This is a genomic window from Streptomyces sp. FIT100 (assembly GCF_024584805.1).
Taxonomy (GTDB): Bacteria; Actinomycetota; Actinomycetes; order Streptomycetales; family Streptomycetaceae; genus Streptomyces.
Genome location: NZ_CP075715.1, coordinates 3,463,150 through 3,519,103 on the forward strand (window position 1 = coordinate 3,463,150; position 55,954 = coordinate 3,519,103).

Consider the following 55,954-nt stretch of genomic DNA (forward strand, 5'->3'; position numbering starts at 1 on the left):
GGGTCCCCTTGCGCCCCTGGGCAGCAGCCTCGTCGCTCCAGGCATCGCCCCGCCCCTGCGGGCGCGGCGTGAGGTAGGGCAGCGAGGTGCTGACCCAGTCGCTGCTGCTCATGGTGTCCTCCAAAACGGCCCGCGAACTTCCGTCTGTGCGCTGCTTCGTACCGTAGGCGACTCACTCTAAGTCCCCACTCCTGGCCCAACCTTGCCACCTTTCGCGAATAGCAGTACGGTCCTCGCATTCGATCAACCTGCTCACTCAAGGCGGTGCTTCACTGTGCCCCTCTCACAGCAACGACGATTCCCGAGATCCGCCCGATCCGTAGGCGAGGCCCGCACCTTCGCCCTCGACGTCCTTGCTCAATGGGGACTCACAGACCGGTCCGACGACGTACGGCTCTGCGTGTCCGAACTCGCCACGAACGCTTTGGTGCACGGTGTCCCGCCTGGACGCGAGTTCTGCGTCGGACTTTCGATCGACGGCCCGGTGCTCCGCGTCGGCGTACGGGACAGCGGAGGCGGCAGACCCGAGGCACGCGACCCCGGCGCCGATGCATGCACCGGACGCGGATTACGCCTGGTGACGCAGCTGGCCGACGATTTCGGCGTGACAGAGCATGTCGTCGGCAAGACCGTCTGGCTGGACTTCAAGGTCGCACCGTCTCGGAACGAGGAGCCCTGACCGCCGCACCACGGTGACGTGGGCCGCGTCCGTACCGCGTGAACTCCTCGTCAACCACGGCCCCGAAGAGATGGAACGCGTGCCCGAGATCATCAACTTGGACGAGTTCGGCCGGCTCTTCGAGACGTTCGAGCACTCGGCCTGGCACCTGGAGACCCGGCGCGGGCACGCCTCGGACCAGGGGGACGCTGCATACGCGGAGTTCCTGGCGACCGGCACGACCCATGCGACCTCGACAGCGAGTGGTGCGTGAAGATCCGCCAGGTCCTGCTGGCCGAGGGACAGCGGCCAGCAGGACAGCCAGAACTGGAGGCGACCGGTCCAGGGCCATCCACGCGTCGGAGGAGGCCGTGATCCCCACGATGCTCCAGACCGCCGCTGATCGCGCAGGGGGTGTCCAAGGCGGAGATCGCGGTACGGCTCGTCGTGGCGGAACAGACGGTGAAGCCCACGTGAGCCGCGTCCTAGTCGAGCCGGGCCCGTGCGGACGGCTTCGCCCACGAGGCGGGGCGGGTGCGCCCGGCCCGGTACTGACCGTGCGCCGGGCCCGCGCTTCTGCGCGGGCCCGGCGCACGGTCGGCGGTCGGGCGGTCGGGCGTCAACGGGCGGGCGGTCCGGCCGTCAGGAGGAGGCGCGGGCCCGGCGGCGGTGGACGGAGTACGCGACCAGGGCGCCGCCGGTCAGGAGTACCGCGGCGGCGATGCCGACGGTGCCGGGGCCGACCTCGCCGCCGGTGACGGCGAGGTCCTCGTCACCGGAGCCGCCGGCGCCGTGGGCCGAGGGGCCGGGAGCGGGCTCGGAGGCCGTGGGCTCCGGCTTGGGCTGCTCGGGGACCTGGGTCGGGGTGGGCTTCGGTGACTCGGCCGGCGGGATCGAGGGGGTCGCCGGAGCCGACAGGGCGGGCGCCTCGGCGGCCATGGGCAGGCAGCCGGTGAAGCCCATCTGGTGGGTCTCCGCGCCGGGGACGGAGACGAGCTCCCTGGCGACGACGGAGCCGTTGACGTGGCCGGGGCCGATCTCGCCGGCCGGGCCCTTGCGGCCGAGCTCGACGGTGGCGTTGGGCGCGAGGATCGTGCCGGGCCAGGAGGTGTAGTTCTTCACGACGGACGCGGCCTGCGGGAAGTTCCACAGCAGCTTGGTGCGCGCGTCCTTGAAGGCCGGGCTACCGGCGGCGTAGTCGTCCTGGACGAAGCTGCCCGCCTGGGTGTCCCAGAGGTTCACTCCGTACGTGGGCGCGGAGTTCATGTCGTACGACGTGCCGAGCACGTTGACGAGCGTGGAGGAGCCGGCGGGCACCTTGATGTTGATCTCGGCGGCCTGCTGGAGATCGGCGGCGTTGACGGCGAAGACGTTCAGCGTGCCGTCCTCGCCGGTCAGCAGCAGCGAGCGGGAGCCCTCGGGGCGGCCGACGGTGCCGTTGGGCGCGGTGGCGCCCCAGCCCGCGGACAGTGCGCGCAGCGTGGCGAACTCCTTGCCGAAGTCCACCGGCGAGGCGCCCTGCGTGTGCTTGCCGTCGACGGCGAAGCTGCCGCCAGCGGCGGAGGAGCCGTCGAGCTTGCCGTAGACGCCGGAGCCCTGGCCGATGACGACCTGGTTGGCGTGGAGGGTGCCGCCGACGACGAGGCTGTGGGAGCCGGGGAGCCGCGTCAGGTCGTCCCCGGTGAGCTTGCCGCCGACGGAGAAGCCCTGGCCGGTGGCCGCGTCGCCGAAGCGCGCGTCGCCACCGACGGCGACGGCGCCCTCGGAGTCGGAGTAGCGCGTCGAGTCCTGTTCGACGAACTCGGCGTAGTTCCCGGCCACTCCGAGGGGACCGGTCTGGCAGGGGGACGTCGCGGAGGCGGCGGGGGCCCAGGCGACGGCGAGTGAGCCGGTCACCGCGAGGACGGCGGCGACAGCAGGCGTGCGCATACGGAACTCCAGGTCAGGGAGACGCGACGGAGGTGTGGTCAAGCGCCGGAAGGGGCTTCCGGGGAGGGGTGGACCAGACCATTCCGAACTCCCCAGTGGAGCGTCAATTGCCGCCCAAGGGAACGGAATTGGACAGAACGAAGCGATCCACCTCACACACGGGGGCCGGAGTGGCGTAGATCACTCCCTGATTGGATAACGCTTTCACCACGAGCGTCGTGTGGGGTGGCTGACGGGCCGTCAGCCCTGCTCGGAGTCACGGAACTTGAGACGGCGTCTCGGCGATCAGGGCGTAGCGCTCATCGGCCACCGGGCCGCCCCACAGGCGCGGATCGCCGCTGAGCGGTTCGATCCGCAGGGCGGCGACGAGCGGCCGCACGGCATCGGCGAGATCGTCCGCGCGGATCCCACCGTTCCACGGCAGCGACTCCGCGACGCCGGGGGCGTACGGCCCGTCGGCGCCCTGATCCTTCTCCTTCTCCTTCCGGACGTCGCCCCAGCGCCCCTCGACCAGGACCAGACGGCCGCCTGGCCGCAGCCGGGCCACCCACTCACGCAGCGCCGCCTCGGGATCGGGCAGCGTCCAGACCAGATGCCGCGAGAGCACGGCATCGAACTCCTGCGGCCCGGTCGGCGGCACCGCCGCGTCACCCACGACGAAACGCGCCGCGAGACCGGCCGAGCCGACCTTCCCCCGGGCCCGCTCCACCATGCGGGGCGCCAGGTCGACGCCGGTGACCCGGTGCCCCGCCCGTGCCAGCAGCAAGGACAGCGACCCGGTGCCGCACCCCAGGTCGAGCACATCTGCCGGCTCGGCCGGCATCCAGGAGCGCAGACGCTCCTCCCACGCGACGCGCGTCTCTTCCGCGCGCAGCCCGTGGTCCGGCTCCTCGTCGAAGCCCGCCGCGGCGGCGTCCCAGTAGGCGGTGATCGATGGTGTGGTGTCAGTCATGCCGCCGATCGTCCCAGCGGGCACTGACACTCCGGCAGAAGGCTTCCGGGATCTCAGTCGCGGGGGAAGTCGGCGGTGGCGAGAGTGAGGCCGAGGGGGGTGTCGGTGAGGTCGACGTCCCGGCCGAAGGCGACGGTCGTCTCGACGAGGTACTCGCCGCCCTTGGGTTGGGTGTAGAGATGGCACTTTCGCTGGTAGGGGTCGGCGATCAGGTAGACCGGAACCTCGGCGGTGGCGTAGGCGGTCTTCTTCGGCCCGTAGTCGTTGGCCCCAGTGCTCTTGGAGATCACTTCTGCGGCGAACTCGACGTCCCGGCAGTGCCAGAGCCCCTTTGCGGTCTGCTCGGCACCCTCGGCGATCAGCGTGACATCGGTCGCGAATCCGTTGAGATGACCGGGGTAGTCGATCCGTACGTCGGACTTGATCCGCTTCCGGGGGTACTTGACGCGGAGCTGCTCGACGATGCCGAGGATGATCTCCCAGTGTGTGTCCCGCTGCGGCGACATGTAGACGGCCCCCTCGACGATCTCGACCTTGTATCCCTCGGGGACGGGCATCCGCTCAAGCGACTCGAACAGGTCGTCCAGGGTCGTCTCGTCGTTCTCGTCGGCCATGGCCATCTCGATCCTGTCGGTCTCCACGACGGTCATCTGGCGCTCCTCCCCGGCCGTCACGTCGTCCCGTGCAGCCGCGCAGTACAACGATACGTACGGCGGCAACGACACGCCCGCGTCCGACACCGTGCCCGTCAGCCACTCAGTCACCCAGCCCTTCCGCCAGCACCTCCGCCAGGTGCCGCCCCCGCCGCCCCGTCAGCTGCTCCAGCTGTGTGCGGCAGGAGAAGCCGTCCGCGAGGAGCAGGACGTCCTCGCCCGCCGCCCGTACCGACGGCAGCAGTTGGTCCTCGGCACAGGCCACCGAGACGTCGTAGTGGCCGCGTTCGAAGCCGAAGTTGCCCGCCAGTCCGCAGCAGCCGCCGCTCAGGTCGCCCGTCAGACCGGCACGGGCGCGCAGACGGCGTTCGGCCGCGTCGCCGAGGACCGCGTGCTGGTGGCAGTGGGTCTGGCCGGCGACCCGGCGGTCCAGGCGGGGCGGGGTCCAGGTGGGGGCGTACTCCTCCAGGGCCCGGGCGAAGGTCCGGACGGAGTCGGCGAGGCGGTGGGCGCGGGGGTCGTCGCCGAGGAGTTCGGGGAGGTCGGTGGTGAGCGTCGCCGCGCAGCTCGGTTCGAGGACGACGACCGGGGCTCCGCGGTCCAGGACGGGGGCCATGGTGTCCAGGGTGCGGCGCATGACCGTGCGGGCGCGGTCGAGCTGGCCCGTCGAGACGTACGTCAGTCCGCAGCAGACCCGGCCCGGCGGCAGCGAGACGCCGAGGCCGGCAGCGCCGAGGACCGTCACCGCCGCGCGCCCGGCCGACGGGGAGAGGTGCTCGGTGAAGGTGTCCGGCCACAGGACGAGATCGCTCCCCGGCGTGGCGTTGCGGCGCCACCAGGAGGTGAAGCTCCGCGCCGCCAGAGCCGGAAGGTCGCGTTCCGGCGCGATGCCCGCCGCCCGTTTCGCCAGCGCGGCCAGCGGTCGCACCCGAGCCGCCGCGTTCAGCACCCGGGCGGCCGGCGCCGCCGCCCGCAGCCACACCGGCAGCCTGCCCATCGCGTAGTGCGCGGCCGGCCGCACCCGCCCCGCGTAGTGGTGGTGCAGGAACTCCGCCTTGTACGTGGCCATGTCGACGCCCACCGGGCAGTCGCTCCGGCACCCCTTGCAGGACAGGCACAGGTCGAGCGCATCGCGTACCTCCCGCGAGCGCCAGCCGTCCGTCACCACCTCGCCCGCGAGCATCTCGTGCAGCAGCCGCGCGCGTCCGCGCGTGGAGTGCTGCTCCTCGCCGGTCGCCCGGTACGAGGGGCACATCACCCCCGGGCCCTGACTCGGCCCGTCCACCCGGCACTTGGCGACCCCGACACACCGCCGCACCGCCCCCGCGAAGTCCCCGCGGTCGTCCGGGTAACCGAAGGCCGTGTCCACCACCCCGGCCCGCGGCAGGACGGTGAAACGCAGGTTCTCGTCGAGGCGTGCGGGACGCGCCAGCATGCCCGGGTTGAGGCCGCCCGCCGGGTCCCACACGTCCTTGAACCGGCCGAAGAGCCCGACCAGTTCGTCCCCGTACATCCGCGGCAGCAGCTCCGCCCGCGCCTGCCCGTCCCCGTGCTCGCCGGACAGCGAGCCGCCGTGCGCGACCACCAGCGCGGCGACCGCCTCGGAGAAGGAGCGGAAGCGCCGTACGCCCTCCTCGCCCAGCAGGTCGAAGTCGATACGGACGTGGATGCAGCCGTCCCCGAAGTGCCCGTACGGCGTCCCGCGCAGCCCGTGCTCCGTCAGCAGCGCCCGGAAGTCCCGCAGATACGCGCCGAGCCGGGCCGGCGGCACCGCGCAGTCCTCCCACCCCGGCCATGCCTCGCTGCCGTCGGGCATCCGGGTCGCGGTGCCCGCGGCGTCCTCGCGCACCCGCCACAGCGCCCGCTGCCCGGCCGGGTCGGTCACCACTGTCCCGTCCAGCGCGTCCGCGGCGCGCACGATCTCCTCGGCGCGCGCCCGCGCCTCGCCCGCCGTCCCCCCGCCCGTCTCCACGAAGAGCCAGGCTCCGCCCTTCGGCAGTCCGCCCGCGTCCCGCACCAGGTCCTGTGCCATGCCCTCGACGGTCAGCGGCCGGTGGGGAAGCAGCCCGGCGGCCGCCTCCGCGGCCGCGCTCTCGTCCGCGTACCCCAGGACGGCCAGGGCCCGCGCGGGCGGCGACTCGACCAGCCCCACGGTCGCCTCCGTCAGGACCGCCAGAGTGCCCTCGCCGCCGCAGAACGCGCGGGCGAGGTCCACGCCGCGCTCGGGCAGCAGTGCGTCCAGCGCGTAGCCGGAGATACGGCGGGGAAGTCCGGCGGGGAAACCGGTGCGCAGCAGCGCGAGGTTGCCGTCGACCAGTTCGCGCAGCCCGGCCGGGGCGCCGTTGCCCCAGCCCTGCCCGAGCCGCAGCTCCGCGCCCCCGTACGTCACCACCGACAGCTCGCGCACGTTGTCCGCGGTCGTGCCCCAGGCCACCGAGTGCGCCCCGCACGCGTTGTTGCCGATCATCCCGCCGAGGGTGCAGCGGCTGTGCGTGGACGGGTCGGGGCCGAAGGTCAGCCCGTGCCTCCCCGCCGCGTCGCGCAGCCGGTCGAGCACCGCGCCCGGCTGGACGACGGCCGTGCGCGCCTGCGGATCGACGGAGACGACGGCCCCCATGTGGCGGGTGAAGTCCAGTACGACCCCGGTGCCGGTCGCCTGTCCGGCGATCGAGGTCCCCGCGCCGCGCGGCACCACCGGGACGCCGTGGGCGCGGCAGACGGCGAGCGCCGCGGCGACGTCCGCCGCGTCGCGCGGGGCGACGACACCGTCCGGCACCCGGCGGTAGTTGGAGGCGTCCATCGTCATCAGCGCCCGGGCGCCGGGCCCGAAGTCCACGTCCCCGCGGACCTCCTTCCTCAAGTCGCCTTCGAGCCTCGCCTGATGCTCCGTGCGTTGCTTCGTGCGTTGCCTCGTGCGTTGCTCCGTGCGTTGCTTGGTGCGATCGGCCATGGCCTCAGCGTGCCCCCACACTCGATCGGGTGGTACCTCCACCGCGCCGGGCGCGTCCCACCCAGTGATCGCTTGTCTCATTCGCCGGACATCGCCCTCGCTGACCTGGCGGAACCGACTAGGCTCCGGCTCGTGGCCGATATCCAGATTCCCGCTGACATCAAGCCCGCAGACGGCCGTTTCGGCTCGGGCCCCTCCAAGGTGCGGACGGAGGCGCTGGACGCCCTGGCCGCCACCGGTACGTCCCTGCTCGGCACCTCCCACCGCCAGGCCCCGGTCAAGAACCTGGTCGGCGAGGTGCGCGAGGGCGTGCACGCGCTGTTCTCGCTCCCCGAGGGATACGAGGTGGTCCTCGGCAACGGCGGCTCCACCGCCTTCTGGGACGTCGCGACGCACGGGCTCATCGAGAACAAGTCGCAGCACCTCTCCTTCGGTGAGTTCTCGTCGAAGTTCGCGAAGGCGTCGAAGCTGGCCCCCTGGCTGGCCGAGCCGACCGTGATCTCCTCCGACCCGGGCACGCACCCGGCTCCCCGCGCCGAGGCGGGCGTCGACGTCTACGCCCTCACGCACAACGAGACCTCGACCGGTGTCGCCGCCCCGGTCGAGCGGGTCGACGGCGCCGACGAGGGCGCGCTGGTCCTGGTCGACGCGACCTCCGGCGCGGGCGGTCTGCCGGTCGACATCGCCGAGACCGACGTCTACTACTTCGCGCCGCAGAAGTCCTTCGCCGCGGACGGCGGCCTGTGGATCGCCGTGTTCTCGCCCGCCGCGCTGGAGCGTGCGGAGCGCGTCCACGCCTCCGGGCGGCACGTACCGGAGTTCTTCAGCCTCCCGACGGCGATCGACAACTCCCGCAAGAACCAGACGTACAACACCCCCGCGCTGGCGACCCTCTTCCTCCTCAACGAGCAGCTGAAGTGGATCAACGGCCAGGGCGGCCTCGACTGGGCCGTCCGCCGCACGGCCGCCTCCGCACGGGCGCTGTACGGCTGGGCGGAGGAGTCGAAGTACGCGACCCCGTTCGTCGCGGACCCGGCCAAGCGTTCGCAGGTGGTCGGCACGATCGACTTCTCGGACGACATCGACGCGGCGGCGGTCGCGAAGGTGCTGCGCGCCAACGGGATCGTCGACACGGATCCGTACCGCAAGCTGGGCCGCAACCAGCTGCGGATCGCGATGTTCCCGGCGGTCGACCCGGCGGACGTGCAGGCGCTGACGGCCTGCGTCGACCACGTCATCGAGAAGCTGTAAGCGGACACCGCTGTATGACGGGAGGGCCCGGCGGCCGTGTGCCGCCGGGCCCTCCCGTCGTGTGGCCCTCCCGTCGTGTGGCCCTCCCGTCGTGCTGCCGGCCGTCGTGCTGTCCGCCGTCCGCAGCGCCTGTTGTGCCCTTCGCGTGAAGACGGCGTGAAGCCGTCGTGCAGGACGGCCGATATCCGCGCTGTCGGACACCCCGCCGCATCCCTACGATCGACAGCGATCCGACGCACATTGACATGTTCACGCCTCAACCTCAATGAATCCCGGCGTGTGCATGGGATCGGCTGGACCCCCCACGGTTCACCCGCAAGGCCAACCGACCACCCCTTCGATCGGAGTACGCATCATGTCTGGTGCCTTACGCGCCGGTGCCGCCACCACGGCGGCCGTCGCCTCCCTGCTCGTCGCCGGTACCCCCGGCACCGCATCCGCGGGCATCGTCGCCCCGCCCGACAAGATCGTCATCGAGGTAGCCACGGTGAACGGCTCGGGCTGCAAGCAGGGGACCGCGGCGGTGGCCGTCTCCCCGGACAACACCGCGTTCACGGTCACGTACAGCGACTACCTGGCCCAGGTGGGCGGGGACTCGGCGCCCACCGACTTCCGCAAGAACTGCCAGCTCAATCTGATCGTCCACGTCCCGCAGGGCTTCACCTACGCCGTCGCCAGCGCGGACTACCGCGGCTACGCCAGCCTCCAGCAGGGCGCCACCGCCGTCCAGAAGGCCTCGTACTACTTCCAGGGCTCGCCCGACACGGCCGCCAGGAACCACCCCTTCAACGGGCCTTACAACAACAACTGGCAGGCCACCGACGAGACCGAGTGGGGGCAGCTCGTGTGGGCCCCCTGCGGGGTGAAGCGGAACTTCAACATCAATACCGAACTGCGCGTCAACGCCGGCACCTCCGGCCCGTCGCAGACCAGCTTCATCACGATGGACTCGACGGACGGCGAGATCAACACCGTCTACCGGCTGGCGTGGAAGGAGTGCCCGGAGAGCTGAGCCGGCACGCCGTACGCATGCCACGGACGTACGGCTCCGGGTCGGGCCCCGCGCAGGCTGCCGCGTGGGGCCCGTACCCCCCAGAACCACCTCCAGGGCCGCACCACAAGGACGGCACCCCAGAGCCGCACTCCAGGGGCGCACTCCAGGGCCGTACTCCAGGGGCCGCCCGCCGCTCACCCCTGACGGCCGCCGCGCCCCCTGCGCCGGGACCGGACCGCCAGCGCCAGCACCGCGACGGCGATGACCGCGCCCGCCGGGCCGGCGAGACCGCCGCCGACCCCGCTCCCGCTCTCCGGCGCCGAGGCCCCTCCGCTGCCGCCGCCGCTCGCCGACGCCGCGGGCGAGTCGCCGTCCGGCGACTCCCGCTCGTCCCCGCCGAGATTCCTGCGCACGACCTCGCTCTGCGCACCCTCCGTGCCGAACATCAGCGCCTTGCCGTCGGGCGTGTACGTCACCGACTCGGACTGGCCCTGCAGCGGGGCGCTGATCTGCTGGTCGTCGCCGAGGCGGCCGCCCTTCCACGCGTAGCCGCGGGCGCTGAAGTAGGAGCGCAGCACCAGCTCCTTGCCGTCCGGCGAGAACGCCCCGTCCGTCACCCACGGCACCTCGTCGATCCGCCGGAAGGTGTTCGTGCCCCCCGTCACCAGCCGGGCCGGCCCCTCGTACAGACCGCCCCCGTCCTCGTTCTTGCTGGCGATGTACACCCGCCCGGTCTTCGGATGGACCATCATCGCCTCGGCGTTGCGGGGCCCGTCCTCGTACTTCACGACGTACTGCGTCGCGCGCACCGTGACGTCCTTCAGCGACCGCGGCTCGGGGAACCGGTAGATCCACACGTGGTTCCAGGAGTCGGCGTTGTCCCCAATGTCGCCGACGTACACATAGCCATCGGGCCCTATGGAGATGGCCTCCATGTCGCGGGGCGTTCCCACGCCCCGCAGGGTGACGGTCGCGACGGTCTTCCCCGTCCGCGAGTCGACGGCGAACACCCGCGGCTCGTCCTGGTCGTTGTGCGTCCAGTAGACACCCGGGTGGGCGCGGCTCGCGGCGAGCCCGCTGGACTCGGTGATCCTCGGGTCCTCGATCGTGAAACCGTCACCGCCGTCGGCGGCGACCGCGGCCGCGGCGGGCACGGCCGGCATGGCGGGCACGGCGGCGCCGAGCACCAAGGCAGCGGCAAGCAAGGTCGTACGCAACGAACGCATGCCCCAAGTGTCCATCGTCACGTCACCGGCCGGGGCCGCGCCCGCCGGGGGTCGGCCATCATTACCCCCATGCGTTTCCTGTTCGTCGGTGACTCCATGACAATCGGCCGCGCCGGCGACTACACCTGGCGCTACCGGATGTGGCAGCACCTCAACCGCTCCTTCGGCGGGCCGTACAAGATCGTCGGCCCGCGTACCGAGCTGTACGACACCGGCGCCGACGCCGCCGTCTCCACCGCCTACGCCGATCCGGACTTCCCCGCCCACGCCCGCCGGCACCTGGCCGGCTGGGGCGAGGGCTGGCTGCACATGGCCCCGCTGATAGAGGAGGCGGTGGCCGCGGCCAAGGCGGACGTGCTGCTCGTCTCGCTGGGCCTGATCGATCTCGGCTTCTACACGAACAGCAGTCAGACCGCCCGCAACACCCGCGAGTTCATCGCCGCGGCCCGCACCGCGAACCCGCACGTCCGGGCGGTGCTGCTGCCCGTCATCCGCAACGTACGGGCACTGTCCGACGCGCCCTTCGCGGCCGAGTGCGAACGCTTCAACGAACTCCTCGCCAAGGCGGTCGCCGACCTCGACTCCCCCTCGTCGCCGCTGCTGCTGGCGTCGCCGCCGGAGTCGTACGACATCCACACGGACACCTACGACGGCACACACCCGGGCCCGTCCGGCGAGCACAAGCTGGCCGCGGCCTTCGCCGACGCGATGCACCAGGCGTGGGACCTGGGCGGACCCTACGAGCCCGCCTTGCGCTGAGCAGGATTTTCCGGGGATGCGAAGCACGCGGGGTGAGGTGACCCTGGAGAAGCGGGGGGCTCACCTCGAAGGAGGACGTCCATGTCCATGATGGACAAGATCAAGCAGATGCTGAAGGGCCACGAGGACCAGGCTTCCAAGGGCATCGACAAGGCCGGCGACATGGTCGACGACAAGACCCAGGGCAAGTACAAGGGCCAGGTCGACACCGCCCAGGACAAGCTCAAGGACCAGCTCGGCGTCGACCAGGGCGACCAGGGGCAGAACCCGCCCCCGCAGCAGCCCTGACGGCCGCACGCCACGTCACGCCTCGCGTGACGACGCCCTCACGTGGCGAAGGTAGGGAACCAATGACCGGGAACACCCAGCTCACCGCTCGCGACATCATGACCGGCGGCGTACAGTGCGTCGGCGCGCACCAGTCGCTGCTGGAAGCCTCGCAGATGATGCGCGACCTGAACGTCGGCTGTCTGCCCATCTGCGGCGACAACAACCGGCTCACCGGCCTGATCACCGACCGCGACATCGTCGTCCAGTGCTGCGCCGAGGGCATCGACCCCGCGACGGTCCAGGCCGGCTCCCTGGCCGGCGAGCTCCACTGGATCGACTCCGGCGCCGGCGCCGACGCCGCCCTCGCGATGATGGAGCAGCACCAGGTCAAGCGGCTGCCGGTGATCGACGTCAAACACGGCCACCAGCTCGTCGGCATGATCACGGAGGCCAACCTCGCGAAGAACCTCACGGACGCGCAGATCGCGGAGTTCGCGACCAGGGTCTACGCGAACGTCTGACGCGTCTGACGCGCCCGCCGTGTCCACCGCGTCCGAGTCCGACGCGTTCTCGTTCGGCGCGTTCTCGGCGCGTTCTCGTACGACGACGTCGGGGCGGCACTCACCGCGTGGGTCACCCACTGCGGCGGGGCCGCCCCGGAGCGTCTCAGGCGCCCGCACTCGGTCGCATCGGGGCCGGGGGCACCGAGCCCGGCAGTTTCGGGCTCGGAGGCCTCGATGCCGGGGGCACCGTGCTCGGAAGCCTTGGGCTCGTGAGCTTCGGGCTCGGCACGATCGTGCCCGGCGCCTTGGAGCTGGGGGCCACCGCGCTCGGCGGCTTCGGCGTCGGCACCTTGGTGCTCGGCGCCACGGGGGCCGGCGGCTTCGCAGTCGGCGCCACCGCACTGGGGACCTGGGGACTCGGCGCCTTGGTGCCCGGCGCCACGGCGGTCGGCGGCTTGGTACTCGGCGGCTTGGGGCTCGGCGCCACCGCGCTGGGCACCTTCGCGTTCGGCGCCTTGGGACTGGGCGCCTTCGGGCTCGGGGCCGCAGGGGTGGGAGCCTTCTCCCCGACACGCCGGCTGGATTCGAGGTGCGCGAAGACCACCAGGTTCTGGTTGTAGTCCTTCGCGCTCTTGTCGTACTCACCCGCGCACGTGATCAGGCGCAGCAGCGCCTGCGGGGTGTCGTCGTAGACGCGCGCGCTCGGGAAGGTCTTCTTGTCGAACGTCTCGACGGAATCGACCTTGAACGTGGCGATCGTGCCGTCCTCGCGGGTGATGTCGACCATCCTGCCCGGCTTGAGCTCGCTGAGGCCCACGAACACGGCCGGCCCGGTCATCGTGTCGAAGTGGCCCGCGACGATCGCCGTACCGCGTTCGCCGGGGGTGGGACCGTCCTTGTACCAGCCGACCAGGTTGTTGTTGTTGACCGGCGGCGAATTGAGCTGGCCGGTGGGGCTGAGCCCCAGCGGGATGAACGGCGCGTCGACCGAGATGTAGGGGATCTGGAGCCGCTTCGGATTGGACGCGGACAGCGCGGGGCCGGGGCTGGCGTGCGGGGCGGACGAGGGGCCCGCGGCCCTCGGGGTCATGGCCGCCGCCGGTTTGCCCGACCGGTCGTTCCCCGCGGTGGCGTCGAACGCGCCGTAGATCAGGAGGGCGCCCACCCCCACCGACACGACGGGCCACAGCAGGGCCTTCCGGAGGGAGCGGAAGGTGCCTTCGGAGCGGTACGGGGACGGGCCGGACGGCTGCCGGAAGATCATGTGAGGGTGCCTTTCGGGCGGTGATGCGGGTGAAGCGGGGTTCCGGCTGAAGCGGTGCGCGGACACGGCGGAGAGAGGACGCCGTCCCGCCGAACCGCCACGGAAACGTCACCGCCGCGGCCACCGTCCCGGGAAGGACGGTGGCCGCGACTACGCAGCGATACGGCTACTGGTGCGACCGCGTCAGATCTGGGCACCCGAGTTGCGGCGGCGCAGCTTGTAGGCCGCGGCACCCAGACCGCCGAGCATCAGAACCGAGCCGGCCGCGAGGCTGCTGCCGTTCGTGGCGAGACCGCCACCACCGGCGTCGACGCCGCCGTTCGGCTTGTCCTCGTCGTCGTCATCGTCGTCGTCATCGTCGTCGTCGTGGTCGTAGTCGTCGTCGTGGTCCTTCTTGCCGTGGTCGTGGTCCTTCTTGTCCCACTTCTTGTCGTGACCCTTGTCGTGACCCTTGTCGTGGTCGCCCTTGTCGTAGCCACCCTTGTCGTGGTCACCCTTGTCCGAGTCGTCCTTGTCGGACTTCTCGTAGTCACTCTTGCCCGAGTCGTCCTTGTCCGACTTCTCGTAGTCACTCTTGCCCGAGTCGTCCTTGTCCGACTTCGAGGAGTCGTCCTCGGTCACGAGCTTGGCGAGAGCGCCACCACCGGCGTCGACGCCGCCGTTGGGCTTGTCCTCGTCGTCGTCATCGTCATCGTCGTCGTCATCGTCGTCGTGGTCGTCGTGGTCCTTCTTGCCGTGGTCGTGGTCCTTCTTGTCCCACTTCTTGTGGTGACCCTTGTCGTGGTCGCCCTTGTCGTAGCCACCCTTGTCGTGGTCACCCTTGTCCGAGTCGTCCTTGTCGGACTTCTCGTAGTCACCCTTGTCGGACTTCTCGTAGTCACTCTTGCCCGAGTCGTCCTTGTCCGACTTCTCGTAGTCGCCCTTCTCCGAGCCGGACTTCTCCGCGTCGTCCTTCTTGTCGGAGTCGTCCGCCACGATCACACGGGCGAGAGCGCCACCACCGGTGTCGACACCACCGTTGGGCTTGTCCTCGTCGTCGTCATCGTCGTCGTCGTCATCGTCGTCGTCGTCGTCGTGATCGTCGTCGTCGTGGTCGCCCTTGTCGTGGTCCTTCTTGTCCCACTTCTTGCCGTAGTCGTGGTCGCCCTTGTCGTGGCCACCCTTGTCGTGGTCGCCCTTGTCGTGGTCGCCCTTGTCCGAGTCGTCCTTGTCGTAGTCGTCGGAGTCGTCGCGGCTGGACGCGGCGCCGGCGGCACCGCGGTCGTCCGCGGTGGCGATGGCATAGGCAGCGGGCGCGGTGACCGAGAGGACCGCGGTGATTGCGGCTGAGATCCACAGGTTGCGGGCAGAGCGCATGGGAAATTCCTTTCGCCGCGACTGCGACGGCTGACACATCGTCGGCTCATCGGATCGCAGCAGCGACTCCGACAACCGTCAGCCGGATTCCGGGGGCCCACCACCCGAGATCGCTGCATTCGAGGTACCTCGTGGGCTTTTCGGGTGGCGATCTGCCCGATAATCACCCGTTGGAGGGCCACACGAAGCGAGTCGCACGCACCGTGCGGAGCCCCGGGCCCCACCGCCGCCTCCATCTGAGGCACCCTCACGTCGGTCCGGCCGCGAGGGCGGACGGCGCGCCGCCGGCCCCGTGCCCCGCGCGCACCCTTGCCTGGAGTGCGCTCCAACGCGTTGGCTGGTGGCCCATGGAGTACACGCAGCTCGGACGCACAGGACTCAAGGTCAGCCGGCTCGTCCTCGGCACGATGAACTTCGGACCGCAGACCGACGAGTCCGACAGCCATACGATCATGGACACCGCGCTGAACGCGGGAATCAACTTCTTCGACACGGCGAATGTCTACGGCTGGGGCGAGAACAAGGGCCGGACGGAAGAGATCATCGGGAACTGGTTCGCGAAGGGCGGCGACCGCCGCGACAAGGTGGTCCTCGCCACGAAGGTGTACGCGAACATGGCCGCGGACGGGGACGCCTGGCCCAACCACGACAAGCTGTCCGCCCTGAACATCCGCCGCGCCGTCGACGCCAGCCTCCGGCGGCTCAAGACCGACCACATCGACCTGTACCAGTTCCACCACATCGACCGGAGCACCCCGGTCGAGGAGATCTGGCAGGCCGTCGACGTACTGATCCAGCAGGGCAAGATCCTCTACGCGGGGTCGTCGAACTTCCCCGGCTGGAAGATCGCCCAGACGAACGAGACCGCGCGCCGCCTCGGCTCGTACGGCCTGGTCAGCGAGCAGTGCCTGTACAACCTGGCGGAGCGGCGCGCCGAGATGGAGGTCATCCCGGCGGCGCAGGAGTACGGCCTCGGGGTCATCCCCTGGTCGCCGCTGCACGGCGGTCTCCTCGGCGGCGTGATCAAGAAGGAGACCGAGGGCGGCCGCCGGTCGGCAGGCCGCTCGGCGGACGCGCTCGCCGACACGGCGGTGCGGGCCCAGGTGCAGGCGTACGAGGACCTGCTCGACAAGCACGGTCTCGCCCCCGGCGAGGTGGCCCTGGCCTGGCTGCTCACCCGCCCCGGCGTGACCGGCCCGATCGTCGGCCCCCGCACCGCCGACCAGCTGGCCTCGGCGCTGCGGGCGCTGGAGCTGGAGCTGGGCGAGGAGCTGCTGGCGGGCCTCGACGAGATCTTCCCGGGTCCCGGGCCGTCGCCGGAGGCCTTCGCCTGGTAGCCGGCGCATCGCCGATGGCAGCGCGGTGGCCGTGCCGGTCGCAGGCCGAGGTCAGCGACCGAGCACGGCCGCCACGGCGACGACGACGAACATCAGCACGAGCACACCGGCCATGATCCGGTTCCTGGTCTTCGGGTCCACCGTTCGAGCGTAACCGCACCGAGAAGATGATCTATAGTGCGGTCCCTCATCACCGACGATCAAGGGAGGGGATTTCCATGCGTCGGATCTTCAAGGGGATCGCAGTGGGGTCCGCGGTGGCAGGCAGCCTGATCCTGGGCTCGGGCCAGGCGGTGGCGGCGCCGCTCTGGCAGCCCATCAGCGGTCCGTTCACCAGCTGCGCGAAGACCGTGGGGCACACCGCAGTGAGCGGTGTGAACTTCCAGGGCTGTCTCATCGTCAACGCCAACATGGACGCCCAGGTCGTCCTCGTCGTGAACAACCACTCCGGCAGGGCCGTCACGATCTCCGGCCAGATCGAGAGCGACTTCGGCAACGCCTCGTGTGTGCAGACGACGCTCAACACCGGAACCCAGCGTGCCTGCTACGGACCCACGTCGGCGCTCGCCCAGTGCCGTGAAGGCCACGCCGACGTCGCCGGCCCGTACGGCGGCACGGTGCGCTTCACCGTCGAGGGTGTGGTGAACGAGATGGAGTCCACCACGGCGTGCAACGGCTACGCGGACCCCGTGGACTGACCTGCAAGGCCGGAGGCCCTGCCGCTCCGCCTGGAGCGGTTCCACGGACACTGCGCACGTACAGGTGTTGGGCCGGCGCGCACAGCATCGTCCGCGCCGGCCACCGGAGTTGACCGCCTCATCCGGCGAGCGGCCAGGCGTCGACCGTCTCGTAGCGGGGCTGTTCCCGCTCGATCCCGCCCCTGGGCAGGTTGCTGCGGACGAGCGCCAGCTCGGACACGGTCCAGGGCGCGCCCTCGAAGCCGTTCAGCTCGTCGACGTACGGCCGGAGGTCCGTGTCGGCACGGGTGCGGGCGATGGTCAGATGGGGGTGGTAGGCGCGGTGCTCGTCCATCGGGACGCCCGAGCGCCGCGCCGCCGCGTCCGCGCGCTCGGCGAGCATGCGCATCTCCTCGATCCCGCCGGCGGCCCCGATCCACAGGGTCCGCCGTCCGAAGCGCCCGGCCCCGTGCAGACGCAGCCGGAACTCATCGCTGCGGTGGGCTGCGCGTCCGAGCCGCTCGCGCAGCTCGGGCACGGTCCGCTCGTCGACCTCGCCCATGAAGGCGAGCGTGAAGTGCCAGCCGGGCCGCCCGGTCCAGCGCAGTCCGTGCGAGCCGGGGAGAGCATGCAGCGGGTCGACGGCGGCTCCGAGCTCGCGCAGGGCCTCGTCGGGCGGGAGCACGGCGGCGAAGAGTCTCATACGGCCAGTTTGCGACAGTGGGCGATCAGCTGTGCACGGTTCTCACTCGAAGCCGAAACTCCCCTTTTGGTCTGCGCAGACATCGTGCAAGCATGGGGCCATGGCTACCAGGATGCTCAGCGTGCGGATAGACAGCGAGACGCTTGAGTCGGTGAAGGAGCGGGCCGCGGCCCGGGGCATGACCGTCCAGGAGTACGTGGTCGGGCGGCTCCAGCGGGACGAGTTCGAGGAGCAGTACCGGGAGGCGGTCATCGAGACGCTGGAGCTGTACGGCGATGTGCTGGCCGCGGCGGACCTCGACGACGCCCCGCCGGGAGCGGGCCGTGAGGAGTCCGCCGCCGCATGACGCACCATCTCGACCTCAGTCAGCTGCTCTGGACCGCGGAGCGGCTCCCGGGGGATCCGCAGGCGGACGACTACGGCTCCCTGATCGCGGCGGTGGACCGCGCGAGCTCCGCCGCATTCGGCTACGAGGTGTACGGATCGGTACCGCTGAAGGCGGCGGCCCTGTTCCAGACCATCGCCCTGCTCCAGCCGCTGGAGCACAGCAACAAGACGTTCGCGTTCGCGGCGGCCCGCTCTTTCATGCGGGCCAACGGGCAGATCCTGCGGCCGAAGCCCGACCAGCTCAGCGAGTTGCTGGCGGACATCCAGCCGGGTGCACGCGGGGTGCGCGCCATCGCCGAGCAGCTGGCCCAGTGGGCGCGGCCGCCGGGGGTGCAGGCGTAGGCCACCACCCCCGGCCCCGTACGGCTACGCGGCCGCCACCAGCTCCTGCTCCTCGCGCTCCTCGCGCCGCTCCCGCGGCACGAACCGCACGTGCTGCCGTCCCCGCCGCAGGTCCACCTTGACGCGCAGGTCCCCGGCCCTGGCCAGGATCAGGCCGATCGCGACGGCCGCGGCGATCGCGACCGCGCCTCCCGTCGCGAAGCCGGCACGGACGCCGTACGTGTCCGTGATCCAGCCGACGATCGGCGCTCCCAGCGGGGTGCCGCCGACGAAGACCATCATGTAGAGGCTCATCACCCGGCCGCGCATCACCGGGTCCGTGGCCATCTGGACCGACGAGTTGGCCGTGACGTTGACCGTCAGGCCCACCATGCCGATGGGCACGAGCAGCAGCGCGAAGAGCCAGAAGGCGGGCGAGAGGGCGGCGGCGATCTCCAGTACGCCGAACAGCACCGCCGCGCCGACCAGCATCCGCAGCCGGGACGTGGCGCGCCGCGCGGACAGCAGCGCCCCGGCCAGGGAGCCGGCCGCCATCAACGTGTTGAACAGGCCGTATGTGCCGGCGCCCGCGTGGAAGACCTTGTCGGCGAACGCGGTCAGCCAGATCGGGAAGTTGAAGGCGAACGTGCCGATGAAGCCGACGAGGACGATCGGCCAGATCAGCTCGGGCCGCCCGGCGACGTACCGCAGACCCTCCCGCAGCTGGCCCTTGCCGCGCGGCACGCGCTCCACCTTGTGCAGCTCGCTCGTGCGCATCAGCAGCAGCCCGGTGATCGGGGCGAGGAAGGACAGGCCGTTGAGCAGGAACGCCCAGCCGCTGCCGACGGCCGTGATCAGCACACCGGCGACGGCCGGGCCGACGAGCCGCGCGGACTGGAAGTTCGCGGAGTTGAGGCTGACGGCGTTCCGCAGCTGGTTCGGGCCGACCATCTCGGAGACGAAGGACTGGCGGGTCGGGTTGTCGACGACCGTGACCATGCCGAGCAGGAAGGCGATGAGGTAGACGTGCCAGACCTGCACATGGCCGGAAAGCGTCAGTACGGCGAGTGCGAGCCCGCACAGGCCGAGCGCGCCCTGGCTGAAGAGGAGGAGGCGGCGCTTCGGATAGCGGTCGGCGATGACGCCGCCGTACAGGCCGAAGAGCAGCATCGGCAGGAACTGGAGGGCCGTGGTGATGCCGACGGCCGCGGCGGAGCCCGTGAGGCTGAGGACGAGCCAGTCCTGGGTGATACGGGCCATCCAGGTGCCCGTGTTGGAGACGATGGCTCCGCTGAAGAACAGCCGGTAGTTGCGGATCTTCAGCGAGCTGAAGGTGCCCCGGGCGGCGCCGGAGCCGGCCTCGGCGGCCGTCTCGGTGCGGGTGTCGGTGTCGCTGTCGGTGCGGGTGTCGTTGGTGCGTGGGTCCGGTCCGGGTGCGGAGTCTGCTCCGGGTCCCGTACTCAAAAGGGTTCGCCTCCTCAGCGGTCGTGCGGCTACAGGTGTGCGAGCTTCTCCAGTACGGGGGCGGCGGCGCGCAGCTTGGCCCACTCGTCCTCGTCCAGGCCCTCGACGAGCGACGCCAGCCAGGCGTTCCGCTTGCGACGGCTTTCCTCGAGCATGGTCTCGGCCTGCTCGGTCTGGGTGACCACCTTCTGCCGGCGGTCATCCGGATGCGGCTCCAGCCGGACCAGCCCCTTGGCTTCCAGCAGCGCGACGATGCGGGTCATCGACGGCGGCTGGACGTGCTCCTTGCGGGCCAGCTCACCGGGGGTGGCGGAACCGCAGAGGGACAGTGTGCCGAGCACCGACATCTCGGTCGGGCTCAGCGATTCGTCGACGCGCTGGTGCTTCAGGCGCCGGCCCAGCCGCATGACGGCCGAACGCAATGAGTTCACGGCGGCTGCGTTGTCGCCGTGGGACAGATCAGGCATGTTCTTTAGAATACCTCATTACCCAACCTAAAGACCAGGGGGTTTCGGGTCGGCTGGATGTATCACCCAAATGAGTGAGACGCATCCGGAAAGTGACGCACCGACGGGATCCGGCCAGCGACCCTGGGTGACATGGCAACGACAGCATCGACCGCAGCGGCGTCATCGACCGTGCTCAGCCTCCGGATAGACGGGGAGCTGCTCGACCGGTTGCGGCAGCACGCCGCCAAACGCGGAATGAGCGTCCAGGACTACGTGGTCCGGACGCTCATTCGCGACGACTTCGACGAACGCTTCAAGACGGCCGTCGAGGAGACGGAGAAGTTCTACGGCCCGGCATGAGGCCGCTTCTCCGAGGGTCGAGGGGCCTTACGTGAGGCCCAGCGCGGGCATCGCGTAGTAGAAGACGAACACCGCGGACACGACGTACATCGCCACCGGCACCTCACGCCCGCGCCCGGTCACCAGCCGCAGCACGCTGAAGGCGATGAAGCCGATCCCGATGCCGTTGGTGATCGAGTACGTGAACGGCATCATCACCATCGCCAGGAAGGCCGGAACGGCGATCGTGAAGTCGCTCCAGTCGATGTCCTTGACCGACCCGGCGAGGATCAGGAAGCCCACCGCCAGCAGTGCGGGCGTCGCAGCCTGGGACGGAACCATCGTCGCGAGCGGCGTCAGGAACAGCGCCACCGAGAACAGCGCACCGGTGACGACGGAGGCCAGACCGGTGCGGGCGCCCTCGCCGACGCCCGCCGTGGACTCCACGAAGCAGGTGTTGGCGGACGACGAGGTGGCACCGCCCGCGGCGACCGCGATGCCGTCGACGATCAGCACCTTGTTGATGCCGGGGAAGTTGCCCTGCTTGTCCATGAGCTTGGCCTCGTCGCCGATGCCCAGGATCGTGCCCATCGCGTCGAAGAAGCAGGACAGCAGCACGGTGAAGACGAACAGCGCACCGGTGAGACAGCCGACCTTCTCGAAGCCGCCGAACAGGCTGACCTGTCCGACCAGGCCGAAGTCGGGCGTCGCGACCGGGTTGCCCGGCCACTGCGGGACGGTGAGGCCCCACGCCTCGCCCGGCAGATTCGCGATCAGCTGGATGGCGACCGCGACGACCGTCATCACGACGATCGAGATCAGGATCGCGCCGGGCACCTTGCGGATGATCAGCGCGAGGGTGAGCAGCGCGCCGAGGACGAAGACCAGGACCGGCCAGCCGGAGAGGTGGCCGGTGAGGCCGAGCTGGAGCGGGACGGTGGTGTGGGCGGCGTCCGGGATCCGGGAGACGAAGCCGGAGTCGACGAGGCCGATCAGCATGATGAAGAGGCCGATACCTATCGCGATGCCCTTGCGCAGGCCGAGCGGCACGGCGTTCATGACCCGTTCGCGCAGGCCTGTCGCGACGAGCAGCATCACGACGAGACCGGCGAGCACCACCATGCCCATCGCGTCCGGCCAGCTCATCCGCGGGGCGAGCTGGAGGGCGACGACCGTGTTCACTCCGAGGCCGGCGGCGAGCGCGATCGGGACGTTGCCGATGACGCCCATGAGGAGGGTGGAGAAGGCGGCGGTGAGCACGGTGGCGGTGACCAGCTGGCCGCCGTCGAGCTGGTGCCCGTACATGTCCTTCGCGCTGCCGAGGATGATCGGGTTCAGCACGATGATGTAGGCCATCGCGAAGAAGGTCGCGAAGCCGCCGCGGACCTCACGGGGGAGGGTGGAGCCGCGCTGGGAGATCTTGAAGTAGCGGTCGACACGGGCGAGGGCACCGGAACCGGCGGGGCCGGAGTCCGGACGCTGCGGCTGCTGCGACTGCTTCGGCTGCTGGGCGTCCGCAGGGGCGGTGGCCGTGGGGGGCATGCGAGACCTCGTCAAGGGGTGGTTCTTGGCCGATTTCTTGGATGTTCATACGAATGAAACCGGTCGGACGCAAACCGCTTCAGTATGAACGTATAAGCGAAAGATCGGTATCTCCGCGCGTAGACACCTGCAGTGGAGGGGCTCCGAGGGGCCGACCGGGGTCCACCTACACTGACCGCATGGCGAAGTGGACCCCCAAGCACGAGGCACCCGAACCCCTGGAGGGTCCGGTCGTCGCCACGATCACCGGCGGCACGATCCTGTGGTTCGTCCTCTTCCTGGTGCAGGTCCCCTTCTACGGCTGGTTCGCCGAGCGCGACCTCGGCTGGTGGGTCTGGACCTGCCTGGCCGGCGGCGGACTCGGGATCATCGGGATCTGGTACGTGCGCAAGCGCGACAGGGCGATCAAGCGCGCGGAGGCGGACGCCGGGGCCGAACGCCGGGAGTGAAGAGGCTCCCCCACCCGCCCCCTGACGGACTCCCCCGGCGGACCCTGCCTTCCCCCTGATGTTCACCCCGCTCAGGGGGTGAAGGCCGCCCGTCGGCCGTACCGTCGAGAACATGACGCAGCGGTCGGAGATCGGCAGCAACGAGCCCCAGCACTACGCCACCGCGGCCATCGACGCGGGCGCGGAGCTCGACCCCGTGCACCCCGTGACGCCGCCGGTGCTGCACCGGCCCGGCGGGCTCACCGCCGCCGAGGTGGCGGAGCGCATCGCGCGCGGTGAGGTCAACGACGTACCCGTACGCAGCAGTCGCTCCGCGGTCGACATCATCCGTGGCAACGTCTTCAACCGCTTCAACGCGATCATCGGCGTGCTGTGGGTGATCATGTTCTTCGTCGCGCCGTTCCAGGACACCCTCTTCGGCTTCGTCATCCTGGCCAACACCGGCATCGGCATCATCCAGGAACTCCGCGCCAAGAAGACCCTCGACGGGCTCGCCGTCATCGGCGAGGCGAAACCCGTCGTCCGGCGCGACGGCGTCGCCGGCGAGGTGTCCACGTCCGAGATCGTGCTCGGCGACCTGATCGAACTCGGCCCGGGCGACAAGGTCGTCGTGGACGGCGAGGTCGCCGAGGCCGACAGCCTCGAGGTCGACGAGTCGCTGCTCACCGGCGAGGCCGACCCGGTCCTCAAGCGGCGCGGCGACCGGATGATGTCCGGCAGCTTCGTCGTGGCGGGCAGCGGCGCCTTCACCGCCACCAAGGTCGGGCGCGAGGCGTACGCCGCACAGCTCGCCGAGGAGGCGTCCCGCTTCACGCTCGTCCACTCCGAGCTGCGCAGCGGCATCTCCACGATCCTCAAGTACGTGACGTGGATGATGATCCCGACCGCGACCGGGCTCATCATCAGCCAGCTGCTGGTGAAGGGCGACAACCTCAAGGACTCCATCGCCCGCACCGTCGGCGGCATCGTCCCGATGATCCCCGAGGGCCTCGTGCTCCTCACCTCCGTCGCCTTCGCGATCGGCGTCATCCGGCTCGGCCGCAAGCAGTGCCTGGTCCAGGAGCTGCCCGCGATCGAAGGGCTCGCCCGCGTCGACGTCGTCTGCCTGGACAAGACCGGCACGCTCACCGAGGGCGGCATGGACGTCACCGAGCTGCGCACCCTCGACGGCCACGACGAGGCGTACGTACGCAAGGTCCTCGGCGCGCTCGGCGAGTCCGACCCACGGCCCAACGCCTCGCTCCAGGCGATCATCGACGCCTGTCCGGACAGCGAGGAATGGCGCTGCGTCGAGTCGCTGCCCTTCTCCTCCGCCCGCAAGTACAGCGGCGCCGCGTTCAGCGAGGGCGACGGCCAGAGCTCCACCTGGCTGCTCGGCGCGCCCGATGTGCTGCTGCCCGAGAAGGACCCGGCCCTCGCCGACATCGACCGCCTCAACGAGCAGGGGCTGCGGGTGCTGCTGCTCGCCCGAGCCGCCGGGGAGCTCGACGCCCACGACGTCGCCACGGGCGCCCGGCCCGCCGCCCTGGTCGTCCTGGAGCAGCGGCTGCGGCCCGACGCCGCGGACACCCTCCGGTACTTCGCCGACCAGGACGTCACCGCGAAGGTCATCTCCGGCGACAACGCGGTCTCCGTGAGCGCGGTGGCCGAGAAGGTCGGTGTTCCCGGCGCCGGGAACACCGTGGACGCCCGCCGGCTCCCTGCCGAGCGGGACGCGATGGCGGCCGAGCTCGACAAGAACGCGGTCTTCGGCCGCGTCACCCCGCAGCAGAAGCGGGACATGGTCGGCGCGCTCCAGTCCCGCGGCCACACGGTCGCGATGACCGGCGACGGCGTCAACGACGTCCTCGCCCTCAAGGACGCCGACATCGGCGTCTCGATGGGCTCCGGCTCGGAGGCGACGAAGGCGGTCGCCCAGATCGTCCTGCTGAACAACAGCTTCGCCACCCTGCCGTCGGTCGTCGCCGAGGGCCGCCGCGTCATCGGCAACATCACCCGGGTCGCGACGCTCTTCCTGACGAAGACCGTCTACTCGGTGCTGCTCGCGATCCTCGTGGTCGTGGCGCAGGTGGAGTACCCCTTCCTGCCCCGCCATCTGACCCTGCTGTCGACGCTGACGATCGGCGTCCCGGCCTTCTTCCTGGCCCTGGCCCCCAACAAGGAGCGCGCCAAGCCGCACTTCGTCCGCCGGGTCATGCGGTACTCGATCCCGGGCGGCATCGTCGCCGCGGCCGCGACCTTCGCGACGTACCTCCTGGCCCGCTCCCACTACAGCGGCCCCGGTGCCCTGGAGGCCGAGACCAGCGCGGCGACGCTGACCCTCTTCCTGGTCGCCATGTGGGTCCTCGCGATCGTCGCCCGCCCCTACACATGGTGGCGGGTCGGGCTGGTCGCGGCGATGGGGCTGTGCTTCCTGGTCGTGCTGGCGGTGCCGTCGCTCCAGGACTTCTTCGCGCTGAAGCTGGTGGGCACGACGATGCCGTGGGCGGCGGTGGCGATCGCCGCGGTGGCGTCGGTGCTGCTGGAGTTCGCGTGGCGGTGGGTGGACCGGCGCTTCCCGGCGTGACCGGCATGGCCGGCATGGCCGGCGTGACCTCCGCACCTCCGCAGGGCCCTAGGGAGTGTCTTCAAGGGCGGGCCCGGCGGCGTCTGGTGCGTGCGATCGCAAGGCGGAGGAGGGAGTCCATGCGGTGGGGGCACCTCCCGTGCCCGAAGGGCTACGGGGGTGGGGGCACCTCCCAGGCGCGAGCTCTGGGGGAGCGTGCCAGGCGTCACCGGGCAGACGGGACTTTGAAGACACGACTTAGTGGTCCTCGGCGCCGCCGGCCGGCCGGTACCGAAGGAGGACGTTGCCGGAGCGGAAGACGGTCACCGCCCCGGCTCTCAGTTCGATGCGGTCCTTCAGACCGGCGTACAGGCTCCGGCCACGGCCCAGCAGCACCGGATGCACCAGGATCCGCAGCTCGTCCACCAGCCCCCGCTCCAGCAGCGTCACGGTGAGTCCGGAGCTCCCGAAGACCGCGACGTCACCGGCGGATTCGGCCCGGAGGCGGGCCACCTCGGCGCCCAGATCGCCGCCCTCGGTGCCGTGACCTCGGGCATCCGCTCCGCGGCCTCGGCGGAGGTCCAGACCTCGGCGAAGTGCTCGTAGGTGCGCCGCCCCAGCAGCAGGGCACCCACTTCGCGGGTCTGGCGCAGGTTCCAGTCGAAGAACTCCTCGTCGTAGAGCCCCCAGTCCAGCTCCCCTCCGGGCCCCTCGTGATAGCCGTCGAGGGAACAGAACAGGAACGCGAACACCTGCTGCTGCCGGCCATGGGGCGTCGAGCCGTGGTCCATCTCGTCTCCTTCCGGTCACCGCTGCACATCGCTGCACAGTGCACATCACTGCACATCACTGCACGGGGACAGACCGGCCCCGATGACGGAACTCATCGGCGAGGGGGGTGTTCTAGTCGAACCAGCGGTCCCGCGCCAGCTCCTCCGTCCGCGACGGGTCCTCCAGCAGCGCGGCGACCTCGAAGCGCCGCGGCCACTGGCCCGCCGCCCAGGCCAGACCCGCCGCGACGCCCTCCAGCGTCGAGGCGTGGATGACGCCGTCGGGGGTGCGGCGCCAGTCGAGTTCGACGCCGCCCGCGAGCAGTTCCTCGTGCTCGACGTAGGTGTCGGGGGCCGCGGGGCCGAGCAGCGCGTGGACCGACAGCGGTACGTCGTGCTCCTCGCCGACCGTCGTGACCTCGGCCTCGACCGCTTCGCCGAGCCGGCGGACCTGGAACAGCTCCGCGAGGTCCGCGGCCCGGGCCGGGGAGACCGGCAGCAGCGGGCGGCCCGCGGTCAGCGGCAGCAGGTCGGGGGCGTCGGCGACCAGCGCGTCCGAGGCGTCCACGACGCGCACCTCGCCGTCGACGACCGCGCGCAGCTCGTCCGGGAGCGTCACCTGGTCCGGGTCGAGGTCGGCCAGGGCGGTGTAGAGCGCGTGCAGCTGGGCCGGGCTGACGGTCCGGTCGGGGTCGGCGAGGCGGCCCAGCAGTTCGGCCGCTCCGCCCGGTTCGTCGAGGAGCGCGGCGACGGAGGTCCGTACGCCGAGCGCGTGCAGCACCTGCTCGTCCTCGAAGCCGGTCGCGTCCGCGGCGTCGTACAGACCGACCAGCAGCGGGTCACCGCCGGCCACGCGCAGGCCCGCGGGCCGACGGCCGTCGACCACCGGGTGGTCGCGCAGCCACCAGGCCGTGTACGGACGCACGGTCCCGGTCGTGCCGTCGGGCAGCAGCACCCGCACGGGCTGTGTGAGCGCGTCCCGCAACGGCGGCTGCGCGAGCAGGGCGAGCGCCTGCGGCCAGCAGTCGTCGTCGACCAGGTCCAGGTCGCGCACGGCGACGATCTCCGTCGCGACCGGCGGCAGCGGTGTGTCCGGCAGCCGGTCGAGCACGTCCTCGCACCACACGTCGACGGCGTCGAGCAGCCCCGCGTCGTCGGGCTCGGGGAAGTCCCCTTCGCGGGGCTCCAGTTCGTCGGGGTCGAGGACGACGTCGGTGGCGCGGACGAGGGCGAAGTTGGCCAGCACCCCGCAGGCGGCGAGCGGCTGTTCGCCCCAGCGATCGGCGAGTTCCAGGTCCACGAGGGCGAGTTCGTCCTCGCGCATCACGGCCGCGAAGGGGCTGCCGGGCAGCACGAGTTCGGCGGCGGGCGCGAGCTCGCCGTCCTCGTCGGGCAGGGCGAGGGCGCCCAGCCAGGGCTCGTCGCCGGGCTCCAGACCCGCGTCACGTACGAGCGCGAGCACGATCTCCGCGAGCTCCTCGCTGTCCGGGGCGTCCTCCTCCCACATCACCTCCCCGTCGTCGAGTGAGGCGGCGACCGAGGCCCGCACCTGCGGCGTGGTCAGCACCGCGCGGGGCGTCGCCGGCAGCGCGCCGAGCTTTTCGAGGAGGGGGTGGGCGGCGTCCGGGTGGGCCACCTTCAGCCCGAAGCGGGCGAGCCCGGCGGGGGTTTCGGGGGTGGGGAGGAGGACCTGGCGGGGGCCGATGGTGGTGCGGGTGCGCCCCTCGTCCGGGCCCCCCGCCAGCGGCACCGGGAGGCCGGAGAGCCGCTCGGGGTCGACGCCGGCGAGGCTGTCGTACAGCCGCCACCACCACTGCGGGTCGCGGTCGATCCCGGCGAGCCGGTCGACCGCCTCGGTCAGCGGCACCCGGGCGACGCCGAGCGTGCGCAGCTCCACGCGGCGCTCCAGCCCGGCGGGCAGCAGCGTGGGCAGCACATCGGCGAGTACGCGTACGGTCTCGGCGCCCGCACCCTCCACGACCTCGGCCTCCAGCGGCCGCAGCGCGAGGAGGTCCTCCGACGGGGCGGCGGGGGCGAGGAACGCGGTGCGGGGCAGCAGCTCCAGGATCGCCGCGCGCAGGGCACCGTCGAGCGCGCCCTTGCCGAGCGGTCCTGGCACCAGGTCGATGGTGCCCGTGGAGACGGGCTGCCAGTCGCCGAGGAGCTCGGCGTACGCCTCGGCCGCGCGCCGCACCAGGAAGTCGGTGAGCGGGCCGGGCGCGGGGTGGCGGCGGGCCGTGTCGAGGGGCAGCGTCGCGATGAGCAGCGCGGGGACGCCGAGCGGCTCGTCGGTGGGGGTCGGGGCGTGCACGACGGGCGCGGTCGCGGGGTGCACGGGCGCGCCCTCGGCGTCCACGGGCACCGCCCAGGTGACCGTCCAGTGCGGGCGCAGCCGCTCCTCGAGGGGGCGGTCGGCGAGGAGCGCGGTCTCAAGGGCGCCGTGGTGGGTGACGGTGCGCCAGCGGTTGACGCCGCGCGCGCTGTCGTCGATGTGGACGTACGCGCCCTGCTCGGAGCGGCGCAGGGTCCGTACGCCGTCCGGGGTCTCGACGACGACCTCGGCGAGGCCGGGGAGGGTGAGCAGCAGGGCGTCGTCGATGCCGTCGAGGAGGCGGGCGACGAGGTCCTCGGCGGTGCCGTCGCGCAGCGGCAGGATGACGACCGTTTCGTAGCCGTCGGGGGCGCTGCCCTCGGCGGGCAGCGGCAGGCGCAGCAGCGGTACGTGGCCGTCGCGGCGGCGCAGCTCGTCGCCGAGGCCGGGGCTGGCCTGGGCGGCCTGCTGGGCGAGTTCGCGGGCCTCGGCGAGGGACCAGCGGACGCCGCCGTGCCGGCCGACGACGGCGGGCTCGTCGCTGACGGCGAGGACGGCGGCGAAGCCGACGCCGAAGCGGCCGACCGCGGTCCGGTCGTGATCGCGCTTGGCCGAGGCGCGGAGCGTGGACAGCGACTCGACACCGGCGGCGTCGAGCGGCGCGCCGGTGTTCGCGGCGACGAGGGTGCCCCGCACGAGGGTGAGCCGGAGCCGGCCGGGCACCCCGGCGCGGGCGGCGGCGTCCGCGGCGTTCTGGGCGAGCTCGACGACGAGACGGTCCCGGTAGCCGCCGAGCGCGAGGTCCTCCTCGGCGTTGGCGTCCTCCCGGAAGCGGGCCGGGCTGGCCCCCCATGCGTCGAGCACCCCACGCCGCAGCCGCGCCGTCCCGAACGGATCGGCCCCCTCGGTCGTCCTGACGCTCACGGCTGTCTCCGCTCTCTTCTCAGTCCCTGTTACCGGTGTACCGCTGAACGCCCACCGGTGCGGCCCGAAGGTATCGCGTCCCGCCCACGGCGCGGCGCCCCGTCCCGCGGAGCGGGGCAACACGCCGGTGCGGGTGGGTCCGGCGGCCCTGGGCACCGCGGTCAGGCTGGTGCGGCCCGACGCACCGCCCTCGCGCAGCGTCCACGAGTCGGCCGGCGGCCTCAGCCACGGGGCGACGGCCCACCACCGGGCGGCACCCGGCAACGCGAGCACGGGCCGGGGCCGTGGAGGCCCGGCGCCCGCAGGGGTGCGGGTGCCGGGTACAGCCGTCCGGAGGCGGTTGCGGAGGTCAGGGGGCGGCAGCCCCCGGGGTACCTAGGAGTGGCCCAGGTCGTCCGGGGACGCCGTGTCCACGTGGTCCGGGACCGAGCCGCTGTCCGGGGCCGGGCGGAGGGGGAACTCGTCCGGGCTCATCGAGTCGAGGACCGGCGGCGCCGGGCGCGGCGGCTTCGGCATGACGGCCGCCTCCGAGTGGCCCCCGCAGCCGTACGACAGGGACACGACCCGTCCGTCCGCGGGCGAGAACTCGTTGGCGCAGACGCCGAACGCCTGCTTCAGCGAGCCCGGCAGCGGCATCAGGAACGCACAGGACACGCATGTCGCCGGCGCGGCCTGCGCCATCGGGGTCTTCGCGCCGTACGCCTCTTCCCAGCGGTCGGCGGCGACGTGCAGCCCGTACCGGGACAGCACCCGTGCCCGCCGCATCCCGAGCTCCTCCGCGACCGACGCGATCGCGCCGCGCGACGGCGCCCGGGACACGATCTCCGCGTCCTCCGCGTCGACCCGGTCGGCCATCTCGTCCGAGACGGGGGAGTTCGGCGGGGGCGTGTCCTCGCCCGAGTAGCCGGGCTCCAGGCGCAGGTCGTCCGCCTCGGTCGGGAGCAGATCACCGGGCCCGAGGTCGCCAGGCCGCAGCCGCTCGCTCCACGGCACCCACTCGGGGGCCAGCAGCGCGTCCGGCCCGGGCAGCAGAACCGTCTCGTCGAGGGTGACCACCTTCGCGCGGGACGCCCGCGCGACCGTCACCGCCCAGCGCCAGCCCCGGTACCCGGGCTCCTTGCACTCGAAGAGATGTGTGACCACCCGGTCGCCCTCGGACACGACGTCCACGTGCTCGCCGACCACGCCTGGCGCGGCGGTCTCCTCGGCGGCCGCGCGGGCGAGGCCCACCGCCTCGGCGCACAGACGATCCGGGGTACGCGGGGTACGGCTTCGCGTCGTCGCAGCACTCACAGGTCTCGCTTCTCTCCTACGCCGTCTCACGGGTGCACGCCGGCCGATGAGCGATGTACGGGCGGCGGGCGGAGCGGACCAGAGGGCCGCATCGACGTCCGCGCCCGGCAATCGGTCCCGTGCGCACCTATCTGTCACCCATTCTGCGGGATGACGAAGAGGCGCGCGGCCGAGAACTACCGCCGGTGGCGCGCTACGCACGCTACCCCCTCCGTGGCGCCCCGCCCACCTGCCCGTCCGAATCCCGGTTCGGGTCGAGGGCGCGTAGGGCACTATGGCGTCGTGACAGCCGCGCGGTCGTCCCCTGCCGCCGGGCCGCTGAGCAGGGCTGCCGGGCCGCTGCGCAGGGCCGCCCGGTCGGTCGGCCGTGTCCTGCACCGGCCGTTCACCGGCACGGCGAAGGGCATCCGCCGCGCCACCCACGCCCACGGCGCGGGCGAGTCCGGGCTCGGCAAACTCATCGAACTCCATGCCGTCAACGGGGCCGGCGACGTCATGATCACTGTCGCCCTCGCCTCCACGGTCTTCTTCTCCGTCCCCACCGACGAGGCCCGCGGCCGGGTCGCGCTCTATCTCGCGATCACGATGGCGCCGTTCGCCCTTCTCGCCCCCGTCATCGGCCCGCTGCTCGACCACATCCCGCACGGCCGCCGCGCCGCGATGGCCGGCGCGATGACGGCCCGCGCGGTGCTGGCGCTCATGATGTCGGGCGCGGTCGCGACGGGCGGCATCGAGCTCTATCCGGCCGCGCTGGGCGTACTCGTCTGCTCGAAGGCGTACGGCGTGATCCGCAGCGCGGTGGTGCCGCGGCTGCTCCCTCCGCGCTTCGCCCTCGTGAAGGCCAACTCGCGGGTCACGCTCGCCGGTCTGGTCGCGACCGGGATCGCCGCGCCGGTGGGCGCCGGACTCCAGCGGATCGGCCCCGAGTGGCCGCTGTACGGGGCGTGCGCGATCTTCGTCGCGGGCACGGTCCTCGCGCTGAGCCTGCCGCACAAGGTCGACTCGGCCAAGGGCGAGCGCAAGGCCCGCATGCTGACGCACGGCGAGCGCAAGCCCAGCCTGCGCACGGTCGGTCCCTCGGTCCTGCACGGCCTCCAGGCGAACGTGGCGCACCGCATGCTCTCCGGGTTCCTGATCTTCTTCCTGGCATTCCTGCTGCGGGTGCATCCGATGGCCGGGCAGAGCGCGGCGGTGTCGCTGATCATGGTCGGTGCGGCGGCGGGTGTCGGGAACGCCTGCGGTACGGCGATCGGGGCATGGGTGCGCAACCGGCCCCCGGAGGTGATCGTCGCCACGGGGGTCTCGCTCGCGCTGTCGGCCGCGGTCCTGGCGGCCGTCTTCTTCAGCCCGTTCATGGTGGCGGTGCTGGCAGGGGTCGCGGGCCTGTCGCAGGCGCTGTCGAAGCTGTCGCTGGACGCGATGATCCAGCGGGACGTGCCGGAGTCGGTACGGACGTCCGCGTTCGCCCGTTCGGAGACGCTGCTCCAGATGTCGTGGGTGGTGGGCGGCGCGATCGGGATCGTGCTGCCGCTGAGCGGCACCCTCGGTATGTCGGTGGCCGCCGCCATCCTCGCGACGGGCGCCGCGCTGTCGCTGCGCGGCCTGCTGGTCGCCTCCCGGCGCAGTACACCCCTGTCCTCGTCCTCCGCCTCCGCCTCCGCGCACCCGGTGCGCACCGCGCCACGGGTGCGGTGACCTCGACGGGCGGGTCCCGGGGGCGCGAAGTGCTCGGCTGTGCGCCACGCCGCACCCCCACGATGCGGTACACCGAGGGCCCGATAGCCTTCGGACCATGACCGTTGCCTCGCGGCGGAGCCGCACAATGATCCAGCTCACCGGCAAGCGCCGCCGGGCCGCCGCCGCAGTCGGTGCCGTCTCGGCCGGCCTCCTCGTACTCTCCGGCTGCGACCAGCCGACGCCGCTCGCGACCGTGACGGTCGGCACCGAGTCGGTCGCCACCGAGGCGGCCTGCTACAACGACGGCAAGGCCATCAAGGAATCGTTGATCCAGGGCTGCCTCAACAAGAAGACCGGGCCGACCATCGAGGTCTCCGCGGACGACAGGGTCCGCTTCGGCGTCGAGCCGGAGATCGCCGAGAACGGCTGGACGCTCTTCATCGGCGGGCAGCAGGCCGAGCCGGAGCCGTACCACAAGACGTACCGGTCGATCCCGGGCAGCGCCTTCTTCTCCACCGCGATGGGCGAGGCGACCAGCACCGCTCAGGTCAGCGTCGTGGAGACCACCGGCAAGAAGCTGACCGGCATCTGGCACTTCACGCTCAAGAAGTCCTGAGCGGCCGCGGCCGGCCGTTCCCAGCATGCGCGTACTCGTCGTGACCGCGGTCCCCGCGGAGGCGGACTCCGTCTCGGCGGGCCTCGCCGTCGCCCTGCCCGCCGCCGCGGCCACCACGTCCGCCCTGCCCGGCGGTCACGCCCTGCGCCGGTGCGCGGGCGCGGGCGGGACCGTGGACGTCCTGTCCGCGGGCGTGGGCCCGGCGGCCGCTGCGGCGGGAACGGCGACGGCCCTGACGGCGGCGGCCCTGACGGCGGTGGCGTACGGGACGGCCGGCGCAGGGGCGGCCGCAAGCGCTGGGTACGACCTCGTCGTGTCCGCCGGGATCGGGGGCGGCTTCCCGCACACCGCTCCGCTCGGCGCGCTCGTCGTCGCGGACGCGATCGTCGCCGCCGACCTGGGTGCCGGCACCTCCGACGGCTTCCTCGCCGTCGACGAGCTCGGCTTCGGCCGCTCGGCGCACACCCCGTCGCCTCTCTCGGCGCGCATCGCCAAGGCCGTCGGCGCCGCTCAGGGGCCCGTGCTCACCGTCTCCACCATCACCGGCACCGCCGCCCGCGCCGACGAGCTGATGCGGCGTCACCCCCGGGCCGCCGCCGAGGCGATGGAGGGCTTCGGGGTGGCCGAGGCAGCCGTGGCGCACGGCGTGCCCGTCGCCGAGATCCGGGCCGTGTCGAACGCCGTCGGCCCCCGCGACCGGGCCGCGTGGCGGATCGGCGAAGCCCTGGAGGCGCTGCGCCGCGCGTTCGAGCAGCTCGGCCCCGTGTTCGAGGCCCCCGTACCCGAGGAGGAGGTCCGATGACCACCGTCAAGATCGCTTACTCGCCCTGCCCGAACGACACGTTCGTCTTCGACGCGTGGGCGCACGGCCGCGTCCCGGGCGCGCCCCGCCTCGACGTGACCTTCGCCGACATCGACATCACCAACGGGATGGCCGAGCGCGGTGAGTTCGACGTCCTGAAGGTGTCGTACGCCGTGCTGCCGTACGTCCTCGACGAGTACGCCCTGCTGCCGTGCGGCGGGGCGCTCGGCCGGGGCTGCGGTCCGCTCGTCCTGACCCGGGGACCGGACCTCGCGGGCGCCTCCCGGGCCGAAGGCTCCGAGGGGCTCGCGGGCATGACGGTCGCCGTGCCGAGCGAGAGGTCGACGGCGTACCTCCTCTTCCGCCTCTGGGCGGCGGACGTGGTCCCGGAGGGCGTCGGCCGGATCGTCGTCCTCCCGTTCCACGAGATCATGCCGGCGGTACGGGACGGGAAGGTGGACGCCGGACTCGTCATCCACGAGGCGCGGTTCACCTACCAGAACTACGGGCTGCACTGCCTCGCCGACCTGGGCGAGCACTGGGAGTCGACCACGGGTCTGCCGATCCCGCTGGGGGCGATCATCGCCAAGCGCTCCCTGGGCGAGGAGACGCTGAAGCTGCTGGCCGAATCGGCCCGTACGTCCGTGCGCATGGCCTGGGACGACCCGGCCGCGTCGCGTCCCTACGTACTCGAACACGCCCAGGAAATGGATCCGGCCGTGGCCGACCAGCACATCGGGCTCTATGTCAACGAGTTCACGGCCGACCTCGGGGAGGACGGCTACGCGGCGGTGCGCGGGCTGCTCACACGCGCCGCGGCCGAGGGGCTGGTGCCGCCCCTCGGCCGGGATGCGCTGTCCTTCGTCTGACGGCCCGCTCGGCGGGCCCTGGGGGGTGTCCCTCTAGACGTCGAGCTGGTCGGCCACCGCGCGCAACAGGCCCGCGATCTTCGCGCCATGGGCCTTGTCGGGATAACGGCCGCGCTCCAGCTGGGGCGTGATGTTCTCCAGGAGCGTCGTCAGGTCCTGCACGATCGACGCGAGCTCGTCCGGCTTGCGGCGCTGCGCGGCGGCGACGGACGGAGTCGGGTCCAGGACCGTCACCGACAGCGCCTGGTCGCCGCGCTGGCCCGCGACGACACCGAATTCGACCCGCTGTCCTGGCTTGAGGCTGTCGACTCCGTCAGGAAGCACCGACGAGTGGACGAAGACGTCGCCGCCGTCGTCGCGGGAGAGAAAGCCGAAGCCCTTCTCGCTGTTGAACCACTTGACCTTGCCGGTAGGCACGTCTGTCCTCGTCCTCGTACTCGTCGGGAATTGCGTAACTGCGGGAACTGCCGGAACTGCCGGAACTGCGGAAAAACCAGTCTGTATAGCACTGCAGCGGGTCGCCCGACCCGCCACCACACAAGGCTAATGGTCCAGAGGCCACTGACAAGACGTCCCCGGTGGAACCTGTGCGCTGGGAACTACCCTGGTCGGGTGACTCACGAAACCCAAGCGAATTCCGCCGCGGCCGAAAACGGTCCCGGCAGCCCCGGCGACGGCCTCGTACGCATCGGCGGGATCGTCTTCATCGTCGGCGCGGTGGCCACGCTGGTGACGGTGGCCCCCCTGTTCCTCGGCACGGAGCCCTTCCCGCCGGTCGCGTACGCCGTATGCATGCTGATGGGCGTCGGGTTCCTGATCGCGGGCGCGGGGGTGCTGCGCTCGATCGCCGCGCAGCGCCGTCAGGCGCGCTCCTCCGCCTCCGCCTCCGCCTAGGGCGCGCCGGCGGAGGACGGGGCAGCGCAGCTCGCGTCGGAGCAGGCGGCGTCGGAGCAGGCCGCATCGGAGCAGCTCGCGTCGGTGTAGGCCGCATTGGTGTACGCCGCGAGCCACTCGGGGAAGGCCGTGAGGTCCGGCAGGACCACGTCCGCCCCCGCCTCCCGCAGTTCGCCCTCCGCACACGGCCCGGTCGGTACGGCGACGGACAGCGCCCCGGCGGTACGCGCCCCGCGCACGTCGCCGGTGTGGTCGCCGACGTACACCCGCGCCCCGTGCTCGCGCAGCGCCTCGGCCTTGGCCTCGGCCCACAGCCAGCCGACGACGGCGTCCGGCTCGATGCCGAGGTGGTCGAGGTGCAGCCTGGCGTTCGGCTCGTGCTTGGCGGTGACCACGATCGCCCGCCCGCCGAGCGCCTGGACGGCCGCCACGGCCTCGCGGGCGCCCGGCATCGCGAGGGTCGGGGCGATCGCGTGCGCGGGGTAGATCTCCCGGTAGCGGTCGCCCATCTCCTGGATCCGGTGGTCGGGGAACCAGTGTGCGAGCTCCTGCTCCAGGGGCGGCCCGAGCCGGGTGACGGCGAGGTCTGCGTCGATGTGGACACCCGTCTCGGCGGAGAGCGCGCGGTAGGCGGCGTGGATGCCGGGGCGGGAGTCGATCAGCGTCATGTCGAGGTCGAAGCCGACGGTCAGCGGGCGGGGGCGGGGTTCCGGAGCCGTGGGAGCCATGGAAGCCATTGTGCCGGTCGGGATTCGAACACCCGAAAGACGGCCCCCGGCTACCTCCGGCGCGCGCGCCAGACCAGGTACAGCGCCGTCGCCACCGCCGCGCCCCGCACCACCCACGGCCACGCCCCCGCGAGCGCGTCGCCCATCGCCTCGCCGCCGGCGGGGATCGGCTCGCCCCACTTGCCGTTGAGCCGACCCCAGAACCACACCCCGGTGCCCACCACCACCGCGACCGGAAGGCCGAGGACACCCCACTTCGCCTCCGTACGGGACAGCGAGCGCGAGCCGTACGCCACGAGCCAGCCGAGGGCGAGCGCCAGCCAGGAGCCGAGGACCGTACCGACGGCCAGGAGTACGGCGGCGGTCAGCAGCACGGGGTTGCCGAGCCGGCCCGGCAGCAGGCGGCGGCGTTCCGGAGCCTCCCCGTCGTCCTCCGCCGTGTCGAGCCCGTCCCGCTCCTCCGTCTCCTCGCTCGCCTCGCTCGCCTCGCTTGCCTCGCTTGCCTCGCCCTTCTCGGGCTGCCCGTCCGCTTCCTTCCGCGGCGGCGGCCGCAGTATCTCCGCGATCTCCACCCCGCCCACGAACCCGCCGATGCCGTCGCCGCCCTCCCCCGGGCCCCCGGGGCCGATCCGCCACCAGTCGGGTTCGCCCCCGGACGGGCCGAGCTCGTCCATCCCGGCCAGGTGCGGAGGCGACGCGGCGGAGGAGCTCCGCTGCTCCGGCACCGCCGCGGACGGCACCGAGGGCGCGCGCGGCGCGGAGGCCCGCCCCGCGGGCGCGCCGTCCCCGCCGCCTCCGTCCGCCGCCGCGGCCACCACCTCGTCCGGTGTCCCCAGCCGCCCCAGGATGCGGTGCACCGCGGCCGGGGTGTCGGTGTCGTACTTCGCGCGCTGCCGGTCGATCTCGTTCCGCAGCGACGACACGAGCCGCATCCTGGTCCCGGAGGGCAACTGGCGCTGCTGGGCCAGGTCGCCGACCCGGCTCAGATAGTCGAAGACAAGCTGGTCGCTCTCGATCCCCACGGTCGCCCCTCCACAGCGCGGCCCCGGCCACCCGCCGCCGGCGGGCGCCCTGACCCGACGTCAGGCTGCGTCCGGCCGGTCCTGCCGGGCTCGCGTGCCCTGGCACGCAGACTGATCCGGCCTGATCGACCGGACGCAGCCTAGCGCGCGGGCAGGGGCTAACGTGGTCCGGATGGGGACCGGTGAACTCGATCGGGAGGCACACGTGCCCGGAAGCGTGCCCGCACGGACGACCGCGGGAACGACGGCGACGACAGCGACGACGGCAGGGGCGACGGCGCCGCGCACCCTCGCGGAGGCGCTCCGTGCCCGCGGTGACGAGGGCCTGGCCGTGCTGCTGCGCGCCCGTCCCGATCTGCTGACCCCCGTCCCGAACGACCTCACCCAGCTCGCCACCCGCGCCGGTACCCGCGCCTCGGTCGTCCGCGCGCTGGAGCGGCTCGACCGGTTCGCGCTCCAGACCGCGCAGGCGCTGGCGGTGGCCGCGGAGCCGGCGTCGTACGCCACGGTCCTCGACCTCCTCGCCGGGGACGAGGACGGTGAGCGCGACCCGGCGGTCGCCGCCGCCCTGCCGCGTGCCCTCGGTGTCCTGCGGGAGCAGGCGCTGGCCTGGGGCGACGACGAGCGGCTGCGGCTGGTGCGCACCGCGCGCGAGCTGCTCGCCCCGTCCCCGCAGCACCCCTCCCCGACCGGGCTCGGCCCGACCGTCGCCGAGGCCACGGCCGGGATGTCACCGGGCCGGCTGCAGGAGATCCTCGCCGCCGCCGGGCTGGCGACGACGCACGACCCGGTGTCGGCGGTCACCGCACTGAGCGCGCTCTTCACCGACCGCAAGCGGATGGCGGCGCTCCTGGACACGGCGCCGCCGGAGGCGCTCGCGGTGCTCGACCGGCTGGTATGGGGGCCTCCGTACGGCGAGGTCACGGCCGATCCCGCGCCGCCGGTGCGCTGGCTGCGGGACCGGGGACTGCTGCTGCCCGCGACACCGCGCACGGTGGTGCTGCCGCGCGAGGCGGCGCTGTATCTGCGCGGCGGCCGCGCGCACCGGATGCCGGAGCCGGTGGCCCCGGTGGTGGCCGTCGCGGCGGAGCACCGTCCACAGGTTGTGGACAGTACGGCGGCGGGCCAGGCGTACACGGCGCTCGCCACGGTCGAGGAGCTCCTGAAGGAGTGGCAGACCGGCGGGCCCTCTGTGCTGCGCGCGGGCGGGCTGAGCGTGCGCGACCTCAAGCGCACGGCGGCGGTGCTGGACGTATCCGAGCAGATCGCCGCGTTCTGGGTCGAACTCACCTACGCGGCCGGGCTGGTGGCCTCCGACGGCGAGGCCGACGAGCGCTTCGCGCCCACACCCGCGTACGACGGCTGGCTCGACCTGCCGGCGGCGGAGCGCTGGACGGCGCTCGCGACGGCATGGCTCACGGCCACCCGCACGGCGGGCCTGGTCGGCGGCCAGGACACCAAGGGCCGCACCCTGGCGGCGCTCGGCCCCGACCTGGACCGCGGCTCGGCCCCCGAAGTGCGCCACCGCGTGCTGGCCCTCCTCGCCACCCTGCCCCCCGGCACCGCCCCGGACCCGGCCACGGTCCTGGCCCGCCTGCGCTGGGAGCGCCCGGTCCGCCACGCCCCCGGCCGCGACACGAACGCAGCCGGGGGCGCCGTGGCCGCCGCCCGCCCGGAGCCGGCGGACCTCCGCTCCCGCATCGCCACCTGGACGCTCACCGAGACCGAGCTCCTCGGCCTCACCGGCCGCGGCTCGCTCTCCACCGCGGCCCGCGCACTGCTGGGCGCGCGAGCGGGCGCCGGGGGTCCGGCAGCCGGTACCGCCGGAGCCGCCGGAGCCGCCGGAGCCGCCGGGGCCGCCGGGGCCGCCGGGGCCGCCGGGGCGACAGTGCCGCGCCCCGCGACCCCCGCCGAGCTCGGGGCCCGTGCCGTGCTCGCCGGGCAGGCGCTCGCGCCGCTGCTGCCCGCGCCCCTCGATCACGTGCTTCTCCAGGCGGACCTGACCGCCGTCGCGCCCGGACCGCTGGAGCGGCCCCTGGCCGAAGCGCTGGGGGTGCTCGCGGACGTGGAATCGAAGGGTGGCGCGACGGTCTACCGGTTCACGCCCGCGTCCGTGCGGCGCGCCCTCGACGCCGGGCAGGCCGCGGCCGACCTGCACGCCTTCCTGGCCCGCCACAGCCGTACGCCCGTGCCGCAGCCGCTCAGCTATCTGATCGACGACGTGGCCCGCCGCCACGGCCACCTCCGCATCGGCGCCGCCTCCGCCTACGTACGCTGCGACGACGACGCGCTCCTCGACGAGATCCTCGCGGACCGCCGCTCGCAGGGGCTGCGGCTGCGCCGCCTCGCCCCGACCGTGCTGGCCGCGCAGGCCGACCCGGCCGCGCTGCTCGACGGGCTGCGCACGATGGGCTACGCCCCGGCCGCCGAGTCCGCCGAGGGCGACGTCCTGATCACCCGCGCCGACGCCCGCCGCACCCCGCCCCGCACCCCGCCCGCCCCCGTGCCCGAAGGGCCGCCCGTGCCGGACGACACACTGCTCGGCGCCGCGGTGAAGGCGATCCGGGCCGGGGACATGGCCGCCACCGCCGTACGCAGGCCCGCCCCGCACACCGCGGAGGGCGAACTGCCCCGCACCACCCCCGCCGAGACCCTCGCCACCGTCCAGGCCGCCGCCCTCACCGGCTCCGCGCTCTGGATCGGCTACGTCAACGCCGACGGCGCCGCCAGCCAGCGCGTCATCGCCCCGGTGCGCGTCGAGGGCGGCTTCGTGACGGCGTACGACCACACCGCCGACGAGGTCCGCACGTACCCGCTGCACCGCATCACGGGTGTGGCGGAACTGGCGGAGGACGGGGCCTGACGCGCCCACCGCGCGGCGCCTGGACCGCCCGCCCGCCGCCTGTCGCTAGGGCGGCGGCCCCGGACGATCCCGTGTGGGGCCCCGAGCGCTTTTGGGATCTTGAGGGCCTGGCGCTTTGAGGAACCAGATGATGATCAACAACGCGAGCGCGCCGAGGGCCGCGAGCGAGAAGCCGATCACCATGGTGTACGGCGCCTGCTCCACTTGATCACGTCGGTCCTCCAGCAGTCCTTCGTAGGTGCTGGAGGTGCCACCGGAACATACGTACCGGTCGTCATCGGGCATCACATCATCACCGCACATGATCGGCCGGTCTGCCGCGAAGCGATCGTGGACACCGATGCCGGCCACGATCAGTCCCATCGGGATCCCCGCTCCGATGAAGACGAAACACAGCGCCAACCCCAGGCAGGACAGGCACCCCTTGGCGCGTCCAGAGCCCTTTGACATCGCGATCACGCTCCCGGCGCGTTTCCGTTCCAGCGGGGTCCAAGGCTCCCAGCGAGGCGCCGATCCCGGGCGGGTCTCCTCCCGAATCGACCGGAAAGAAGGACCGTCGGTGCCGTTGGCGCCGGAAGCCTCAGGCGCCGACCCGGCGACTGGGGCGGTGTCGCTACGCCAGGCATCTGGAGAGTCCTCAACAGCACACCGCGCCCGGCCATGCCCTCCCCTAGGGTGTCTAGAGAGGAAAGGATCACCGAGTGACGGCCAATGACGGCGAGGACCGCCGCCCCAAGTACCAGCGGATCGCGGACGAGCTGAAGAACGCGATCCACTCGGGCGCCTACGGCCCGGGAGACCGACTGCCCGGCGAGAACGACCTCATGGCGCAGTACGAAGTGGCGCGCATGACCGCCCGGCAGGCGCTGGGGCTGCTCCAGAGCGAGGGCATCGCCGAGGCGCGCAAGGGAGCAGGAGTCTTCGTCCGCGCCTTCCGGCCGCTGCGGCGGCGCGGCATCCAGCGGTTGTCACGGGAGCAGTGGGGCTCGGGCCGGTCCGTGTGGTCGGCGGACATCGGTGAGCGTGATCTCGTCGTGGACGGGATCGAGGTCACCGAGGCCGACACTCCTCGTCACATCGCCGAGGTCCTGGGCCTGGAGGAGGCGGAACGTGTCTGCGTGCGGAGCCGGCGCTTCGTGCTCGACGGCAAGCCCGTGCTCCTCGCCACGTCGTACCTCCCCGCCGCACTGGTCGCCGGCTCTGCCATCACCGGCGAGGACACCGGTCCCGGCGGCACGTACGCACGCCTCGCCGAGCTGGGCCACAAACCGGTTCACTTCCGCGAGGAGCTCCGCTCACGAATGCCGTCCCACGAGGAGACGGCCCAGCTTTCGCTGGCTCCGGGGACGCCCGTGATCCTCATCTGCCGGACCGCCTTCGCCGAGGACGGCCGACCCGTCGAGGTCAACGAGATGGTCCTGGACTCGGCCGCGTACGTTCTGGAGTACGACTTCGACAGCTGACGGTCCTCGCCTTACCACGCACGGCGGTGTGGCCGGGGCCACTCGGCCGCACCGCCCGATGAGGCAGACTGGAGGATTGGCTGTACGGGACCGGCGTCGCGTACGGGAGCCACGACGAAAGGGCACACGCGTGAACGGACCGCTCATCGTCCAGAGCGACAAGACTCTCCTGCTCGAGGTCGACCACGAGCTCGCCGACGCCTGCCGGCGCGTCATCGCCCCGTTCGCGGAGCTGGAGCGCGCCCCCGAGCACATCCACACCTACCGCATCACCCCCCTCGGGCTGTGGAACGCGCGGGCCGCCGGGCACGACGCCGAGCAGGTCGTGGACGCGCTCGTCGAGTACTCCCGCTACCCCGTCCCGCACGCGCTGCTCGTCGACGTCGCCGAGACGATGGCCCGCTACGGCCGTCTCACGCTCCTCAAGCACCCGACCCACGGCCTGGTGCTGACCACCACCGACCGGCCGGTCCTGGAGGAGATCCTCCGCTCCAAGAAGGTCCAGCCGCTGGTCGGCGCCCGGCTCGACCCCGACACGGTCGCCGTGCACCCCTCCGAGCGCGGCCAGATCAAGCAGACCCTGCTGAAGCTCGGCTGGCCGGCCGAGGACCACGCCGGTTACGTGGACGGCGAGGCCCACCGCATCGACCTGGACGAGTCCGGCTGGGCCCTGCGCCCGTACCAGAAGCAGGCCGTCGAGGGCTTCTGGCACGGCGGCTCGGGCGTCGTCGTGCTCCCCTGCGGCGCGGGCAAGACGCTCGTCGGCGCGGGCGCGATGGCCCAGGCGAAGGCGACGACGCTGATCCTCGTCACGAACACCGTCTCGGCCCGCCAGTGGAAGCACGAGCTCGTCAAGCGCACCTCGCTCACGGAGGAGGAGATCGGCGAGTACAGCGGCGCGAAGAAGGAGATCCGCCCGGTCACCATCGCCACGTACCAGGTGCTGACGACGAAGCGGAAGGGGATCTATCCCCACCTGGAGCTCTTCGACTCCCGCGACTGGGGACTGATCGTCTACGACGAGGTGCATCTGCTGCCCGCGCCCGTCTTCAAGTTCACCGCCGACCTCCAGGCGCGCCGCCGGCTCGGCCTGACCGCGACGCTGGTGCGCGAGGACGGCCGCGAGTCGGACGTCTTCTCGCTCATCGGCCCGAAGCGCTTCGACGCGCCCTGGAAGGAGATCGAGGCGCAGGGCTACATCGCGCCCGCCGACTGCGTCGAGGTCCGGGTCAATCTGACGGAGTCCGAGCGGCTCGCCTACGCGACGGCGGAGACCGAGGAGAAGTACCGCTACTGCGCGACCACGGACACCAAGCGGAAGGTGACCGAACAGCTCGTCCGCAAGCACGCGGGCCAGCAGACGCTCGTCATCGGCCAGTACATCGACCAGCTCGACGAGCTGGGCGAGCACCTGGACGCCCCGGTCATCAAGGGCGAGACGCCCAACTCCCAGCGCGAGAAGCTCTTCGACGCCTTCCGCAACGGCGAGATCAGCGTCCTCGTCGTGTCGAAGGTCGCGAACTTCTCGATCGACCTCCCCGAGGCGACCATCGCCATCCAGGTCTCCGGCACCTTCGGCTCCCGCCAGGAGGAGGCACAGCGCCTCGGCCGCGTCCTGCGCCCCAAGGCCGACGGCCACAAGGCCCACTTCTACTCGGTGGTGGCCCGCGACACGATCGACCAGGACTTCGCCGCCCACCGCCAGCGCTTCCTGGCGGAACAGGGGTACGCCTACCGGATCATGGACGCGGACGAGCTGCTGAACGAGGGCTGACGGGAAGGCGGTTCCCCGCCGGGACGGCTGCCGACGGGAGGGCCGCCGACGGGAGGGGCGCTGCCGCGGCGCCCCTCCGCAGCCGTAGCGCCGCATACGCCAGCAGTCCCACCCCCAGCAGCGGGTAGGGCGACGCCAACGGCTGCTGCCACCAGTGCAGTTGGAGGTCCAGGTCGCCCTCGTGGGGCAGGAGCCACATCGTGCGCGCCAGAAAGACCACCGTCACCGCCACGGCCGCGGCACGGTGGCCCTCGGCGATCAGGACGGCCAGGAGCGGGACGCACCACACCCAGTGGTGGGACCAGCTGATCGGGGAGACGAGCAGGGCCGTGAAGGCGACGACGAGGACGCCCCACCGCTCGGGCGCGCGGCGGGCGGTCCACAGCCCCGCGGCAGCGGTCGCCACCGCCGCGGCCGCCCACACCGCGCCCGGCTCCGCCAGGTGCAGGGCGCGCGCGAAGAGCCCCTGGAGCGACTGGTTGTCGACGATCCACGCCTTGCCGACACGGTCCGTCTCGAAGATCCGCCGGGTCCAGAACTCGCCACTGGCCTCCGGCAGGACGACCGCCCCGAGGAGCACCGTCCCGGCCAGTGCGGCGAGGGCCGTGACCCCGGCCCGCACCCTGCCGGTGACCAGCAGGAGCACGATGAAGACGGCGGGCGTCAGCTTCACCCCTGCCGCGACACCCAGGGCGAAGCCCTTGCCGAGGGCGCCGGGCGGCCGGGACAGGTCCCACAGGACCAGGCACACGAGCGCGAGATTGATCTGGCCGAAGACGACCGTCTGGAAGACGGGTTCCAGCCAGAGCCCGAGCGCGGTGGCGCCGAGCACGTACGGCGCGCGGACCGGCAGCCCGGCGAAGCGGCAGGAGAGGCGTACGAGCACGGCGAGGAGCAGGGCGTTCCCGGCGACGAAGACCGCCTTCAGGGCGGTGACGGGCAGCCAGGTCGTCGGCACGAAGAGGATCGCGGCGAAGGGCGGATACGTGGCGGGCAGCTGCCACTCGGTGACGGTGAAGCCGTACAGGTCGGTGCCGTTGGCGACGGCCGCACCCTCGGCCCGGTAGACGAGGGTGTCCGCCATGGGGATGTGCCGGGCGACGCAGAGGGCGGCCAGCGCGGCGAGCGAGAGGACGAGAGCGCCTGCGGCCGGCAGCGAGCGGGCGGGCACGGTCCGGTGCGGGTACGTCACACCGCGCGACACTACAGTGACGGAGGGTCAGCGGAGTTCAGGGGATCACGTTCAGGGGGATCAGCGGTGGCGGCGGACGACGCCGGCCTCCTCGCCGTACTCCCCGAGGATCACGACCTCGACGGCCGCGATCGCGAAGACCTTGACCGCGCGCAGCGCGTCTCCGATCCGGTGCGAGTGGTGGGTGGCGGCGCCGGTCGCGGTGGCCCCGCGCCCAGGCCCCGCGGCTGGGTGGTGGAAGGTGGCTGTACTCATGTCTCCATGGTGGGCTTCCCGCCCCCGGAACCGCATCGGTCCGGGGGCCGAGCCGCGCCACCCGGCCCGTACGACCTGCGGCATACGGCCTCCCCTACGGGACGGAGCCGCCCGGCCCTCCACCCGGCCCTCCGCCCGGCGGTCGCCCGCGGAAAACCGTTCGCCCGCAGGGCGCCCGCTGACTAGAATCGCCCGTCTTGCCCGCCTCCCTCCGTGGAGCTCCCGCCCGTCTCCCACCGCCACCCTCAACCGAGGCCCCACGGGCCGCCCCTCTGCCTCGTCCGCACGGAAACCGGACGGGCAGCCACGCCCCGAACCATGCCGCAGGAGGCTTTGTCGTGCCCGCGTCCGCCCCACTCGACCCGCCACTCGACCCGCCCCCCGCACTGTCGCCCGATCCGTCGCCCGCCCCGTCGCCCGCCCCGTCGCCCGATCCGCTCGAGCGTGAGCGCGCCCATCTGACCGCCTCACGCACCGCGCTGCGCACCATGCGCGAGGACGTCCAGGCCCTCGACATCCGCGACGTCACGGCGAACTGGGTCAACGCCGCCGTCCTGGAGGCCCAGGTCCAGGAGCGGATCAAGGCGCTCGCCGATCTCGCGCACACCCCGCTCTTCTTCGGCCGGCTCGACTATCTCCCCACCACCCAGCACGGGCAGCGCTTCTACATCGGCCGCCGCCACGTCCACGACGGCGCCGGCGACCCGATGGTGGTCGACTGGCGTGCGCCCGTCTCCCAGCCGTTCTACCGGGCTTCCAAGAAGGACCCGCAGGACGTCCGGTTGCGCCGCCGCTTCGGCTACACCGCAGGCGACCTCACGGCGTACGAGGACGAGCACCTCACCGACCCGGCAGAGGCCGAACGAACCAGCAGGCTGCTCCAGGCGGAGATCGAGCGCCCGCGCGTCGGCCCCATGCGGGACATCGTCGCCACGATCCAGCCCGAGCAGGACGAGATCGTACGGTCGGGGCTGTCCGGCACGGTGTGCGTGCAGGGCGGCCCGGGCACCGGGAAGACCGCCGTCGGTCTGCACCGGGTGGCCTATCTGCTGTACGCGCACCGGGAACGGCTGGCCCGCACCGGCACCCTCGTCATCGGACCGAACCGCTCCTTCCTCCACTACATCGAGCAAGTCCTGCCCGCACTGGGCGAGTTGGAGGTCCAGCAGACGACGGTCGACGACCTCGTCGCACAGGTGGAGGTACAGGCCGAGGACCCCGCCGAGACCGCCGTCATCAAGGGCGACGCCCGCATGGCCACGGTGCTGCGGCGCGCGCTGCGCTCGCACGTCACCCCGCCGGCCGAGGCCCTCATGGTCGTACGGGGCTCACGCCGCTGGCGCGTCCCCGCCTACGAACTGGAGGAGATCGTCCGCGAGTTGCTCGACCGCGACATCCGGTACGGGGCCGCGCGCGACGCCCTCCCGCAGCGGATCGCGCACGCCGTGCTCGTACGGATGGAAGCCGCCGGCGAGGCGCCCGACGACCGGGTACAGGACGCGGTGGCGCGCAACGCGGCGGTGAAGGCCGCGGTCAGGACGATCTGGCCGGCGGTGGACCCGGCCAGGCTGGTCCTGCGGCTGCTCTCCGACGCGGACTTCCTCGCGGAGCACGCGGAAGGACTGCTGACCACGGACGAGCAGAAGGCCGTCCTGTGGACCCGGCCGCCGCGGTCGGCACGGTCGGCGAAGTGGTCGTCCGCGGATGCCGTGCTGATCGACGAGGCGAGCGACCTGGTCGAGCGCACCCACTCGCTCGGGCACGTGGTGCTGGACGAGGCGCAGGACCTGTCCCCGATGCAGTACCGGGCGGTGGGGCGCCGCTGCACGACCGGCTCGGCGACAGTCCTCGGCGACCTGGCGCAGGGCACGACGCCGTGGGCGACGGGGAGCTGGACCGAGGCGCTGGCCCACCTCGGCAAGCCGGACGCGGCGGTGGAGGAGCTGACGGCGGGCTTCCGCGTGCCGCGCGAGGTGATCGCGTACGCCTCGCGGCTGCTGCCGCACATGTCACCGGGCCTGGCGGAGGTCCGCTCGGTCCGGGAGTCCCCCGGGTCGCTGGAGATCCGGACGGCGGCGTCCGGCGACGCGGATGTGGTGGCCGCGTGCCTCCAGGCCCTGCGCAACGAGGGCTCCATCGGCCTGATCGCGGCGGACGCACGCGTCCCCGCGCTGACGTCCGCACTCGCCACGGCGGGCCTGCGCCCGCTCGCCCCGGGCGAGGAGACGACGCCCGACTCCCGCCTCACGCTGGTGCCGGCGTCCCTGGCGAAGGGCCTGGAGTACGACTACGTCGTCCTGGACGAGCCCGCGGCGATCGTCGACGCGGAACCGGACGAACGCACCGGCCTGCGCCGCCTGTACGTCGCCCTGACCCGCGCGGTCTCGGGCCTGACGGTGCTCCACACGGCACCGCTCCCCTCGCAACTGTCCTGACCGGACGGGCTGGGGGTGTGCGGTGTTGCCCGGCGTCGGGTGGGCACCCGGGGCTCTTGTCCTCAAACGCCGGACGGGCTGGGGGTGTGCGGTGTTGCCCTTTGTCGGGTGGGCACCCGGGGCTCTTGTCCTCAAACGCCGGGTACCAACCCAACACGCGGCAACACCGCACCGCCAACCCGCACCCCCCGCCGGAGGCGCTACGCGTCCAGCGCCCCCCTCCAAGCCCGCACCGCCGCCGCCTCGACCGGCGCCGCCCACCCCCGCGGTCGTGCCGCCCCGCCGATGTGGACCGCGTCGATGCCCGCGGCGCGGAGCGCGGGCAGGTGGTCCAGGCGCAGGCCGCCGCCGACGAGCAGCTGCGCCTCGTACCCGGGCTCGCCCCGCCGCGCCGCCTCCGCGAGCAGGACCGGGATGCCCTCATCCACACCGGCCGCCGACCCGGCGGTCAGGTATGTGTCGAGGCCCGGCACGTCCGCCAGCTGCTTGCGCAGCGCGTCCCGGTCCGCCGCCCGGTCGATGGCCCGGTGGAACGTCCACCGGCATCCCTCGATCTCGGCGACGAGCCGCTCGACCATGACGAGGTCCGGGTTGCCCTGTGCGTCGAGGAAGCCGAGGACGAACTCGTCCGCGCCCTCCGCCCGCAGCGCCCGCGCGGCCAGGACGAGCGTCTCGACGTCCTCCGCGCTGCCCGCCGCGAAGCCGTCGGACAGCCGCAGCATCACGCGCAGCGGGATGTCGACGGCCGCGCGGACGGCCGCGAAGGTCTCCCGGGAGGGGGTGAGGCCGTCGGCGGCCATGTCGGTGACGAGCTCCAGGCGGTCGGCTCCTCCGGCCTCCGCGGCGACCGCGTCCTGCGCGTCGAGGGCGATCACCTCCAGGACTGCACGACTGCTCATGTCCCCATCCCTCCGACCGTATAGGTCTAGTCCAATAACGGGACCAGACTAGACCGTCGGTCAGGCCGTACGGGGCGCCGGGCCCTCACCGGCATCGCCCCCGCCAGGGCCGGCGGCCCTGCCCGCACCGGTCTCGCCTGGACCGGCCTCGCTCTCCGCATCCGCCTCCGCCGCCGCCGGCGACACCTCCGCCTCCGGAGCCGCATGGCTGCTGTACGTCTTGAGGTTGTACGGAAGCAACCGCTCACCGCCGGTCGGGAAGGCGTCCTCGTCCGGCTCCCGGACCTCCTCGATATGGGTCGGATGGTCCGGCGCCTTCGGCTGCTCCTCCGGCCGCGGCGCGCGCTCCTGCAGCCGCCGCCGCCCCTCGTACCACATCGCGCCCGCGAGCAGCGCGATCAGAATGATTCCGATGATGAACGGACCGATCCCGGCCAACTGCGACGCGGCCGCCTGATCGGTGACCGAGCTGCTCTGGACGATCATCAACGAGTTCATGGCGTCTGCCTCCGGCCTTCGCACTCTCGCTTCGGCACACGAGCCTGATCCGCCCATTATCGTCCGATCCCGGCGATCCGGCCTCGTGCGCAGCCCGTGGACAATGAACCCATGGCCGACCCCCAGGACCTCCGCCACCGCTTCACCGCCAACCTCCTCGCCGTCCGCGAGGACGCCTCCTCCCCCGATCCGTTCCGGTACGCGGACGACCTGCTCGCCCGCTGGTCCGAGCCGCAGCGCCGCTACCACACGGTCGACCACCTCGCCGCCGTGCTCGGGCACGTCGACACGCTGGAGCGGTACGCGGACGCCCCCGACCTGGTCCGTCTCGCCGCCTGGTTCCACGACGCGGTCTACCTCCCGGAGCGCTCGACCAACGAGGAGCGCAGCGCCCGCCTCGCCGAGAAGGCCCTCGCGGAGGCCGGGGTGGCGCCGAAGGAGACGAACGAGGTCGCCCGCCTCGTCCGCCTCACGAAGACGCACGCCGCACAGGACGGCGACAGCAACGGCATGGTGCTGTGCGACGCGGACCTCGCGATCCTGGCGTCGTCGCCGGACGCGTACGGCGCCTATACCGCCGCCGTCCGCGACGAGTACGGCTTCGTCCCGGACGACGTCTTCCGCACGGGCCGAGCGGACGTACTGCGGCAGCTCCTGGACCTGCCGCGGCTCTTCCGTACGCCGCACGGCGAGCGCGAGTGGGAGGCACGGGCCCGCGACAACATGGCGGCCGAGCTGGAGACGCTGTTCGCACGGGAATGACAGGTCCGATCCCGCGGTTCAGCACTTTCATGTCCGCGTCCTCAGCGTCCTCCGCGTCCTCGGCAGCCCTCCCAGAACCACCCGACCACCGGCCCCGGATGCCCCTGGCCGTCTACGTCCTCGGCCTCTCCGTCTTCGCCCTCGGCACCAGCGAGTTCATGCTCTCCGGGCTGCTGCCGCCCATCGCCGAGGACATGGACGTCTCGATACCCCGGGCCGGACTGCTGATCTCCGCGTTCGCCATCGGCATGGTGATCGGCGCGCCACTGCTCGCCGTGGCGACCTTGCGGCTGCCCCGCAAGGCCACGCTGGTCTCCCTCCTCGCGGTCTTCGGCCTCGGCCAGATCGCCGGCGCGATCGCGCCGACGTACGGGATGCTCTTCGCCTCCCGTGTCGTCAGCGCGCTCGCCTGTGCCGGATTCTGGGCGGTCGGCGCCGCCGTGGCGATGGCGACCGTGCCTCTGAACGCACGCGCCCGCGCCATGGCGGTGATGATCGGCGGACTCTCGATCGCGAACGTCCTCGGCGTGCCGGCCGGTGCCTTCCTCGGCGAGCACCTCGGCTGGCGTTCCGCGTTCTGGGCGGTCGGCGCCGCGTCCGCGGTCGCGCTCGTCGGCGTACTGGCCCTGATCCCGCGGATCCCCCTCCCCGAGCGGGCACCGCGACTGCGGCGCGAGCTGACGATCTACCGCGAGCGCCAGGTCTGGCTGTCCGTCGCGATCACGGCGCTCGCGGCGGGCGGGGTCTTCTGCGCGTTCTCGTATCTCGCTCCGATGCTCACCGAGGTCGCCGGGCTGGACGAGGGCCTGGTGCCGACGGTGCTGGCGCTCTTCGGGATCGGCGCGCTGGCGGGGACGACGATCGGCGGGCGGGTCGCCGACGCGCACCTCTTCGGTGTGCTGCTGAGCGGTGTCGCGGCATCGGCGGTGCTGCTCGCCGCCCTGGCTCTGTTCGCCGGGACACCGGTGCTCGCCGTCGGCCTGTCCTTCCTCATCGGCGTCGCGTCGTTCTACACGGCCCCTGCGCTGAACGCCCGCCTGTTCAACGTCGCGGCCGCCGCGCCGACGCTGGCGGGCGCGACGGCGACCGCCGCGTTCAACCTGGGCAACACGGGCGGCCCCTGGCTCGGCGGCACGGTCATCGACGCGGGCTTCGGCTTCGCCTCGACGGCGTGGGCGGGCGCCGCGATGGCGCTGGTCGCCCTCGCGCTGGTCGCGCTCGCACTGCGGCTCGGGGACACGGCACCCCGGTCCCACCTCGCGGCGTCTTCGCCCGCACGGCCGAAGACCGGCCTGGCCTGCGCGGACTGAACGCGAGGCCGCCGCCGCGCGGTAATGACGGGATCACGACGGTTCGGTTTGATCCTGCCGAGGCGCGGACCGCCTCTTCGGCCTGCGCAGCCCCGCCTCCGTGAGCCGGCGTACGAGCTCCTTGGAGCCGATCTGCACCGCGCCCGCGCGCACCGCGTCCTCGTAGCGGTGCGCGGGGATGTCGTAGTGGTCGCTGTCGAAGGCGCGCGGCGGGCAGCCGATCGACGCGGCGAAGGCGTGTAGTTCGTCGAAGGACACGTCGCTGACCAGGTGCGACCACATACGGCCGTGACCCGGCCAGTTCGGCGGGTCGATGTACAGCGTCACGAGAGTCCGCCGACCGGGGCCACCACCACGCCGGCTTTTGCGCACACCCAGTGCGGGTCGGGTCCCAGTTCCGGTTCGACGTCGAGTGCGTGGGGCTCGCCGGAGACGCAGACCGGGCACAGCGGCCACCAGCCGTAGTTGTCGAGCAGCGCGTCCTGCACGTCCTGGGCGATGAGCCCCGCGACGTACGCCGCGCCCTCCGGCCACTGCTCGACCCACCAGCGGCGCTGGGTGACGGCCTCTTCGACGAGCGACACCACCTCCGCGTGGGCCACATCGCGGGCCGCGAGGTCGGCGAGCACGAGGGCGCGGGCCGCGTGCAGCGCCTGTTCCAGCGGGTCGACGTCGTTCATGGGGTCATTCTCTCCCCGGCGGTACGGATGGGACGCACACGGTCGGACGCGGGCGGAGACGGTCGGACGCGGGCGGACAGGGGCGGAGGAGGGCGGACGGGGGGTTGACGGGGCAAGCTGCCGAAAATATCTTTCAAGAGTGACCAGCGACGTGAAGGAAATTTTCATCGGCCAGCAGGCGACCGGAAGCTCCGACGCACCGCCCGCCCCCGCCGCCCTCGCGGCGAAGGTGCGCACGCTCGCGCCGTCCATGACCCGCTCCATGCAGCGGGTCGCCGAAGCCGTCGCGGGCGACCCGGCCGGCTGCGCGGCGCTCACCGTCACCGGCCTCGCCGAGCTCACCGGCACCAGCGAGGCCACGGTCGTCCGCACCGCCCGCCTGCTCGGCTATCCGGGCTACCGCGATCTGCGCCTCGCGCTCGCGGGCCTCGCCGCCCAGCAGCAGTCGGGCCGCGCACCCGCCGTCACCGCCGACATCGCTGTGGACGACCCTATAGCGGATGTCGTCGCCAAGCTCGCCTACGACGAGCAGCAGACCCTCGCGGACACCGCTGCGGGTCTCGACACGGTCCAGCTCGGCGCGGCCGTCACCGCCCTCTCCGGCGCCCGCCGCATCGACATATACGGCGTCGGCGCGTCCGGCCTGGTCGCCCAGGACCTCGCCCAGAAGCTGCTCCGCATCGGCCTCGTCGCCCATGCCCACAGCGACCCGCACCTCGCCGTCACCAACGCGGTGCAGCTGCGCTCCGGCGACGTCGCCATAGCGATCACCCACTCCGGCTCGACCGGAGACATCATCGAGCCACTGCGCGTCGCCTTCGACCGCGGTGCGACGACGGTCGCGATCACCGGCAGGCCGGACGGCCCGGTCTCCCAGTACGCGGACCATGTCCTCACCACGTCGACCGCCCGCGAGAGCGAGCTGCGGCCGGCGGCGATGTCGTCCCGTACGAGCCAGCTGCTCGTCGTCGACTGCCTGTTCATCGGCGTCATGCAGCGCACGTACGAGTCGGCCGCCCCGGCCCTCTCCGCCTCGTACGAGGCGCTCGCGCACCGCCACAGCCCGCGCACCCGCTGACCGAGTACCTGCTGACACCGCAACCGTCCGACCGCGCACCCGCTGACGACCACCCAACAGCTGCACGCATGGCTGCACCCATCGAAAGAGCCGCGCCTCTATGACATCCACGTACAACGCACTCCGGGCTCAGCTGGCCACCCTCACCACCGAGGCGTTCCGCCCCGAGCTCGCCGAGATCGACCGACTGCCCACGCTCGACATCGCCCGGATCATGAACGGCGAGGACCGGTCGGTGCCCGGCGCCGTCGCCACGCAGCTTCCCGCCATCGCGGCCGCGATCGACGCGACGGCGGAGCGGATGGCCCGCGGCGGCCGGCTGATCTACGCGGGCGCGGGCACGGCGGGCCGGCTCGGCGTGCTGGACGCCAGCGAGTGCCCGCCGACCTTCAACACCGGCCCTGACGAGGTCGTCGGCCTGATCGCGGGCGGCGCCGAGGCGATGGTGCGGTCGGTCGAGGGCGCCGAGGACTCCGAGGAGCTGGCGGCACGGGACCTGGACGGCCTCGGCCTCACCCCCGATGACACCGTCGTCGGCATCTCGGCCTCCGGCCGCACGCCGTACGCCATCGGCGCGGTCGAGCACGCCCGCTGCGTCGGCGCGCTGACGATCGGTCTGTCCTGCAACCCGGAGAGCGCGCTGGCGGCCGCCGCCGACCACGGCATCGAGGTCGTCGTCGGGCCCGAACTCCTCACCGGATCCACCCGGTTGAAGGCAGGCACGGCCCAGAAGCTCGTCCTCAACATGATCTCGACCATCACGATGATCCGGCTCGGCAAGACCTACGGGAACCTGATGGTCGACGTCCGCGCCTCCAACGAGAAACTGCACGCCCGCTCGCGCCGCATCGTCTCCCTGGCGACGGGCGCGGCGGACGAGGACATCGAGGCGGCGCTCACGGCGGCGGACGGCGAGGTGAAGACGGCGATCCTGATGGTGCTGTCCGGCATCGACGCCCCGACGGCGACGACCCGTCTGAAGGAGACCCGGGGCCATCTGCGCGAGGCGCTCGGCGACTGAGCGGCACCGGGCGGCACCCGGCGGCACGGGCGGCGGCGAGGCCGCTCCCCGACCGGCACACGGCAAGGGCCCACGTCCCCCGGGGGACGTGGGCCCTTGCCGTCACTCCGCCTGCTGTCAGGCGCCGGCACCGGCCTTGCGGCGGCGGGCGACGACGACCGCCCCGGCACCGAGCACGAGGGCCGCGCCGCTCGCGAGGGCGAACTGCGGCATGACGTCGCTCGAACCGGTCGCGGCGAGCGAGCCGTCGCCACCGGTGGTCCCGTTCGCCGAGGGGGTGGAGGTACCGCCCTGCGGGGTCGGGTCGTTGGGCTCGCCGGGCTCGCCTTCGGCGTCATCGACGTTGCCCGGGTTGCTGCCCTTGGTCAGGATCTGGAACACGTACTCGTTGATGTCCGGCGAACCGCCGCAGGACTCGTCGTTGTTGTAGTAGTCGGCCGCCACGCCGACAGCGCCCTGACCGGCCGGGATCTCGGCGTCGATCTTCAGCCGCAGCTTCACGTCCACCGAGGACTTGGCCTTGAGCGAGCCGACGATCGGGCCGGACCTCGGGTCGACGTCCTCCCAGTCCGGGTTCGCGGCGGTGGACCACTCCAGGTCGAGGTGGGAGTCGAGCTCCTTGACACCCTTCTCGTCGAAGGCGCGGAGACCCACGAACGGGTACACCTCGTCCATCGCCTTGCCGGTGCCGTTGGTGACGCGCAGCGTGAAGGCGACCGTCGTACCGCCGACGACCTTCTCCGGAAGACCGGTGACGACGGTGGTCAGCTTGGGCTCGGCGACGCACTCCGGGAGGGGCTCCTCGCCCGCCTCCTCCTCCGCGTCGGCCAGCGCCTTCTTGGCGGCGTCGAGCTCCTTCTGAGCCTTCTTCTTCGCCTCCTGGGCGAGGTGGATCTGCCGGGCCGCGGCAACCCGGGCATCGTCCAGGGTCGTGCGCACCTCGACGGCCTTTGCGTCGGCAGCCGTCTTGGCGTCAGCGGCCGTCTTGGCGGCCTCCTGGGCCACGCCGAGCACCCTGGCGGCCTCGACCCGCTCGTCGTCGGTGGCCTCGGGGTCGGCCATGACGGCGTCCACCTTGGCCTGCGCATCCACGACGGCCTGGTCGGCCTCGACCTTGGCCGAGGCGGCCGCCTCGGCGGCCTTCTTCGCCTCGGCGACGGCGACCCGGAGCGGGTGGGTCTCCTCATCCAGAGCTTCGAATGCCTTCATGCGCTTGTCGAGCTCGATGACGGCCTCGTCGTACGCCTTCTGCGCGGCGGCGACGGCGGCCTTCAGCTCCTCGATCGTCGGCTGCTGCTGCTCGCTCTGCACGGCCGGCTTCTGGTCCGCGAACGCGGGCGCGGCGGAGAGGAGGACGACCGGGGTGGTCAGGGCGGCGGCTACGGCGGTCGCGAGGACGCGGCGAATCTTCAAGTGGAACCTTCTCTGGTCGAAGGGTGATCGAGAGCGCGAGGGGCGAGCGCCTGCGGATCTGCTCACGCGGCGCGTCGACCTTGTGATCGTATGACCAGAACCCGGAAGGGCAACGGGAGTTTTCCGCACTCCTAAGCGGCGGTTGCGACGCACCGGCGCAGGAAACGGTCCTAATGCGGACAGTTGCCCACCGAGGCGGCACTTTTTCTGTGGTCCATGTCATCCCAGTCATCCCAGTCACCCCACGCCCGTCCACGGCGTCCGAGCGCGCCGGGGGGATACACGGCCGCACGGGCCCGGCAGGACAGATCGCTTCCGCCGGCCGGGCCCGAGGGTTGGGGTCCCCGCCCCTCAGCCGCTCCCCACCGCCTGCACCCTGAGCTCCACCCGGCCCTTCCTGATCGTCGCCACCTTCGGCGCCCGTCGCGCCAGCGCCGAGTCATGGGTGACCATGACGAACGTGAGGCCGTTCTCCTCCCACAACCCCTCCAGCAGCTCCATGATCTCGTCGCGCATGGACTCGTCCAGATTGCCCGTCGGTTCGTCGGCCAGCAGCACCGCCGGCCGCTTCACCAGCGCCCGGGCGATCGCGACCCGCTGCTGCTGGCCGCCCGACAGCTCGCCGGGCAAATGGCCGCGCCGCTCCCCGAGCCCCACCGAGGCCAGCGCCTCGCCGGCCCGCTCCCGCCGCTCGCGGGCCTTCAGCCCGAGCGGTACGAGCGCGGTCTCCACGTTCTCCTGAGCGGTCAGCGTCGGCACCAGGTTGAAGCTCTGGAAGACGAAGCCGATCTTCTCCGCCCGTACCCGTGTCAGCCGGGCCTCCGGCAGGGTCGCCAGGTCGACCCCGTCGAGTACGACGGATCCCGCGCTCGGCCGGTCGAGCCCGCCGAGCATCTGGAGCAGCGTGGACTTGCCGCCGCCCGTGGGGCCCTGGATGACCAGCCGCCCGCCGTCCTCGATGGTCAGGTCGACCCCGTCGAGGGCCTGGATGGTGTCCTTGCCGCGCCGATAGCGCTTGGCGACACCGGTGAGTTCGTACATCGTCGGTCAACTCCTGTGATACGTAAGAGAATTCGGGATGCCGGGGGCTACTCGACGCGGCGCAGTGCGTCCGCAGGCCGCAGCCGCGACGCCCGCCAACCGCCGAATCCGCCCGCGATCAGCCCGCCGGCGACGGCGAGGGCGACGGCCAGCCCGATGGTGGTCAGCGACACGGGGGCCGTCAGTGCGATGTCGAGGGCCTTCGACGCGCTCTCCCGGGCGGCCCCGCCCGGCCCGCCGGCGAGCATCCGGCCACCACCACCGCCGCCCAGGCTCTGCGGGCCCCCGCCGGCCCCCAACTGCGCGGTGAGCGTGGGGCTGAACGCCGTGATCGCCCATGCGCCGGCCAGCCCGACACCGATGCCGAGGGCGCCGCCGATCAGCCC

The 55,954-nt window shown here is 72.4% G+C and carries 55 protein-coding genes and 1 pseudogene (2 of these 56 running past the window's edge); 27 read left to right on the plus strand and 29 right to left on the minus strand.

The window, feature by feature from the left end; translation table 11 throughout:
- Positions 1–112, minus strand: the 5' portion of a protein-coding gene (locus KK483_RS15215) for a GntR family transcriptional regulator (protein ID WP_262005772.1). 431 nt of this gene lie to the left of the window's left edge; 112 of the gene's 543 nt are visible here — the first part of the coding sequence; the start codon lies at positions 110–112; its stop codon lies beyond the left edge, outside the window.
- Positions 113–274: 162 nt separating this feature from the next.
- Here KK483_RS15215 and KK483_RS15220 point away from each other — a divergent pair, with 162 nt between their 5' ends.
- On the plus strand, positions 275–679 hold the full coding sequence (locus tag KK483_RS15220; protein ID WP_262005773.1) for an ATP-binding protein: 405 nt from the start codon (positions 275–277) through the stop codon (positions 677–679).
- Between the two features lie 22 nt (positions 680–701).
- Positions 702–943, plus strand: a pseudogene (locus tag KK483_RS15225) (DUF6879 family protein); the annotation flags it as partial.
- Positions 944–1,300: 357 nt separating this feature from the next.
- Here KK483_RS15225 and KK483_RS15230 read toward each other — a convergent pair.
- The 4 genes from KK483_RS15230 to KK483_RS15245 all read right to left on the minus strand — a co-directional run bounded on the left by KK483_RS15230 (position 1,301) and on the right by KK483_RS15245 (position 6,998).
- Positions 1,301–2,587 (minus strand): choice-of-anchor A family protein, encoded by a 1,287-nt coding sequence (locus KK483_RS15230; protein WP_262005774.1) that lies wholly within the window; start codon positions 2,585–2,587, stop codon positions 1,301–1,303.
- Between the two features lie 256 nt (positions 2,588–2,843).
- Positions 2,844–3,539, minus strand: a complete 696-nt coding sequence (locus tag KK483_RS15235) for a class I SAM-dependent methyltransferase (protein ID WP_262005775.1) — start codon at positions 3,537–3,539, stop codon at positions 2,844–2,846.
- Between the two features lie 53 nt (positions 3,540–3,592).
- Positions 3,593–4,189, minus strand: a complete 597-nt coding sequence (locus KK483_RS15240) for a Uma2 family endonuclease (protein ID WP_262009514.1) — start codon at positions 4,187–4,189, stop codon at positions 3,593–3,595.
- 106 nt (positions 4,190–4,295) lie between these two features.
- A complete protein-coding gene (locus tag KK483_RS15245) occupies positions 4,296–6,998 on the minus strand; it encodes an FAD-binding and (Fe-S)-binding domain-containing protein (protein WP_262009516.1) in 2,703 nt (900 codons plus the stop codon).
- 276 nt (positions 6,999–7,274) lie between these two features.
- Here KK483_RS15245 and serC point away from each other — a divergent pair, with 276 nt between their 5' ends.
- Positions 7,275–8,393 (plus strand): phosphoserine transaminase, encoded by a 1,119-nt coding sequence (serC, locus tag KK483_RS15250; protein WP_262005776.1) that lies wholly within the window; start codon positions 7,275–7,277, stop codon positions 8,391–8,393.
- Positions 8,394–8,748: 355 nt separating this feature from the next.
- Positions 8,749–9,405: a DUF4360 domain-containing protein gene (locus KK483_RS15255; RefSeq protein WP_262005777.1), complete on the plus strand. Its 657-nt coding sequence runs from the start codon at positions 8,749–8,751 to the stop codon at positions 9,403–9,405.
- A 176-nt stretch (positions 9,406–9,581) separates the two neighbouring features.
- Here KK483_RS15255 and KK483_RS15260 read toward each other — a convergent pair whose 3' ends face one another.
- Positions 9,582–10,613: an esterase-like activity of phytase family protein gene (locus KK483_RS15260; protein ID WP_262005778.1), complete on the minus strand. Its 1,032-nt coding sequence runs from the start codon at positions 10,611–10,613 to the stop codon at positions 9,582–9,584.
- A gap of 69 nt (positions 10,614–10,682) precedes the next feature.
- Here KK483_RS15260 and KK483_RS15265 point away from each other — a divergent pair, with 69 nt between their 5' ends.
- From KK483_RS15265 to KK483_RS15275, 3 genes are all read left to right on the plus strand, one after another.
- Positions 10,683–11,372 (plus strand): GDSL-type esterase/lipase family protein, encoded by a 690-nt coding sequence (locus KK483_RS15265; protein ID WP_262005779.1) that lies wholly within the window; start codon positions 10,683–10,685, stop codon positions 11,370–11,372.
- An 81-nt stretch (positions 11,373–11,453) separates the two neighbouring features.
- Positions 11,454–11,660, plus strand: coding sequence for an antitoxin (locus tag KK483_RS15270; protein WP_262005780.1), 207 nt, complete (start codon positions 11,454–11,456; stop codon positions 11,658–11,660).
- A gap of 62 nt (positions 11,661–11,722) precedes the next feature.
- Positions 11,723–12,163 (plus strand): CBS domain-containing protein, encoded by a 441-nt coding sequence (locus tag KK483_RS15275; RefSeq protein ID WP_262005781.1) that lies wholly within the window; start codon positions 11,723–11,725, stop codon positions 12,161–12,163.
- A gap of 145 nt (positions 12,164–12,308) precedes the next feature.
- On the opposite strand, the gene KK483_RS35320 is transcribed toward KK483_RS15275, so the two are convergent.
- Positions 12,309–13,409 (minus strand): class F sortase, encoded by a 1,101-nt coding sequence (locus tag KK483_RS35320; RefSeq protein WP_313879129.1) that lies wholly within the window; start codon positions 13,407–13,409, stop codon positions 12,309–12,311.
- Between the two features lie 183 nt (positions 13,410–13,592).
- Positions 13,593–14,765, minus strand: coding sequence for a hypothetical protein (locus tag KK483_RS15285; RefSeq protein ID WP_262005782.1), 1,173 nt, complete (start codon positions 14,763–14,765; stop codon positions 13,593–13,595).
- A 347-nt stretch (positions 14,766–15,112) separates the two neighbouring features.
- Here KK483_RS15285 and KK483_RS15290 point away from each other — a divergent pair, with 347 nt between their 5' ends.
- Both KK483_RS15290 and KK483_RS15295 read left to right on the plus strand, forming a co-directional pair.
- Positions 15,113–16,102: an aldo/keto reductase gene (locus KK483_RS15290; RefSeq protein ID WP_262005783.1), complete on the plus strand. Its 990-nt coding sequence runs from the start codon at positions 15,113–15,115 to the stop codon at positions 16,100–16,102.
- A 218-nt stretch (positions 16,103–16,320) separates the two neighbouring features.
- Positions 16,321–16,800 carry a hypothetical protein gene (locus KK483_RS15295; protein ID WP_262005784.1) on the plus strand — a complete coding sequence of 160 codons (480 nt, stop codon included), beginning with the start codon at positions 16,321–16,323 and terminating at the stop codon, positions 16,798–16,800.
- Between the two features lie 118 nt (positions 16,801–16,918).
- Here KK483_RS15295 and thpR read toward each other — a convergent pair whose 3' ends face one another.
- Positions 16,919–17,482, minus strand: a complete 564-nt coding sequence (gene thpR / locus KK483_RS15300) for an RNA 2',3'-cyclic phosphodiesterase (protein WP_262005785.1) — start codon at positions 17,480–17,482, stop codon at positions 16,919–16,921.
- A gap of 100 nt (positions 17,483–17,582) precedes the next feature.
- Between thpR and KK483_RS15305 the strand changes: the two genes are divergently transcribed.
- Positions 17,583–17,828: a BrnA antitoxin family protein gene (locus KK483_RS15305; RefSeq protein ID WP_262005786.1), complete on the plus strand. Its 246-nt coding sequence runs from the start codon at positions 17,583–17,585 to the stop codon at positions 17,826–17,828.
- On the plus strand, positions 17,825–18,211 hold the full coding sequence (locus tag KK483_RS15310) for a fic family toxin-antitoxin system, toxin component (RefSeq protein WP_262005787.1): 387 nt from the start codon (positions 17,825–17,827) through the stop codon (positions 18,209–18,211). Before KK483_RS15305 ends, KK483_RS15310 begins: the two co-directional genes overlap by 4 nt.
- A 24-nt stretch (positions 18,212–18,235) precedes the next feature.
- Here KK483_RS15310 and KK483_RS15315 read toward each other — a convergent pair whose 3' ends face one another.
- Complete coding sequence (locus KK483_RS15315; RefSeq protein ID WP_262005788.1) at positions 18,236–19,654, minus strand: MFS transporter; 1,419 nt, start codon at positions 19,652–19,654, stop codon at positions 18,236–18,238.
- Between the two features lie 29 nt (positions 19,655–19,683).
- Entirely contained in the window at positions 19,684–20,121 is a 438-nt protein-coding gene (locus tag KK483_RS15320; protein WP_262005789.1) for a MarR family winged helix-turn-helix transcriptional regulator, read from the minus strand.
- A 171-nt stretch (positions 20,122–20,292) separates the two neighbouring features.
- Between KK483_RS15320 and KK483_RS15325 the strand changes: the two genes are divergently transcribed.
- Positions 20,293–20,463 carry a ribbon-helix-helix protein, CopG family gene (locus tag KK483_RS15325; protein WP_313879514.1) on the plus strand — a complete coding sequence of 57 codons (171 nt, stop codon included), beginning with the start codon at positions 20,293–20,295 and terminating at the stop codon, positions 20,461–20,463.
- A gap of 27 nt (positions 20,464–20,490) precedes the next feature.
- Here KK483_RS15325 and KK483_RS15330 read toward each other — a convergent pair whose 3' ends face one another.
- On the minus strand, positions 20,491–21,984 hold the full coding sequence (locus KK483_RS15330; protein ID WP_262005791.1) for an NCS2 family permease: 1,494 nt from the start codon (positions 21,982–21,984) through the stop codon (positions 20,491–20,493).
- Positions 21,985–22,163: 179 nt separating this feature from the next.
- On the opposite strand from KK483_RS15330, the gene KK483_RS15335 reads away from it, so the two are divergent.
- Both KK483_RS15335 and KK483_RS15340 read left to right on the plus strand, forming a co-directional pair.
- A complete protein-coding gene (locus KK483_RS15335) occupies positions 22,164–22,433 on the plus strand; it encodes a DUF2530 domain-containing protein (RefSeq protein WP_262005792.1) in 270 nt (89 codons plus the stop codon).
- A 112-nt stretch (positions 22,434–22,545) separates the two neighbouring features.
- Positions 22,546–24,999: a cation-translocating P-type ATPase gene (locus KK483_RS15340; protein ID WP_262005793.1), complete on the plus strand. Its 2,454-nt coding sequence runs from the start codon at positions 22,546–22,548 to the stop codon at positions 24,997–24,999.
- Between the two features lie 237 nt (positions 25,000–25,236).
- Here the strand turns inward: KK483_RS15340 and KK483_RS15345 are convergent, their stop codons facing one another.
- From KK483_RS15345 to KK483_RS15360, 4 genes are all read right to left on the minus strand, one after another.
- On the minus strand, positions 25,237–25,491 hold the full coding sequence (locus tag KK483_RS15345) for a dihydrofolate reductase family protein (RefSeq protein WP_262005794.1): 255 nt from the start codon (positions 25,489–25,491) through the stop codon (positions 25,237–25,239).
- A complete protein-coding gene (locus tag KK483_RS15350) occupies positions 25,425–25,769 on the minus strand; it encodes a dihydrofolate reductase family protein (RefSeq protein ID WP_262005795.1) in 345 nt (114 codons plus the stop codon). Before KK483_RS15350 ends, KK483_RS15345 begins: the two co-directional genes overlap by 67 nt.
- A 112-nt stretch (positions 25,770–25,881) precedes the next feature.
- Positions 25,882–28,983: a sacsin N-terminal ATP-binding-like domain-containing protein gene (locus KK483_RS15355; RefSeq protein ID WP_262005796.1), complete on the minus strand. Its 3,102-nt coding sequence runs from the start codon at positions 28,981–28,983 to the stop codon at positions 25,882–25,884.
- Positions 28,984–29,358: 375 nt separating this feature from the next.
- Complete coding sequence (locus KK483_RS15360; protein WP_262005797.1) at positions 29,359–30,276, minus strand: DUF3027 domain-containing protein; 918 nt, start codon at positions 30,274–30,276, stop codon at positions 29,359–29,361.
- 282 nt (positions 30,277–30,558) lie between these two features.
- On the opposite strand from KK483_RS15360, the gene KK483_RS15365 reads away from it, so the two are divergent.
- The 4 genes from KK483_RS15365 to KK483_RS15380 all read left to right on the plus strand — a co-directional run bounded on the left by KK483_RS15365 (position 30,559) and on the right by KK483_RS15380 (position 34,240).
- The gene (locus tag KK483_RS15365) at positions 30,559–31,971 is read left to right on the plus strand and encodes an MFS transporter (RefSeq protein WP_262005798.1); all 1,413 of its coding nucleotides are present in this window, start codon (positions 30,559–30,561) and stop codon (positions 31,969–31,971) included.
- Positions 31,972–32,068: 97 nt separating this feature from the next.
- Entirely contained in the window at positions 32,069–32,569 is a 501-nt protein-coding gene (locus KK483_RS15370) for a DUF2771 domain-containing protein (protein WP_262005799.1), read from the plus strand.
- Between the two features lie 25 nt (positions 32,570–32,594).
- Positions 32,595–33,371 carry a futalosine hydrolase gene (locus KK483_RS15375; protein ID WP_262005800.1) on the plus strand — a complete coding sequence of 259 codons (777 nt, stop codon included), beginning with the start codon at positions 32,595–32,597 and terminating at the stop codon, positions 33,369–33,371.
- Complete coding sequence (locus tag KK483_RS15380) at positions 33,368–34,240, plus strand: 1,4-dihydroxy-6-naphthoate synthase (RefSeq protein ID WP_262005801.1); 873 nt, start codon at positions 33,368–33,370, stop codon at positions 34,238–34,240. The genes KK483_RS15375 and KK483_RS15380 overlap by 4 nt, the downstream gene beginning before the upstream one ends.
- Positions 34,241–34,273: 33 nt before the next feature.
- On the opposite strand, the gene KK483_RS35325 is transcribed toward KK483_RS15380, so the two are convergent.
- Positions 34,274–34,657, minus strand: a complete 384-nt coding sequence (locus tag KK483_RS35325) for a cold-shock protein (RefSeq protein WP_138054570.1) — start codon at positions 34,655–34,657, stop codon at positions 34,274–34,276.
- A gap of 195 nt (positions 34,658–34,852) precedes the next feature.
- Between KK483_RS35325 and KK483_RS15390 the strand changes: the two genes are divergently transcribed.
- The gene (locus KK483_RS15390; RefSeq protein WP_262005802.1) at positions 34,853–35,134 is read left to right on the plus strand and encodes a hypothetical protein; all 282 of its coding nucleotides are present in this window, start codon (positions 34,853–34,855) and stop codon (positions 35,132–35,134) included.
- Here KK483_RS15390 and KK483_RS15395 read toward each other — a convergent pair.
- Together KK483_RS15395 and KK483_RS15400 are read right to left on the minus strand one after the other, a co-directional pair.
- Positions 35,131–35,862, minus strand: a complete 732-nt coding sequence (locus KK483_RS15395; RefSeq protein WP_262005803.1) for an HAD family hydrolase — start codon at positions 35,860–35,862, stop codon at positions 35,131–35,133. The two genes, KK483_RS15390 and KK483_RS15395, sit on opposite strands and share 4 nt — an antisense overlap.
- 50 nt (positions 35,863–35,912) lie before the next feature.
- Positions 35,913–36,884, minus strand: a complete 972-nt coding sequence (locus KK483_RS15400; RefSeq protein ID WP_262005804.1) for a hypothetical protein — start codon at positions 36,882–36,884, stop codon at positions 35,913–35,915.
- A gap of 172 nt (positions 36,885–37,056) precedes the next feature.
- Here KK483_RS15400 and KK483_RS15405 point away from each other — a divergent pair, with 172 nt between their 5' ends.
- A complete protein-coding gene (locus KK483_RS15405) occupies positions 37,057–39,747 on the plus strand; it encodes a helicase C-terminal domain-containing protein (protein ID WP_262005805.1) in 2,691 nt (896 codons plus the stop codon).
- 45 nt (positions 39,748–39,792) lie between these two features.
- On the opposite strand, the gene KK483_RS15410 is transcribed toward KK483_RS15405, so the two are convergent.
- On the minus strand, positions 39,793–40,110 hold the full coding sequence (locus tag KK483_RS15410) for a hypothetical protein (RefSeq protein WP_262005806.1): 318 nt from the start codon (positions 40,108–40,110) through the stop codon (positions 39,793–39,795).
- A gap of 338 nt (positions 40,111–40,448) precedes the next feature.
- Between KK483_RS15410 and KK483_RS15415 the strand changes: the two genes are divergently transcribed.
- Both KK483_RS15415 and KK483_RS15420 read left to right on the plus strand, forming a co-directional pair.
- On the plus strand, positions 40,449–41,210 hold the full coding sequence (locus tag KK483_RS15415) for a GntR family transcriptional regulator (RefSeq protein WP_262005807.1): 762 nt from the start codon (positions 40,449–40,451) through the stop codon (positions 41,208–41,210).
- A gap of 130 nt (positions 41,211–41,340) precedes the next feature.
- A complete protein-coding gene (locus KK483_RS15420; protein ID WP_262005808.1) occupies positions 41,341–42,984 on the plus strand; it encodes a DNA repair helicase XPB in 1,644 nt (547 codons plus the stop codon).
- Here KK483_RS15420 and KK483_RS15425 read toward each other — a convergent pair.
- Entirely contained in the window at positions 42,950–44,068 is a 1,119-nt protein-coding gene (locus tag KK483_RS15425; RefSeq protein WP_262009518.1) for a glycosyltransferase 87 family protein, read from the minus strand. The genes KK483_RS15420 and KK483_RS15425 overlap by 35 nt on opposite strands.
- Positions 44,069–44,236: 168 nt before the next feature.
- Complete coding sequence (locus KK483_RS15430; protein WP_262005809.1) at positions 44,237–44,431, minus strand: hypothetical protein; 195 nt, start codon at positions 44,429–44,431, stop codon at positions 44,237–44,239.
- Between the two features lie 338 nt (positions 44,432–44,769).
- Between KK483_RS15430 and KK483_RS15435 the strand changes: the two genes are divergently transcribed.
- The gene (locus tag KK483_RS15435; protein ID WP_399014140.1) at positions 44,770–46,866 is read left to right on the plus strand and encodes a HelD family protein; all 2,097 of its coding nucleotides are present in this window, start codon (positions 44,770–44,772) and stop codon (positions 46,864–46,866) included.
- Positions 46,867–47,066: 200 nt separating this feature from the next.
- Here the strand turns inward: KK483_RS15435 and KK483_RS15440 are convergent, their stop codons facing one another.
- Together KK483_RS15440 and KK483_RS15445 are read right to left on the minus strand one after the other, a co-directional pair.
- A complete protein-coding gene (locus tag KK483_RS15440; RefSeq protein WP_262005810.1) occupies positions 47,067–47,765 on the minus strand; it encodes a copper homeostasis protein CutC in 699 nt (232 codons plus the stop codon).
- Between the two features lie 60 nt (positions 47,766–47,825).
- A complete protein-coding gene (locus KK483_RS15445; RefSeq protein WP_262005811.1) occupies positions 47,826–48,263 on the minus strand; it encodes a DUF6479 family protein in 438 nt (145 codons plus the stop codon).
- Positions 48,264–48,374: 111 nt separating this feature from the next.
- On the opposite strand from KK483_RS15445, the gene KK483_RS15450 reads away from it, so the two are divergent.
- Both KK483_RS15450 and KK483_RS15455 read left to right on the plus strand, forming a co-directional pair.
- A complete protein-coding gene (locus tag KK483_RS15450; protein WP_262005812.1) occupies positions 48,375–49,025 on the plus strand; it encodes a hypothetical protein in 651 nt (216 codons plus the stop codon).
- A gap of 98 nt (positions 49,026–49,123) precedes the next feature.
- The gene (locus KK483_RS15455; RefSeq protein ID WP_262005813.1) at positions 49,124–50,335 is read left to right on the plus strand and encodes a Cmx/CmrA family chloramphenicol efflux MFS transporter; all 1,212 of its coding nucleotides are present in this window, start codon (positions 49,124–49,126) and stop codon (positions 50,333–50,335) included.
- A gap of 33 nt (positions 50,336–50,368) precedes the next feature.
- On the opposite strand, the gene KK483_RS15460 is transcribed toward KK483_RS15455, so the two are convergent.
- Together KK483_RS15460 and KK483_RS15465 are read right to left on the minus strand one after the other, a co-directional pair.
- Entirely contained in the window at positions 50,369–50,662 is a 294-nt protein-coding gene (locus KK483_RS15460) for a DUF4031 domain-containing protein (RefSeq protein ID WP_262005814.1), read from the minus strand.
- A complete protein-coding gene (locus KK483_RS15465; RefSeq protein WP_262005815.1) occupies positions 50,659–51,015 on the minus strand; it encodes a hypothetical protein in 357 nt (118 codons plus the stop codon). The genes KK483_RS15460 and KK483_RS15465 overlap by 4 nt, the downstream gene beginning before the upstream one ends.
- A 139-nt stretch (positions 51,016–51,154) precedes the next feature.
- On the opposite strand from KK483_RS15465, the gene KK483_RS15470 reads away from it, so the two are divergent.
- A complete protein-coding gene (locus KK483_RS15470) occupies positions 51,155–52,093 on the plus strand; it encodes a MurR/RpiR family transcriptional regulator (RefSeq protein WP_242338038.1) in 939 nt (312 codons plus the stop codon).
- Between the two features lie 100 nt (positions 52,094–52,193).
- Positions 52,194–53,114 (plus strand): N-acetylmuramic acid 6-phosphate etherase, encoded by a 921-nt coding sequence (murQ, locus tag KK483_RS15475; protein ID WP_262005817.1) that lies wholly within the window; start codon positions 52,194–52,196, stop codon positions 53,112–53,114.
- A 117-nt stretch (positions 53,115–53,231) separates the two neighbouring features.
- Here murQ and KK483_RS15480 read toward each other — a convergent pair whose 3' ends face one another.
- The 3 genes from KK483_RS15480 to KK483_RS15490 form a co-directional block, all read right to left on the minus strand.
- On the minus strand, positions 53,232–54,527 hold the full coding sequence (locus tag KK483_RS15480; protein ID WP_262005818.1) for a peptidase: 1,296 nt from the start codon (positions 54,525–54,527) through the stop codon (positions 53,232–53,234).
- Positions 54,528–54,878: 351 nt separating this feature from the next.
- Complete coding sequence (locus KK483_RS15485) at positions 54,879–55,568, minus strand: ABC transporter ATP-binding protein (protein ID WP_262005819.1); 690 nt, start codon at positions 55,566–55,568, stop codon at positions 54,879–54,881.
- A 47-nt stretch (positions 55,569–55,615) separates the two neighbouring features.
- On the minus strand, positions 55,616–55,954 hold the final stretch of the coding sequence (locus KK483_RS15490; RefSeq protein WP_262005820.1) for an ABC transporter permease. Its footprint extends 1,128 nt past the window's final position; 339 of the gene's 1,467 nt are visible here — the last part of the coding sequence; the start codon falls outside the window, past its right edge; the stop codon is at positions 55,616–55,618.

Bases quoted from the DNA above. Each gene is read 5' to 3' on its own strand.
- KK483_RS15230 (WP_262005774.1), bottom strand. From the start codon at position 2,587: ATGCGCACGCCTGCTGTCGCCGCCGTCCTCGCGGTGACCGGCTCACTC.
- KK483_RS15235 (WP_262005775.1), bottom strand. From the start codon at position 3,539: ATGACTGACACCACACCATCGATCACCGCCTACTGGGACGCCGCCGCG.
- KK483_RS15240 (WP_262009514.1), bottom strand. From the start codon at position 4,189: ATGACCGTCGTGGAGACCGACAGGATCGAGATGGCCATGGCCGACGAG.
- KK483_RS15245 (WP_262009516.1), bottom strand. From the start codon at position 6,998: ATGACGATGGACGCCTCCAACTACCGCCGGGTGCCGGACGGTGTCGTC.
- KK483_RS15255 (WP_262005777.1), top strand. From the start codon at position 8,749: ATGTCTGGTGCCTTACGCGCCGGTGCCGCCACCACGGCGGCCGTCGCC.
- KK483_RS15260 (WP_262005778.1), bottom strand. From the start codon at position 10,613: ATGCGTTCGTTGCGTACGACCTTGCTTGCCGCTGCCTTGGTGCTCGGC.
- KK483_RS15265 (WP_262005779.1), top strand. From the start codon at position 10,683: ATGCGTTTCCTGTTCGTCGGTGACTCCATGACAATCGGCCGCGCCGGC.
- KK483_RS15270 (WP_262005780.1), top strand. From the start codon at position 11,454: ATGTCCATGATGGACAAGATCAAGCAGATGCTGAAGGGCCACGAGGAC.
- KK483_RS15275 (WP_262005781.1), top strand. From the start codon at position 11,723: ATGACCGGGAACACCCAGCTCACCGCTCGCGACATCATGACCGGCGGC.
- KK483_RS35320 (WP_313879129.1), bottom strand. From the start codon at position 13,409: ATGATCTTCCGGCAGCCGTCCGGCCCGTCCCCGTACCGCTCCGAAGGC.
- KK483_RS15285 (WP_262005782.1), bottom strand. From the start codon at position 14,765: ATGCGCTCTGCCCGCAACCTGTGGATCTCAGCCGCAATCACCGCGGTC.
- KK483_RS15290 (WP_262005783.1), top strand. From the start codon at position 15,113: ATGGAGTACACGCAGCTCGGACGCACAGGACTCAAGGTCAGCCGGCTC.
- KK483_RS15295 (WP_262005784.1), top strand. From the start codon at position 16,321: ATGCGTCGGATCTTCAAGGGGATCGCAGTGGGGTCCGCGGTGGCAGGC.
- thpR (WP_262005785.1), bottom strand. From the start codon at position 17,482: ATGAGACTCTTCGCCGCCGTGCTCCCGCCCGACGAGGCCCTGCGCGAG.
- KK483_RS15305 (WP_262005786.1), top strand. From the start codon at position 17,583: ATGGCTACCAGGATGCTCAGCGTGCGGATAGACAGCGAGACGCTTGAG.
- KK483_RS15310 (WP_262005787.1), top strand. From the start codon at position 17,825: ATGACGCACCATCTCGACCTCAGTCAGCTGCTCTGGACCGCGGAGCGG.
- KK483_RS15320 (WP_262005789.1), bottom strand. From the start codon at position 20,121: ATGCCTGATCTGTCCCACGGCGACAACGCAGCCGCCGTGAACTCATTG.
- KK483_RS15330 (WP_262005791.1), bottom strand. From the start codon at position 21,984: ATGCCCCCCACGGCCACCGCCCCTGCGGACGCCCAGCAGCCGAAGCAG.
- KK483_RS15335 (WP_262005792.1), top strand. From the start codon at position 22,164: ATGGCGAAGTGGACCCCCAAGCACGAGGCACCCGAACCCCTGGAGGGT.
- KK483_RS15340 (WP_262005793.1), top strand. From the start codon at position 22,546: ATGACGCAGCGGTCGGAGATCGGCAGCAACGAGCCCCAGCACTACGCC.
- KK483_RS15350 (WP_262005795.1), bottom strand. From the start codon at position 25,769: ATGGACCACGGCTCGACGCCCCATGGCCGGCAGCAGCAGGTGTTCGCG.
- KK483_RS15370 (WP_262005799.1), top strand. From the start codon at position 32,069: ATGACCGTTGCCTCGCGGCGGAGCCGCACAATGATCCAGCTCACCGGC.
- KK483_RS15375 (WP_262005800.1), top strand. From the start codon at position 32,595: ATGCGCGTACTCGTCGTGACCGCGGTCCCCGCGGAGGCGGACTCCGTC.
- KK483_RS15380 (WP_262005801.1), top strand. From the start codon at position 33,368: ATGACCACCGTCAAGATCGCTTACTCGCCCTGCCCGAACGACACGTTC.
- KK483_RS15395 (WP_262005803.1), bottom strand. From the start codon at position 35,862: ATGGCTCCCACGGCTCCGGAACCCCGCCCCCGCCCGCTGACCGTCGGC.
- KK483_RS15405 (WP_262005805.1), top strand. From the start codon at position 37,057: ATGGGGACCGGTGAACTCGATCGGGAGGCACACGTGCCCGGAAGCGTG.
- KK483_RS15410 (WP_262005806.1), bottom strand. From the start codon at position 40,110: ATGGGACTGATCGTGGCCGGCATCGGTGTCCACGATCGCTTCGCGGCA.
- KK483_RS15425 (WP_262009518.1), bottom strand. From the start codon at position 44,068: ATGGCGGACACCCTCGTCTACCGGGCCGAGGGTGCGGCCGTCGCCAAC.
- KK483_RS15430 (WP_262005809.1), bottom strand. From the start codon at position 44,431: ATGAGTACAGCCACCTTCCACCACCCAGCCGCGGGGCCTGGGCGCGGG.
- KK483_RS15440 (WP_262005810.1), bottom strand. From the start codon at position 47,765: ATGAGCAGTCGTGCAGTCCTGGAGGTGATCGCCCTCGACGCGCAGGAC.
- KK483_RS15445 (WP_262005811.1), bottom strand. From the start codon at position 48,263: ATGAACTCGTTGATGATCGTCCAGAGCAGCTCGGTCACCGATCAGGCG.
- KK483_RS15450 (WP_262005812.1), top strand. From the start codon at position 48,375: ATGGCCGACCCCCAGGACCTCCGCCACCGCTTCACCGCCAACCTCCTC.
- KK483_RS15455 (WP_262005813.1), top strand. From the start codon at position 49,124: ATGCCCCTGGCCGTCTACGTCCTCGGCCTCTCCGTCTTCGCCCTCGGC.
- KK483_RS15465 (WP_262005815.1), bottom strand. From the start codon at position 51,015: ATGAACGACGTCGACCCGCTGGAACAGGCGCTGCACGCGGCCCGCGCC.
- murQ (WP_262005817.1), top strand. From the start codon at position 52,194: ATGACATCCACGTACAACGCACTCCGGGCTCAGCTGGCCACCCTCACC.
- KK483_RS15485 (WP_262005819.1), bottom strand. From the start codon at position 55,568: ATGTACGAACTCACCGGTGTCGCCAAGCGCTATCGGCGCGGCAAGGAC.